We start from the raw sequence: 57067 nt of genomic DNA, 5'->3' as shown, positions 1-57067 counted from the left end.
CGCTCTGCATCACTGCGCAGGACAACAGGCCTACGCCCGCCAACTTGTAGAAATTGTTCATCCGTGGATCCTTGTGAAGGTGAAGGTACGCTGCTATCGCCGCTTCATTGGCGTTGCAGACGAGCGCTCAGCCAGTTCAGCCAGCCGGCACGGTTCGCCGCGGTCTGCGGGGTGCCGAAGCTCTCGGTGATACGGTCGAGGATGATCGCCAGCAGGACCACGGCCATACCGCTTTCGAAGCCCAGGCCGATGTCCAGACGCTGGATACTGGCCAGCACGTCGTTGCCCAGGCCGCCTGCGCCGACCATCGAGGCGATGATCACCATCGACAGCGCCATCATGATGGTCTGGTTGACGCCCGCCATGATCGACGGCATCGCATTGGGCAACTGCACCTTGAACAGCAGTTGGCGGCCGTTGCAGCCGAACGACTGGCCGGCCTCGACGATTTCCTTGTTGACCTGGCGAATGCCCAGGCTGGTCAGGCGAACCGCCGGTGGCATGGCGAAGATCACCGTGGCGATGATACCCGGCACGCGGCCGAGGCCGAACAGCATGGCCGCCGGGATCAGGTAGACGAACGCCGGCATGGTCTGCATGAAATCCAGGATCGGCCGGATGATGGTCGACACACGCTCGCTCTTGGCCGCCCAGATACCCAGCGGAATGCCGATCAGCAGGCTGATCAGGGTCGCCGAGAAGGTCAGGCCCAGGGTCACTACCGTCTGCTCCCAGAAGCCGGTCATGACGATCAGCACGAAGGCGATGGCGGTGAACACGGCGAAGCGCAGGCCGATGCGCCAGAGCCCGAGGGCCACGAAGATGGCGATCAGCAGCCAGGCCGGGGGCAGCATGAGTACCGCCTCGATACCCTCGGAAAAGCCGCTGACCACGCTGCCGATACTGTCGAAGGCACCGCTGTAGTTATCCAGCAGGTGTTGCACCGAGTCGTTGACCCAGCTGCCCAGATCCAGTTTCTCGCTCATGTCATTCTCCCTGCAGACGAGTCAGGAGGCGGCCTTTGCTGATGGCACCGCTGTAATTGCCGTCCTGGTCGACCACCGGGATCGGCCCCTCGTTGTCGACCAGGCGCCCGATCACCTGATCCAGTGGCATATCCTCGGGAACCGGATTGATTTCCTTCAGGACGGTCTGGTTCAGGGAGCAGGATTCGCCGCCTTCGACCAGCAGGGCGATCTTCTCCAGGCTGATGGAGCCTTGGAACTTGTTGTGTTCGTCGACGATGAAGGCGTAGTGCTTGTCCTGCTCCTGCAACTCGCGGCATACGGTCTGCGCATCTGGCGCCTTGCCGTTGTGCACGTAGATCGGCACGCTGTCGGACTTGAGCTGGCCGGCGGTGAGATAGCGGCTGGTGTCGACCGTATCGAAGAAGTTGCGCACGTAGTCGTTGGCGGGATGGTCGATAAGTTCCTGTGGCGTACCGACCTGAACCAGCTTGCCGCCTTCCATGATGCCGATGCGGGTGCCAATGCGCATGGCCTCCTCGATATCGTGGGAGACGAAGATGATGGTGCGGCGATCGGTCTTCTGCAGTTCGAGCAGGATGTCCTGCATCTCGCGGCGCTTGAGCGGATCGAGGGCCGAGAAGGCTTCATCCATGATGATCATCGACGGGTCGACGGCCAGGGCGCGAGCCAGGCCGACCCGCTGCTGCATGCCGCCCGAGAGCTCGTGGGGAAACTTGCTGGCGAAGGTATCCAGGCCCACCTGGGTAAGAACCTGCATGGCGCGTTCCTCGCGCTCCTTGCGGCCCTTGCCCGCCACCTCGAGCCCAAAGGCGGCGTTGTCGAGAACGGTACGTGACGGCATCAGCGCGAACGACTGGAAGACCATGCTCATGTCGCGGCGACGCAGGTCGATCAGCTGATCCTTGGGCAACTTGGCAACGTTCTGCCCGTCGATGTAAACATCTCCGGCAGTCGGTTCGACCAACCGATTGATGAGGCGGATAAGGGTTGACTTGCCCGAGCCGGAAAGGCCCATCAGTACAAAGATTTCACCTTCCTCGACGCTGAACGAGACGTCGCTGACGCCGATGACGGCGCCTCTCTCGGCGAGAATTCTGTCCTTGCTCCAACCCTGCTTGAGTAGGTCGATGGCTTCTTGCGGCTTGTCGCCGAACACCTTGTAGAGGTTCTCGACGACGATTTTTCCAGACTGCATGGGATGGTTCCCCTTCAGTAGACATCCAGAGCAGCTACACGCGGCCTGCCGAGCGCCCACCGGGCGTTCGTCAGGCGATGTCGACTGTTCTTGCTTGTGGGTATATACACGGTTCCGAGGTTTGGACAGCGTTCTGGCACATGGCGTTCTGCTGGCACTCGCGCACGCTCCCAGAGACCTGCCCTGGCTGCTCGCAGCCCCCGGCATTCCTGGATTTCGTGTCGAATGAATAGTGCGTTGCCGTGCTGCAAACTGCTTTCCAAACCCTCTGGCAGTGTTACGAAGCCCAGTCCCTTGGGAATTCACATCTCATCCGAGATGCGCGTACATCCGAAATTTCTTGTTGGACTGGCGCCCTGTTGCGGTAGCCAGCACTTATCTGTTCTTCGGTCCGGAGCGGAGGGCTCCGGTCTGCCACCCTGGTCAAGAGCGACAGCGACGAAATCGGCTGACTCAACGATATAGTCTTGCGGTCGCGGCAATTATCGAATTGCGACCCTGACGTGTTGGGCGACGACACCAAGGTGCGCCGCCTAAAAAAACCATAACAGATTTTTTCTACCCTTGGCCAAAGCTGGAGGCCGCGCGTGGCGCGGTTCTCAGCTTTTCAGTCGGCCTTAGGCTAGATGAGCCGGGGGCTGCAGCGAATTCGAAAAAAAACGTATGTAAGCCTGTCAGTCGCTGCAGAACAGCCGTTGAAAGAGCGCTTCTTTGCACCATCACGGTGATCGGCCCCATCCGGGGGCGTGGCAGCTATCCGCATGCTGATGGCGTATTTCCGTGGGTTCGGCACGATGGTGCGAGGCGAGATGGCCGTGCCAGTTCGCTGGTCGAGTCGGTTGCCCGCAGGTTGTGCGACATCATCGCCGATAGGCGGGGCAGATAGAAGGAGATCCCGCCTGTCGGCGCGTGGGCGCTTTTCGCTCAGATGGCCGGTAATCCGCCAGCTTTTGGTGCAGGTGGAGCCGTGGCCGAATGGTCATTGCCGTGACCATTCGGCCACGGCCTCCGTTACTGCCGCCAGGTAACCCTCTCAACAGTACGGGAACACCCCCCGGCGGCAGTGCTACCAAAATGCTCAGGTCCTTGTGGCATGGCACTTTACGCGGATTTCACGAGGCACTTCAGGGCGCCCAGCGCTCGCTCTGCCGGGAGCGTTCCAGCCTGGGTCCCATTTTTATTGAACGACCGTTCAATGTCGGCATGACCTTTGCGTTCCCTTGTCCATCTGCATGACTGCCTTGTGCCGTGACTACAAGAAAATCAGAGCCTCGCGATGAAGGCTCACAACGTGCTTAGCGTGAGGGTTCACCGATGTCACAGTTCAATCCGGGAGCGCCGCTCCAGAGCCGTGTTCCCCAATCCATCGGGTTTCTCCTGTTGGACAATTTCACCTTGATCTCCCTGGCGTCCGCCGTGGAGCCTCTGCGCATGGCCAACCAGCTCTCCGGCAAGGAGCTGTATCGCTGGCACACCCTGACCCTCGACGGCTTGCCGGTAGGTGCCAGCGACGGCTTGCGGATCACCCCCGACGCCGGCGTGGCCCATGCGCCGGCGCTGGGGTCGGTGATCGTCTGCGGCGGTGTGGACATCCAGCGCAGCGTCACCCGTGAGCACGTGCAGTGGCTGCAGGCCCAGGCGCGTCAGGGCCGGCAGATGGGCGCGGTGTGCACGGGCAGTTGGGCGCTGGCCAAAGCCGGCCTGCTCGATGGCTACGACTGCAGCGTGCACTGGGAATTTCTTGCCGCCATGCAGGAGGCCTTTCCCCGCGCCGCCATCACCACCCGGCTGTTCTCCATCGATCGCAACCGTAACACGGCGTCTGGTGGCACCGCGCCGATGGACATGATGCTGCACCTGATCGGCCGCGAGCATGGTCGCGAGCTGGCGGCGGCGATCTCCGAGATGTTCATCTACGAGCGCATCCGCAACGAGCAGGATCATCAGCGGGTGCCGCTCAAGCATATGCTCGGCACCAACCAGCCGAAGCTGCAGGAAATCGTCGCGTTGATGGAAGCCAACCTCGAGGAGCCCATCGATCTCGATCAACTGGCGCTCTACGTCGATGTTTCACGCCGTCAACTGGAGCGTCTGTTCCAGAAGTACCTGCACTGTTCGCCGTCGCGGTATTACCTGAAGCTGCGCCTGATCCGCGCCCGCCAGTTGCTCAAGCAGACCTCGATGTCGATCATCGAAGTCGCCTCGGTCTGCGGCTTCGTCTCCACGCCGCATTTCTCCAAGTGCTACCGCGAATACTTCGGCATTCCGCCCCGCGACGAGCGTACGGGCAGCGCCTCGAAGGTGATTTCCCTGGTGCCCATCCATGACGACCTGATGCACGAGTCGTCTTCGGCCATGTCGGCCCTCAGCCGTGCCCAGGGCGAGTCGACCTTCGCCAGCGTGCGCATCCTCTGATCCGGATGGCGGTGACGGCTTACGGCCGTTACTGCCGGATGCATCCTGAGCAAAATCGCCAGTAGCGATTCTTGACGTCGCTTGCGACGTCCCGAAGGGTGGCAGCAGGGATGCTGAGCACAAAAAAACACCAGTTGCTCGAGAGCCACATGGCATCGGGCTTTCAGCGCTTTTCAAACAGCTTATCCACAGCCACGCGCACAGTATTTGTGCGCAAGCTATTGGTACTGAAGAAACCGTGGCCCATCCTTTGTGATTATCACGGCAAAGGCCCTGGAAAGGGCTTCTCGGCGATCCGCCGAAAGGCGCGTGGACAAAAAACCGGCAGCCGCGCGCAGCGCCCGTACTGGCGGGCGGCTGGCAGTTATTCAACAGGTTATCCACAGGCGCATGCACAGTATTTGTGCGCAACGCATGGCGGTTTGCCGAGTAGGGCTGCTGCGCTTGCCCAGCCCTAGCGACGTGGCACGAGCGCCGGCAGCAGGGTGCGCGAGATGGCTTCGCGCACGGTCGGCAGCACGGTAGCGCTACCGGCGAGTATGTCTTCGACCATGTGGCGCAAGGCCACGGCGCGCTCCGGGCACAGGCCGGTGACCGCGTATTCGCAGGCCTGCTCGGCGCTGGCACCGCTGGGAATGCTGATGCCCAGGGCGACCAGGCGTTCGCGGAGATCGTCCTGGTCGATCAGTTCGGCGTGCATCATCGTCCTGTCCTCGTGGAGTGTGTGAAGATCGGCGCCCCGTCAGCGCAGAACGCCTTCGTCCAGCAACAACTTGAAGATAGCCTCTGCACCCTCCTGTGGCGAGACGCCGTTGAGCACCTGGCCACCGCCGCCCGACGCTTTCGCCGTGGCGGCCTTCATGCGCTCGGCGCCGGTCTTGGCCTTGATCACCTTCAGGCGCTTGGGCCGCGGACGGGCCGGCTGCCACTGGGCATCGGCGTAGAGCGGGTCGTCGACCAGCTCCACCGATTCGCGATCCAGGGTGCCGCGCCGCGCCGGGCCGAATGCGCTCTGGCGAGCAGCCGGTGCCGCACCGTCGACACTGGCGACGAACGGCAGGCGTACCTTGAGCCGGCGTCGCTGCCCGCGCGGCAATGCCTGCAGCACCTGAGCGATGCCGCCGTCGAGGCTTTCCACTGCCGCCAGGCCGACGATCAGTGGCCAGCCCAGGCGCTCGGCCAGCAGGTAGGGCAGCATCCCCGAGCCTTCGCCGGTTTCCGCCTGGCTGCCGGTCAATACCAACTGCGCCCGGGTGCGTTGCAGGTGATCGACCAGCGCCGGCAGGGCGTCGGCGCCGCGAGCCTGTTCGAGCACGGTGAGGCCGGGCAGGCCCATGCCCAGGTAGGCGCGCAGGGTTTCTTCCTGTGGGTCGCCTGCGTGCAGCACATCGAGTTTCTCGCCGACCAGGCTGAGGCCCAGCTCCACGGCGCGGGCATCCTCTTCGGCACGGCGTGGCCGGCCCGATGCCGGGTGCGTGCCGATGGAGACGAGGGTGACGACGTTGAGTTCAGTCATGCTGCGGCTCTCCTGTTAGAGCTATTTCGCGGGCATGGCCCGCTCCCACGAATTCACCTGCGTGGGAGCGGGCCATGCCCGTGACAGGCTGCTTATGCGGCATCGCGTCTGGCTCCCTGGCGGTGGGCCTCGACCCGCTCGATCAGCGCCTGGAGGATCGCCGCGGAGTCGCCGATCACCGCCATGTCCGCCCGTTTGATCATGTCGCAGCCGGGATCGAGGTTGATCGCCACCACCTTGTCGCAGGCGCCTATGCCCTGCAGGTGCTGGATGGCGCCGGAGATGCCGACTGCCAGGTACACCCGGGCCGTGACCCAGGTGCCGGTGGCGCCCACTTGTCGGCCGCGCGGCATATGGCCGTCGTCCACCGCCACGCGGGAGGCACCTTCGGTGGCGCCGAGGGCGAGGGCAGCGCGGTGGAACAAGCTCCAGTCCTTCACGCCATTGCCGCCGGAGAGGATGAACTCCGCTTCGGCCATGGGGATCTGCGCCGGGTCGACGGCCACCGCCCCGAGGTTCTCGATGCGCGGCAGGTTGTGAGCGACCGGGGCCGACAGCTCGACCCGCCGTGCTTCGTGGCGGCTTTCACTGAGCGGTTCGGCGCATTCCACGGCGGCCAGCAGCAGCCGTGGGGTTGTCTGCACGATATCCTCGCGCCCGGCCCCGGCGCGGCCGCTGCTTTGCCCGTCGCGGACCTGCCAGACGCGCGTAGCCGGGCGCTCGCCCAGGCTGGCAGCCAGGCGTCGGCCCAACTCGGCGCCTCCCTGGCGGCTGTCCGGCAGCAACCAGTGGCGGGGGGCGAACTGGCCTTCCACCGCACGCAGGGCGAGTACCCGTTGCTCCGGTGAGTAGCCTTGGTATTCATCGCCGTCGAGCATCAGCAGGCGGTCGACGCCCGCGGTGTCGAAGGCGTTTTCCCTGGCGTCGCCAAACACCACGGCAAGCACTGCGCCGTCCTTGCCGGCAAGCTGATGGGCGAGGCCGAGCAGGTCCTTGTCGTGGCTGCTCAGGCGGCCGCCGACCATGTCCGGCACCACGGCGATGACGAACGCTGGCTGCTCGACCACGTGCAGTGGCAACTGCACTTCCACGCTGGCGCTCTGGCGCTTGTTCGAGCCGCCCTGCTGCGTGCCGCTGCGGTCGATGCGCTTGAGCCCGGCCGGGCCGGTGAAGCCGGCGGCAGCGGCGTGCGGATTCTTGCGTACCAGGCCGTTGGGGCCCGCCCACTGGCTGTGCCGAGTCTGCAGGGCGGCGTGCAGCGGATGCAGTCGATTGCGCGCGATCCACTCGGCGCGCGGGTCACGGCGGATCAGGTCACTCATTCAGGCCACCTCCGCTACTACAGGCTGAGCAATGGGTTTCTTGTGTGGCTCGTCGCTTTCGATCAGCACCTCGGCCACCAGCTCGGCGATGTCCTTGATCTGCGGGCGCGGTTCGACCACGCCTTCGAGCATCACGGTGCATTGCGGGCAGCCGACGGCCACCAGTTCGGCACCGGTTTCCTTGATGTCTTGCATGCGCATGTCGGGTATCCGCTGCTTGCCGGGGATGTCGGTGATCGGCGCGCCGCCGCCACCGCCACAGCAGCGCGAGCGGAAACCGGAGCGGGCCATTTCCCTGACTTCGATGCCGATGGCCCTGAGCACCGTGCGCGGCGCTTCATATTCGCCGTTGTAACGGCCCAGGTAGCAGGGGTCGTGATAGGTCACGCTGCCGCCCTTGTGTTGACCGAGCGGCAGCAGGTCGCGCTGCATCAACGATTCGATGAAGGTGCTGTGGTGCATGACCTGATAATGGCCGCCCAGGGCAGCGTACTCGTTCTTCAGCACGTGAAAGCTGTGCGGGTCGCAGGAGACGATGGTCTTGAACTGGTACTTGGCCAGGGTGGCGATATTGCGTCTGGCCAGTTGCTGGAAGGTCGCCTCGTCGCCGAGACGGCGTGCCACGTCACCGCTGTCGCGCTCCTCCAGGCCGAGCACGGCGAAGTCTACCCCGGACGTCTTGAGGATCTTCACGAAGGCGCGCAGGGTGCGCTGGTTGCGCATGTCGAAGGCGCCGTCGCCGACCCAGAACAGCACGTCGGTGCGCTGTTTCTCGCTGAGCAGCGGCAGGTTCAGGTCGGCGGCCCAGTTCAGCCGTCCGCCCGGTGCGAAGCCGCCGGGGTTGTCGGTGGCGATGAGGTTTTCCAACACCTCGGCACCCTTGTTCGGGGTCGAGCCTTTCTCCAGGGTCAGGTGGCGGCGCATGTCGACGATGGCATCGACATGCTCGATCATCATCGGGCACTCCTCCACGCAGGCGCGGCAGGTGGTGCACGACCACAGGGTGTCGGCATCGACCAGCGCCTTGCCCTGCAGCGAGACGATTGGCTGATGCGGGCCGCCGCTGTGCTCACCGAGTGGTTTGCCTGGGTAGGGCGAGCCGGCGAACCTGGCGTCGCTGCCACCGGCCAGGCCGATGACCATGTCCTGAATCAGTTTCTTCGGGTTCAGTGGCTGGCCAGCCGCGAAGGCCGGGCACATGGCCTCGCACTTGCCACACTGCACGCAGGCGTCGAAGCCGAGTAGCTGGTTCCAGGTGAAGTCGGTGGGTTTTTCCACACCCAGCGGCGCCTTGGGATCGCTCAGGTCGAGTGCCTTGAGGCCGGTGGAGCGGCCACCGCCAAAGCGTTCGCTGCGGCGGTGCCAGGCCAGGTGCAGGGCGCCGGCGAAGGCGTGCTTCATCGGTCCGCCCCAGGTCATGCCGAAGAACAGTTCGCACACCCCCCAAGCCACGCCCACGGCCAGGAGCGCCGCAAGCACCCAGCCGCCGAAGTCGGCTGGAACAACACCCGCGACCGGCAGGGTGGCGATGAAGAAACTCGCGGAGAACATCAGCAGGCTTTTCGGCAAGCGCATCCACGGCCCTTTCGACAGCCGCGCCGGCGGGTTGCGTCTGCGCCTGGCGACGAACAGGGCGCCAACGAACATGCAGGCCGTCGCGGCCAGCAGGGCGAAGCCGAGGATGCGGTTGTGCAGGCCGAACCCATGCACGACGATCGCCAGCACGGCGGCCAGCACGAAGCCGCCCGCCGTCGCCACGTGGGTTTTCGACATGTAGGCGTCACGCTCGACCACATGGTGCAGATCGACCAGGTAGCGCCGCGGCATATTCAGCAGGCCACCGAGCCAGTCGACCTGGGCGGGCCGGCCACGGCGCCACATGAAGAAGCGTCTCGCGGCGCCGAGTACGGCCAGGCCGAGGGCGGCGAACAGCAGGATGGGGAGAAGGGTGTTCAGCATCGGTCTGTCCTCATCGGACGTAATGTCGTGGGAGCGGGCGGGGGCGCCTAGTCCATGCCCGCGAATGGCGCAACCTTGGCGCGAATCGATCGCGGGCATGGCCCGCTCCCACATGGCGTCGTTTAGATCAGAAGTCCTTGCACAACCGCAGCGCGTCATAGATCGCCGCATGGGTGTTGCGCTGGGCCACGCAGTCGCCGATGCGGAACAGCAGGTAACCCTCACCGGCCTGGCTCAGCGCGGGCTGTGGCTGGATGGCGAACAGCGCGTCGATGTCCATCTGGCCCTTGTTGCGCGAGCCTTCCTTCAGCGCGTAGTACAGGCCCTCGTCCGGGCGCACGCCGTTCTCGACCACCACCTGATCGACCACGCGCTCTTCCCTGGCGCCGGTGTACTCGTTCTCCAGCACGGCGATCTTCTTGTCGCCCTCGGCGTAGACCTTCTCCAGCATCATGTCGCCGGTCATGATCACTTCCTTGGGGTACATGCTGCGGTAGTAGGTCGGGAAACTGGTGCCGCCGATGGCCACGCCCGGCTTGATGTCGTCGGTGACGATCTCGACCTGGGCACCCTTGTCGGCGAGGAAGTCCGCCACCGACATGCCGGTGAATTCGCAGATGGTGTCGTACACCAGCACGTTCTTGCCCGGTGCCACCTTGCCGCTGAGAATGTCCCAGGCGCTGACCACCAGGCCTTCGGCCGCGCCCCAGTGCTCGACCTGTTCGAGGAACGGATGGCCGCCATTGGCGAGCACGACGATATCGGCACGCAGGTCGTTGATGGTGTCCACGTCGGCCGCGGTACCCAGGCGCAGGTCTATGCCCAGGCGTGCCAGCTCCAACTGATACCAGCGGGTGATGCCAGCGATCTGGTCACGTTGCGGGGCTTTCGAGGCCAGGGTGATCTGCCCGCCAAGCTGCTCCTGTTTCTCGAACAGGGTCACGTCATGACCGCGTTCGGCGGCCACGCGGGCGGCCTCCATCCCGGCCGGGCCGCCGCCGACGACGACCACTTTGCGTTTCGGCCCGGTGGATTTCGAGAGGATGTGCGGCAGGCCCATGTACTCGCGGCTGGTCGCGGCGTTCTGGATGCACAGCACGTCCAGGCCCTGGTACTGGCGGTCGATGCAGTAGTTGGCACCGACGCATTGCTTGATCTGGTCGATCTGGCCCATCTTGATCTTGGCGATCAGGTGCGGGTCGGCGATGTGCGCCCGGGTCATGCCGACCATGTCCACGTAGCCGCCTTCGAGAATGCGCGTGGCCTGGTTCGGGTCCTTGATGTTCTGCGCGTGCAGCACCGGCACCTTGACCACTTCCTTGATGCCGGCCGCCAGGTGCAGGAACGGCTCCGGCGGGTAGCTCATGTTGGGGATGACGTTGGCCAGGGTGTTGTGGGTATCGCAGCCCGAACCGACCACGCCGAGGAAGTCGAGCATGCCGGTGTCGGTGTAGTACTTGGCGATCTGCTTCATGTCGTCGTGGGACAGACCGTCCGGGTGGAACTCGTCGCCACAGATGCGCATGCCCACGCAGAAATCGTCGCCCACTTCGGCGCGCACGGCCTTGAGCACTTCAATGCCGAACTTCATTCGGCCTTCGAAGCTGCCGCCCCATTCGTCGGTGCGCTTGTTGACCCGTGGCGACCAGAACTGGTCGATCATGTGCTGGTGCACGGCGGACAGCTCGACGCCATCCAGGCCGCCTTCCTTGGCCCGGCGTGCGGCCTGGGCGTAGTTGCCGATCACCCGCCAGATCTCCTCCGGCTCGATGGTCTTGCAGGTGGCGCGGTGCACCGGCTCGCGGATGCCGGATGGCGACATCAGGGTCGGCCAGTGGCCGCCATCCCAGCGCGAGCGACGGCCCATGTGGGTAATCTGGATCATGATCTTGGCGCCATGCTTGTGCATGGCGTCGGCCAGGTTCTGGAAGTGCGGGATGATCCGGTCGGTCGCCAGGTTCACCGATGCCCACCAGTGCTGCGGGCTGTCGATGGCCACCACCGAGGAGCCGCCGCAGATGGCCAGGCCGATGCCGCCCTTGGCCTTCTCCTCGTAGTACTTCACATAGCGCTCGGTGGTCATGCCGCCGTCGGTGGCATACACCTCCGCGTGCGCGGTGGAGAGCACGCGGTTACGGATGGTCAGTTTGCCGATCTGGATCGGCTGGAACATTGCTTCGAAGGCCATGACCTTCTCCTCGGCGACTGCACAGCGTTCACGGTTGACGCGGGCAGAGGTACCTTTATCGGGTGGCGCCTCGTGCCCTGTTGGTTACAACGGGCGGGTGACGAACAGGCCATCGTCGTGGCCTTCTTCCGAGCCGCCATACTCCTGCACGGTAACGGTACGCAGGGCGCTGCCCCTGGCCGCCAGGATCTGGTCGAGGGCACCGGAAAACCAGCCGGTGAACATGTAGTCGACCTTGCGGCCGACCTTGCCGTACACGTACACGAAGGCCGAGTGCTTGAGCTTCACTTGCGCGTAGCCGGCATCGATATCCAGCGTCTGGATCTCGAACAGCCCCCAGCCGCGCTGCGACAGGCGTTTCATGTAGTGCCCGAACACCGCTGCGCCTTCGATGCTGTGGCACTCGGCTTCCTTCTCGCACCAGTGCCAGGCGGATGTGTAGCCAGCCTTGTAGAGAATCTCGGCGTACTTGTCGGCGCCGAGCACCTCCTCGATACCCCTGTGGTTGTTGACGAAGAAATGCCGCGGTACGTAAAGCATCGGCAGGGCGTCGGTGGTCCAGACGCCGGTTTCGTCGTCGACCTGGATGGGCATTTCGGGGGCGTGGGTGGCCATGTGGATAACTCCATAATCAAGTCGTTTGTAGGGTGGATGGCGCTTTATCCATCCACCAGAACGGTGAGTCACCGCGCTGTGGAGTGGTGGATGAAAAGAGCGTCAGCTACGCGCCCCGATCCACCCTACGGATTTGGCGGCGCGTCCGGCCTATTCGCCCCAGACGTCGGCGAGTACCCTCACCCAGTTCTCGCCCATGACCTTGCGCACGGTGCGCTCGCTCATGCCGCGCTTGAGGAGGGTTTCGGTGAGGTTGGGGAATTCGCCCACGGTGCGGATGCCCAGCGGGTTGACGATCTTGCCGAAGTTGGTCAGGCGGCGGGCGTAGCCCTTGTCGTGGGTCAGGTACTCGAAGAAGTCCTGGCCGTGGCCCTGGGTGAAATCGGTGCCGATGCCGATGGCGTCTTCGCCGACGATGTTCATCACGTACTCGATGGCTTCGGCGTAGTCGTCGATGGTCGAGTCGATGCCTTTGGCCAGGAAGGGCGCGAACATGGTCACGCCAACGAAGCCGCCGTGGTCGGCGATGAACTTCAGTTCGGCGTCGGATTTGTTGCGCGGGTGTTCTTTAAGGCCGGACGGCAGGCAGTGGGAGTAGGTGACCGGCTTGGTGGACTCGAGGATGACTTCCTCGCTGGTCTTGCTGCCGACGTGGGATAGGTCGCACATCACGCCGACGCGGTTCATCTCGGCGACGACCTCGCGGCCGAAGCCGGACAGCCCGCCGTCACGCTCGTAACAGCCGGTGCCGACCAGGTTCTGGGTGTTGTAGCACAGCTGCACGATGCCCACGCCGAGCTGCTTGAAGATCTCCACGTAGCCGATCTGGTCCTCGAACGCATGGGCATTCTGGAAGCCGAACAGGATGCCGGTCTTGCCCAGCTCCTTGGCGCGGCGGATGTCGGCGGTGCTGCGCACCTGCAGCACCAGGTCGCTGTTCTCGCGGATCAGTTTCTGGCTGGCGGCGATGGCATCGATGGTTTCCTGGAAGTCCTCCCAGACCGACACCGTGCAGTTGGCCATGGTCAGGCCGCCCTTGCGCATGTCTTCGAACAGTTCGCGGTTCCACTTGGCGATGATCAGACCGTCGATGACGATGCTGTCGGCGTGCAATTCGGCTGGGCTCATCAGGCTGCTCCCGTTGATTGGTGGCACCAGATTCGTTGCTGGCGCTTTGTGGGGAGCATATGCCTCGGCGCCTGGTCGACCGGGTGCAAAAGCGACCGGGGGATTGCCGAAAGCGTCAAGGCGAGGTCGCGATCGGATACGCCTCTTTTGGAAGACTTGTCCCAGAGCAGGGGATGATTGACAGGCAGCCACAAGGCGCTAGCGGACATTTGTAGGGTGGACGACGCTTCATCCGTCCACCGCTCTGCGATCGCGATGGTGGATGAAAAGAGCGTCATCCACCCTACGGCCGCTTTCGCCTTTTTGCAGCCCGTAGGATGCTTGCGCCTTTTCACGGTCGTAGGGTGGGCGGTGTCGCTTCGTGTCTGTCCTGGCGCGGGCTGACGGCGAAGCGGGTGCGGTAGCGGCGGGCGAAGTAGGAGGCCGACTCGAAGCCGCAGGCCAGCGCCACCTCCAGCACGCTGAGGTCGCTCTGGCGCAACAGCTGGCGTGCCTTGTCGAGCCGCAGGCCGAGGTAAAAGGTGATGGGCGTGGTGCTCAGGTGCTGACGGAACAGCCGCTCCAGTTGCCGGCTGGTGATGCCCACCGTGTCGGCCAACTGCCCGGGAGAACGAGGCTCCTCGGTGCAGCGCTCCATCTCGGCGATCACCAGGGCCAGCTTCTTGTCGTGAATGCCATAGCGGCTGCTGACCTGCATGCGCTGGTGATCCAGCCGCGTACGGATGCGGCCGAGCACGAACTGCTCGGATACCTGAATCGACAGCGGCTCGCCATGGTCGCGGCCGATCAGCCCGAGCATCAGGTCGAGGCTGCTGGTGCCGCCTGCACTGGTGATGCGCCGGCCGTCGATTTCGAACAGTTCCTGGGTCGGCTGCAACTGTGGATAACGTTCGCGAAAGGCATCCAGCGCTTCCCAGTGCAAGGTGAAGCGCTGCCGTGCGTCCAGCAGCCCGGCCTCGGCCAGCACGAAGCTGCCGGTGTCGATTCCGCCCAGCACCCGGCACCCCCGATCCGCTCGGCGCAGGCGGCTCGCCAACTGCGGGCTGAACGTCGCCAGCGGATCGAAACCGGCCACCACGAACAGGCTGGCGTCCGCCAACTCGTCATCCAGAGCGTCGTCGACATTCAGCGACATGCCGTTGCTGGCCGGTACGGCCTGGCCATCGTCGCTGAGCAGGCGCCAGCTGTAGTGTGCGTGAAAGCGATTGGCAACCCGCAACGGCTCGATGGCGGACATCAGCCCCATCATCGAAAACCCAGGCAGCAGGAAGAAGCAGAAGGGGGGCGACATGGCGGAATCCCCGCGTGTGGAGTCCGCATCTAACGGCAGGTGCGCCCAGCGATCAAGTCGGTAGGGTCTGGTTTTGTGTCGATATAGTGCGAATCGCTTACGAGGCAACTGCGTAGGGTGGGCTCATCGGAATCCGCGCTTTCCCGGTCACGGTACTAAAAAACAGATCAAACCGTTGAGGAGCCCTCTTATGAAAACGCTGACTGCGTTCGCAGCATGCTGCACCTTCACCTTGCTCAGTTCCCCCTTGCTGGCCGCCGACGAGGCGAGTTGCAAGACCGTTCGCCTCGGCGCCGTCGGCTGGACGGACGTGGTCGCCACCACCGCCGTGGCCAGCGAACTGCTGCAAGGCCTCGGTTATGAAACGACCCAGACCCAGGCCTCGCAGCAGATCATCTTCGCCGGCATCCAGAAGGGCCAGGTCGACGCCTTTCTCGGCTACTGGAAGCCGATCATGGACGACAACATCAAGCCCTTCCTCGATGCCGGTGCGGTGAAGGTGGCCGAGCAGCCCTCGTTGAACGATGCCGTGGCGGTGCTCGCCGTGCCCCGTTACGCCGCCGAGCAGGGCCTCAAGACCCTGGCCGATATCCCGCGCTTCAAGAGCCAGCTGGACGGCAAGATCTACGGTATCGAGGCCGGCTCCGGCGCCAATATGGCGATCCAGAAGATGATCGACCAGAACCGCTTCGGTCTGGGTGAGTTCACGCTGGTGGAGTCCAGCGAGGCCGGCATGCTCGCCGCCGTGGGCCGCGCGGTGCGCAGCGAGAAACCGGTGGTGTTCTTCGGCTGGAAGCCGCATCCGATGAACCTGCAGATGCCGATCACCTACCTGAGCGGTACCGAAGGGGTGTTCGGGCCCAACGACGGGGCTGCGACGGTTTCCACGGTGACGTCGCCGGACTACGCCCAGCGCTGCCCCAACGCCAATCGCCTGCTGACCAGCCTGCGCTTCACCAGCGCGCAGGAGGCCGAGCTGATGCAGCCGATCATGGACCGCCAGGCGCCAGACAAAGTGGCGCGTGAGTGGATTGCCGCCAACCCCGATGCCGTCGCCGGCTGGCTGGAAGGCGTCACCACCCGTGACGGCAAGCCTGCCGCCGAAGCCCTGAACGCCAACCGCTAATCCCATCCATCGTCGTTACCGTGCATGCGCGGTGACGGCGTTCGCCCCGAAGAAGAGGAGATCGAACATGAACAATGAAGTCATCATCACCTGTGCGGTCACCGGCGCTGGCGATACCGTCGGCCGTCATCCGGCCATTCCGGTCACCCCGAAGCAGATCGCCGCTGCTGCCATCGAGGCCGCCAAGGCCGGTGCCACCGTCGCCCACTGTCACGTACGCGATCCGCAGACCGGCAAGCCGAGCCGCGACGTGGCGTTGTACCGCGAGCTGGTCGAGCGCATCCGCGAGCGCGACACCGACGTGATCATCAACCTCACTGCCGGCATGGGGGGCGACCTGGAGATCGGCCGGGGCGAACAGCCGCTGGAATTTGGCGTCGGCACCGATCTGGTCGGCCCGCTGACCCGTCTGGCCCATATCGAGGAGCTGCTGCCGGAGATCTGCACCCTGGATTGCGGCACCCTGAATTTCGGCGACGGCGACTTCATCTACGTCTCCACCCCGGCGCAGCTGCGCGCTGGCGCCAAGCGCATCACCGAGCTGGGCGTGAAAGCCGAGCTGGAGATCTTCGACACCGGGCACCTGTGGTTCGCCAAGCAAATGATCAAGGAAGGTTTGCTGGACGACCCGCTGATCCAGCTGTGCCTGGGCATTCCCTGGGGCGCACCGGCGGATACCACGACCATGAAGGCCATGGTCGACAACCTGCCACCGGGGCTGACCTGGGCCGGCTTCGGCATTGGCCGCCTGCAGATGCCCATGCTCGCCCAGGCCATGCTGCTGGGCGGCAACGTGCGCGTCGGCCTGGAAGACAACATCTGGCTGGACAAGGGCGTGCCGGCCAGCAACGGCTCGCTGGTCGAGCGTGCGGCCGAGATCATCGAACGTCTTGGCGGGCGGGTGCTGAGCCCGGCCGAAGGGCGCGAAAAGATGAACCTCAAACCCCGTTGAACCGGCGATCTGGAGCCTGATATGTCTTATCTCACCGCTATCAACACCTTCGCTGCCCTCGGTACCGGGGTGATCGGCGCTGGCTGGGTCGCCCGTGCCCTGGCTCACGGCCTCGACGTGCATGCCTGGGACCCGGCGCCCGGCGCCGAAGCGGCCCTGCGCACGCGCATCGCCAACGCTTGGCCGGCCCTGCACAAACAGGGGCTGGCGCCAGGAGCAGCGATGGATCGACTGCGCTTTTTCGATGACCTCGATGCCTGTGTGGCCGATGCCGACTTCATCCAGGAGAGCGCGCCCGAACGCCTCGCGCTCAAGCTCGAACTGCACGCCCGGATCAGCGCCGCAGCGCGCCCCGATGTGATCATCGGCTCCAGCACCTCGGGCCTGCTGCCCAGCGATTTCTATGCCGGGGCGCGTCACCCGCAGCGCTGCGTGGTCGGCCATCCTTTCAACCCGGTGTACCTGTTGCCGCTGGTGGAGGTGGTCGGTGGCCAGCGCACCGCGCCTGAGGCCGTGCAGGCCGCCATGGGCATCTACAGCGCACTGGGCATGCGCCCGCTGCACGTGCGCAAGGAAGTGCCGGGTTTCATCGCCGACCGCCTGCTTGAGGCGCTGTGGCGCGAGGCGCTGCACCTGGTCAACGACGGCGTGGCCACCACCGGTGAGATCGACGACGCGATCCGCTTCGGGGCCGGGCTGCGCTGGTCGTTCATGGGCACCTTCCTGACCTACACCCTGGCGGGCGGCGACGCCGGCATGCGCCACTTCATGGCCCAGTTCGGGCCGGCGCTGAAGCTGCCCTGGAGCTACCTGCAGGCCCCCGAGCTGACCGAAGCGCTGATCGACGAGGTGGTCGCCGGCACGGGTGTGCAGCAGGGCCAGCGCAGCCTCGCCGAGCTGGAGCGCTACCGCGACGACTGCCTGCTGGCGGTACTCGATGCCGTGCGCCAGACCAAGGCGCGCCACGGCTTCACCTTCGAGGAATGAGCATGCTGCCCGTCACTTACCGAACCGCGGTGCAGGCCGACTGGGTCGACTATAACGGCCACCTGCGCGATGCCTACTACTTGCTGATCTGCAGCTTTGCCACCGATGGGCTGATGGAGCTCCTCGGTCTCGACGAGGCGGGCAGGGCGCGTACCGCGCATACGCTCTACACGCTGGAGTGCCACCTCAATTTCCTCGCCGAGGTGAAACTCGGCGTGGAGGTGCAGGTACGCAGCCAATGGCTCGGCCATGATCGCAAGCGCCTGCATATCCACCACCTCGTCGAGCGCTGCGATGACGGGCAGGTAGTCGCCGAAAGCGAGCAGATGCTGATCAACATCGACACGGCGACCGGGCGCTCGGCGCCGTTCGATGGGCAGGTCGCAGAGCGGATAAACCGCCTGGCCGAGTCGCAACAGGCGGCGCCGCGTTCGGCCTATGTCGGACGGGGGATTGGGCTACTTTGATTTGGAGCGTGCAAAACAAAGCCCCGCCAGCATCACGTTGGCGGGGCTTTTTGTCCGCAGCCGCTTACTGCGCTTTCACATCCCGCAGATAAGGCGCCGGCGCGGCACCCAGGTTGTTGAGCATGCGCCCGCTGTACCAGTCGATGAAGTTGACCACGCCGAATTCGTAGGTCTTCGAGTAGGGGCCGGGCTGGTAGGCGCTGGAGTTGATGCCGCGCTGGTTCTCTTCGGCCAGGCGGCGGTCCTGATCGTTGGTGGCGTCCCAGACCTGGCGCAGGCGTGCCACGTCGTAGTCGACGCCTTCGACAGCATCCTTGTGCACCAGCCACTTGGTGGTGACCAGGGTTTCCTGGGCGCTGATCGGCCACACGGTGAAGACGATCATGTGGTCGCCCATGCAGTGGTTCCACGAGTGCGGCAGGTGGAGGATGCGCATCGAGCCCAGGTCCGGGTTCTGGATGCGCCCCATCAGCTTCTGGCTGCCCTGCTTGCCGTCCATGGTCATGGACACCGTGCCTTTGAGCAGGGGCATGCGCACGATGCGGTTGCGCAGGCCGAAACCGGCATGCAGGTAGGGGATTTTCTCGGCTTCCCATTTGGCCGCGGATTCGGCGACGTGATCCTTGAACGCCTGGCTGGCACGCGGGTCGTTGGTGTCGTCCCATTCCAGCAGGGTGTTGAGCAGTTCCGGGTGCGAGCCGTTGCAGTGGTAGCACTCGCGGTTGTTCTCCAGCACCAGCTTCCAGTTGGCCGCCTCCCTGATGGTGGTCTGCACCGCCACCTTGGTGTTCTCCATGTCGTAGGGTTCCATGTAGTGCGCCAGGGTGGCGAGGAACTCGTCGATGGCCGGCGGGTTCTCGGCCAGGGAAATGAAGATGTAGCCGCCCGCGGTCTTGCAGTTCACCGGCTTGAGGCTGTAGTCCTTGAGGTCGAAGTCGGCGCCCATCTCGGTGCCGGCGAACAGCAGGCGGCCATCGAGTTCGTAGGTCCACTGATGGTAGGGGCAGACCAGCTTGGCCACCTTGCCCTTGTCGCTGGTGCACAACCGCGAGCCGCGGTGCCGGCAGACGTTATGGAAGGCGTGCACGCTGCCCTCGGCGCCACGGATGACGATGATCGGGTTGTTGCCGATCTGCAGGGTCAGGTAATTGCCCTTGGTAGGGATCTCGCAGGTCATGCCGGCGATCAGCCATTCCTTGTGGAAGATCTCCTGCATGTCGAGCTGGAACAGACGCTCGTCATTGTAGAACGGCTGCGGCAGTGAAAAGGTGCGCTCGCGGTTCTGCAGCATGTCGGCGGTCGCTGCGCGTGCCGCATCCAGGGGGTCGCCCAGGCTCAGTGTGGAGATGACGGTCATCGGATAACTCCTCGGGGCGAGCGCGCTGCGCCGGCCGTGAAAGTGGCTATTGCGGTGGTACGCAAGGTGGCGCGTCGCACCCCTGAGCGCCTGCCGAGTGGCGTTCTACGGAGGAGTTGCGGGTACGCTCTTATCCTGTTCGGCTGGAAGCGAGTGTGGAGCTGGGCGCCGAGCGATCCTTATCCATGGGCGACATGGTCGAATCAGTTCCCGACTCGGTAGGCCAGTGTTCACGGGGCAGGTCGCCGTTAGCATGCCGATGTCGCTGGCAGGTAAATGACGGGCAGGTGCGTTGCGCACAATCGCCGCGAAGACAGGGCCGGTGAGCGGCCTGCGTGCGCGAGAGCAATCACCATGTCGAACGACTTTCTCTACCCCGTCACCACCCAGACCTGGAGCAACGGCCGCCACCTGGTGCGTTGCGTCAAGGTCATTCAGGAAACCTGGGACGTCCGCACCTTCTGCTTCATGGCCGACCAGCCGGTGCTGTTCTTCTTCAAGCCCGGACAGTTCGTCACCCTGGAGCTGGAGATCGACGGCCAGCCGGTGATGCGCTCCTACACCATCTCCAGCTCACCCTCGGTGCCCTACAGCTTCTCCATCACCATCAAGCGGGTGCCGGGTGGCAAGGTCTCCAACTGGCTGCACGATAACCTCTCCGAAGGCCAGGAACTGGCGGTGCACGGCCCGGTCGGGCTGTTCAATGCCATCGACTTCCCGGCGGACAAGGTGCTGTTTCTCAGCGGCGGCGTGGGTATCACCCCGGTGATGTCGATGGCCCGCTGGTTCTACGACACCAACGGCAACGTCGACATGGTCTTCGTGCACAGCGCGCGCTCGCCCAAGGACATCATCTACCACCGCGAGCTGGAACACATGGCGGCGCGGATCAACAACTTCAGCCTGCACGTGATCTGCGAGAAGCATGGCCTGGGCGAGGCCTGGTCGGGCTACCGCGGCTACCTCAACGAGCCCATGTTGCAACTGATGGCGCCGGACTACCTGCAACGGGAGATCTTCTGCTGCGGGCCGACGCCCTACATGGCGGCGGTCAAGCGGCTGCTCGAGGCCAAGGGCTTCGATATGAGCCGCTACCACGAGGAGGCCTTCGGCCCGGTACCGGCGGACGTGCGCGAGGAGGTCAAGGAACTGGCCGAGCAGGCCGCCGATGCGCCGGACGTGCCGGCTGCCGATCTCAATCAGGTGGCATTCACCAGTACCGGCAAGAGCATTCAGGTCGGTCCCGGCGAAACCGTGCACGCGGCGGCGGCGAAGCTCGGGCTGCATATCCCCAAGGCATGCGGGATGGGGATTTGCGGAACCTGCAAGGTACTGAAGACGGCGGGCGATGTGGATATGGAGCACAACGGCGGGATCACCGACGAGGACGTGGCCGAGGGATACATCCTGTCCTGCTGCAGCGTGCCACGTAACGACGTGAGCATCGAGTATTGATCGGTCGTTGATCGAAAATTGTGCAGCCTCCTGCGGGGCAGGTGATACGGGGGCTGCAGCCTGTGCCGAACAGCTTGTCCACAGCCGTGCGCACAGCAATTGTGGGCAAGCCTGGCGGTTGGCCAGGTGCCGTTCGAGCTGATCGCCCATGCAGCGCCTCGCAGCCCGCCGTTGCGGGTATCGACAGCCGCTGATGGCCGTCAAGGCCCTCCGGCAAGCAGGTTATCCACAGTACTGTGCACAGGCATTCCTATGGCATCGGGCAGGGGCTTGCCAGCGCAGCCTGTTGGCCGGAAACTTACCCGGTCCAAATTGCCGGTTTTTTGAACAATGCCCGGCAGGCACCGTGGATAGCGGCTTGCGTCGCAATGATGACAGGTTGTTCACAGCTTGATCCACGGACTCTGGGGACATCCGTTCACCGGGTTGTCCCGCCCTGGCGGCCGGCGACCGGGGGCGGCCGCCCGTCATCCGAGGCAGGGAGCGCTGGTCGAAAAGTGATCATCCCCGTGCGGGCCTCGTGGTTACCGGCCTGCAGCCGGTGCTGAACACCTTATGCACAGGTAAGCGCACAGCTTCTGTGTGTAGATAACTCAGCAAACCATTGAGACAGAACGTTTTTCACTCGAATCGCCAGGGCCCTTGCCTGGCAAGGGCCCTGGCGGTTTGCCTACAGCTTATCCACGTCATCGTCCACGGATTGCGGGGACAAGTATCCACAGCAGGAGAGCTGCGCTGGCGGAGGGCTGTGGATGAACAATCCGCCCCGGGTGCTGGACAAAAAATGATCGCCTCGCCACAAGGCCCGTGGCCGCTGGGGCCTGGGCACCTATGCACAGCTTATGTAATGGCTGTTGCACAGCGAGTGTGCGTAACCATGGATATAAGCTGCTGAAATAGAACGTTTTTTGTACGAAATGCGCGAGCCGGCGGAGGGCCTGGCCTGCAGCCGCTTGCCGACAGCTTACCCACAGGAGCGTCCACCTGTTCTGGGGATGGTGCCGTGGCTTATCCCCACAGGCTTGAATGCCGCCTGCCCGGGATCGCAGCGAATGCGTCGGCAAACGCCCGCCGATTTTCGCGCGGACGCCAACCGTTGGCGTTATCCACAGCACGCCTGGTGAAGCGGTCACCGGGGGTGACGAAGCGGCGAGGCGAGGTTGGCGGGATCGGGTGATCCTGGTGTCATCCGGGCGGTGCCCAGGGGCTGTTGACGTTTCACGCACGGCTCGCGCTGAAACGTCTACAGACCCTAGCCGGCCATGACCTCGCGAATCGCCGTTGCCAACTGGCGCACACGGGCTTCTTCGGTGTCCCAGGAGCACATGAAGCGTGCCCCACCGGCACCGATGAAGGTGTAGAAGCGCCAGCCGCGGGCGGCCAGGGCGGCGAGGGCGGGCTCGGACATCTGCAGGAACACGCCATTGGCCTGCACCGGGAACATCAGGCTGACACCGGGAATGTCCTGCACCAGCCTGGCGAGCAACTGGGCGCAGTGGTTGGCGTGGTTGGCGTAGCGCAGCCAGGCGTCGTTCTGCAGGATGCCGACCCAGGGCGCCGACAGGTAGCGCATCTTCGAGGCCAGTTGCCCGGCCTGCTTGCAGCGGTAGTCGAAGTCTTCCGCCAGGTCGCGGTTGAAGAACAGGATCGCCTCGCCGACCGCCATGCCGTTCTTGGTGCCGCCGAAGCAGAGCACGTCGACCCCCGCCTTCCAGGTCAGCTCGGCCGGCGTGCTGCCGAGAAAGGCACAGGCGTTGGAGAAGCGCGCGCCATCCATGTGCAGGTTGAGGCCGAGTTCTTCACAGGTCTGGCTGATCGCCTGGATTTCCTCGGCACGGTAGACGGTACCGACCTCGGTGGCCTGGGTCAGGGTGACCACCCGCGGTTTCGGGTAGTGGATATCCTTGCGCTTGAGGGCGATTTCGCGAATCGATGCAGGTGTCAGCTTGCCTGCCTCGGTAGCGGCGGTGAGCAACTTGGAGCCGTTGGAGAAGAATTCCGGCGCACCGCATTCGTCGGTCTCGACGTGGGCGGTCTCCGAGCAGATCACGCTGTGGTAGCTCTGGCACAGGGCAGACAGCGCGAGGGAGTTGGCGGCGGTGCCGTTGAAGGCGAAGAACACGTCGCAGTCGGTTTCGAACAGGCGGCGGAAGTGGTCGGCGGCGCGGGCCGTCCACTGGTCGTCGCCGTAGGCGCGCTGGTGGCCCAGGTTGGCCTCTGCCATGGCCTCCCAGGCCTCGGGGCAGATGCCCGAGTAGTTGTCACTGGCGAATTGCTGGGACGTCTCGGGCATGGCGGCTCTCCGTCGAATCATCTGCTCCGCTCGTCGTGGTCACGCTGCCGACCCTCGAGGGCGGGGGCTCGAAGGGGCACGACCGGCGGTCGCTGAGCGATTGTCGGTTAGCGATTGGCGTCATTCAAGTTGCCCGTGGCATCGGCCGGCCCCGTCGGCCGGCCGGTCACTGCCGCCGATCGCCGCCTGGCGCGGGTGCGGGGCAAGGCGGTGGAGGCTGTCTTCTGTTGCTATTTTCGCAACGTTAAACATCGGGGACCTTATTGGAGGTGATGCCTCAGCTGCGCATACTCGATCCAGGCTCGCTGGCGCGCGAGCCGCACCGACAATCGATCGAGGAACGCGACATGAAACTGCACGTCGGAGTCATCGGGCTCGGCAATATGGGTGGCAACATGGCCATCACCCTGGCCGCGAAAGGGCTGTCGGTGCTCGGCCTGGATCCGTCCGCTGCCGCTCGCGAGCGGGCCAGCGCCAGCGGCGTGGGCATCGCCACCGACCTGACGGACCTGGCGCGGCGCAGTGACGTCATCGTGCTGTCGCTGCCCAAGGCCGAGCACGTCGAGGCGGTCTGCTTCGGCGCCGATGGCCTGGTCGCCGCCGTTCGTCCCGGCACGGTCATCGTCGACACCACCACCTCGACGCCGGCCACCAGCCAGGCGGTTGCGGCCGCATTCGTCGCGGCCGGGGCGCAGTTTCTCGATGCGCCGGTATCCGGTGGCCCGGCAGGCGCGGCGGCGGGCACCATGACCATGGTCATCGGCGGCGAGGCCGAAGCGCTCGCCAGCGCCCTGCCGGTGCTCGAGGCGATGAGCGCGACCCGCGTGCACGTCGGCGGGGTGGGCGCGGGCAATATCGCCAAGATCGCCAACAACCTGCTGGCGGCCGCACACCTGATCACCACTGCCGAGGCGGTGACCCTGGCTGCCAGGGCCGGGGTCGCCCCGGAAAAGCTGATAGAAGGCATCAACGCCGGCTCCGGGCGCAGCGCGGCGAGCCAGGGCATGTTCCCGACCTGGGTGCTGAACAAGGCCTATGACTCCGGTTTCAGCATGGGCCTGATGCGCAAGGACGTCGGCCTGGCCCACGACCTGATCGCCCAGCTCGGCCTCGACCTGCCGCTGGCAGCGGCGACTGCCAGGGCCTGGGCCGAGAGCGCGGCGACGTTGGCGGACGGTGAGGATTTCTGCTGTATCGCACGGCGTACCAGCGAGCAGCTTTTCGGTAAGGGGCAATGAAAATGAACGAGCCGATTCTGACGCTGTTGCAACCCTTCTGGGGGGATCGCCAGCAGGTCGCCAGCTATGTGGCCGGTCGCTTCGTCGACGGTCAGGGCGAACGCATCGAGGTACGTAATGCCCACGATGACAGCCTCGCCTATGCCTACCCGGATGCCGATGCCCGCGTGGTGGCCCTGGCGGACGCCGCGGCGAAACGTGCGCGCGGCGAATGGGCGGCGCTGACCGCGCAGGCCCGCGGGCGCATCATCCAGCGTATCGGCGCGCTGGTCCGCGAGGCGGCCGAGCCGCTGGCGGTCATCGAGTCGGCGACGTCGAACAAGCCGATCCGCGATGCCCGGGTCGAGGTGATCAAGGTCGCCGAGATGTTCGAGTACTACGCGGGCTGGGCGGACAAGCTGCACGGCGAGGTGATCCCGGTGCCGACCAGCCACCTCAACTATGTCACCTACGAGCCGCTGGGCACCGTGCTGCAGATTACCCCGTGGAATGCGCCGATCTTCACCGCCGGCTGGCAGATCGCGCCGGCCATCACCGCCGGCAATGCGGTGATCCTCAAGCCCTCCGAGCTGACCCCGCTGACCTCGCTGCTGCTCGGCGTGCTGGTCGAGCGTGCCGGTGCGCCGCAAGGCCTGGTCAGCGTGCTGGCCGGCCAGGGCCATACGGTCGGCCAGCAGGTCATCGCCGAGGCGGACATCCGCAAGGTGGTGTTCGTCGGCTCGCCGACGACCGGGCGACACATCGCCACGGCGGCGGCGCAGCGCTGCATTCCAGTGGTCCTGGAGCTGGGCGGCAAGTCGGCCAATATCGTGTTCGCCGATGCCGACCTGGACCTGGCGGTGAAGGGCGCCCAGGCGGCGATCTTCTCCGGGGCCGGACAAAGCTGCGTATCGGGTTCGCGCCTGCTGGTGCAGGCCTCGATCTACGAGCGCTTCGTCCAGGCCGTGGCGCGTGCCGCCAGCCAGTTCAGGGTCGGCGACCCCGCCGATGACGAGACCCAGATCGGCCCGATCCACAATCGCAAGCAGTACGCCCATGTCCGGCGCATGCTGGAGACGGCGCTTGGCGAAGGCGCCCGGCATGTCGACAACGGTGTCGAGCCGCTGCCGGCGACCCCGGGCTACTACGTCAACCCGACCGTACTGGCCGGCCATAACGGCCTGGCCTGTGCCCAGGAGGAAATCTTCGGCCCGGTGGTGGTGGCGATCCCCTTCGAGGACGAAGCGGACGCCATCCGCCTCGCCAACGACAGCCGCTTCGGCCTCGCCGGTGCGGTATGGACCCGTGACGTCGGCCGTGCCCACCGGGTGGCCCGCGCGGTGCGCGCGGGCACCTTCTGGGTCAACGGCTACAAAACCATTCACGTCAGTTCGCCCTTCGGGGGCTACGGCGACAGCGGCTACGGCCGTTCGTCAGGCCTGGACGCCCTGCGCGAGTACAGCGAAGTGAAGAGCGTCTGGGTCGAGACCGCGGCCCAGCCGGCTGCCGGATTCGGTTACGGCGCGAGCCTGGAGTGACACCATGAGTATCCCTGATTCCCTGTTGGCCGACGCCCGCCACTGGCGTCGCCAACTGCACGCCCAGCCCGAGCTGGGGTTCGCCGAGCACCGTACCTCGGCACGCGTCGCCGAGCTGCTCGAAGGCTTCGGCCTGGAGGTCCACCGTGGCCTGGGCGGCACCGGTGTGGTGGGTGTGCTGCGCCACGGCGAGGGGCCGAGCATCGGCCTGCGCGCCGACATGGACGCGCTGCCGATCCAGGAGCTGGGCGAGATCGAGCACCGTTCCACCGCCCAGGGCTGCATGCACGCCTGCGGCCATGACGGGCACACGGCGATCCTGCTGGCCACGGCGCGGCATCTCAGCGAGCGGCGCGGCTTCGCCGGCACCGTCTACTTCGTGTTCCAGCCTGCCGAGGAGAACCTCGGCGGCGCGCAGAAGATGATCGATGACGGGCTCTTCGAGCGCTTCCCGATGCAGGCCATCTATGGCCTGCACAACTGGCCCGGCCTGCCGGCGGGGACCGTCGCGGTGAACCCGGGGGCGATGATGGCCTCGCTGGACACCTTCGCCATCACCCTCACCGGCAAGGGCTGCCATGCCGCCATGCCGGAACGCGGCAACGACCCGATCGTGGCGGCAGCGGACCTGGTGCTGCAGTTGCAGACCATCGTCTCGCGGCGCCTCTCGCCACTGGCCTCGGCGGTGGTCAGCGTGACCCTGATGCAGGCCGGGGAGGCGATCAACGTGATTCCCGAGGTCGCCCGCCTGCAAGGCACCGTGCGCTGCCTGGACAGCGCCGTGCGGGCACAGGTCGAGGCGCTGATCGCCGAGATGGTGGCCCACGCGCCTGCCGCGCACGGAGTGACGGGGGTGCTGGACTACACGCGTGGCTACCCGGTGACGCAGAACCATCCGCAGCAGGCCGCCCGCGTGCTGCAGGCCGCGACCCTGGCATTCGGCGAGGCAAGGACCCTTGCCGGCATCGCCCCGTCGATGGCCTCCGAGGACTTCGCCTTCATGCTCGAGGCGCGCCCCGGCGCCTACCTGTGGCTCGGCGTCGACGGTGAGCAGCCCTCGGCGCCGCTGCACAACCCCTTCTATGACTTCAACGATGCGGTCATCGAGCCGGGCGTACGCCTGTGGACGGAACTGGTGGGGCAGGAGCTGGCACCGCGCTGAGCGTCACCGGAAGGCGGTCATGCGCTGCATCATGTCCTTGAGCAGACGCTCGGCAGCCCGGCTCAGGCGCCGTCCCAGGCGGGTCACCAGGTCCGCATGGGGGCGTGCGAAGCCGGGGTCGGCCAGGGCGATCGCGCGCAGCGAGCCCTGGCGGATCTCGTCGGTGATGGCGAAGGCGGGCAACAGCGTGACCCCACCCTGCAGGGCATACTGCTTGAGCATCGAAAAGGTATTGCAGGTCAGGGTCGGTTCGAGCCGCGCGCCCGCCGTCTGCTCGACCGATTCGACGATCTGGCGGATGCCGTAGGAAATATCCGGCAGGGCCAGGCGGTGGGCGTTCAGCTCGTCCAGGGTGACCGCCGGGCGCCCGTCCCTGGCCAGAGGGTGCCCCGCTGCCACCACCGCGTACAGCGGCTGCGCGCGGCTGGTATGGATGCGCAGGTTACAGCCCTTCGGCGGGTTGAATACCAGGCCGATGTAGGCCTCGTCCTCAGCCACCTGGCGGATCACCTCGTTGGTGCCGGCGATGTTCACGCGCAGCTCCACGTTCGGGTGTTGCATCGAGAAGTCCCCCAGTGCCGGCGAGATATCGTCGATGAAGCCCTCGCCGATGGCCAGGGTCAGGCTGCCGGTGCGGATGTCCTGCAGGTCGGCGATGGAGTCGAGCAGGCCATCGAGCTGCGTCTGCCGCTGGCGGAAGTAGTCCAGCACCAGGCGACCGGCCTCGGTCGGCTTGACGCCCCGGCGATGACGCTCGACCAATTCGACGCCGAGTTCCGATTCGACCTGGGCGATCTGCCGGCTGACCGCCGACGGGGCGATGTCCAGCGCGTCGGCAGCGGCCCTGACGCTGCCCAGGCGTACCGCTTCGACGAAATAGTGCAGGCGTTGTTCGTGGATGGTGCGCATGGCTGGCGGACTCGGTGTGTTGTTTTAAACGCAACATGATTTCCCGAATCGATTATTGGAGAGACGGCAGGTGCTGTCCATACTCGGGCCATCGACCGTCACAGCCGGCATCCTAGAACAAGCACATGCGGTCGAACCCGGCTCCCCGCGAGCCCCTTTGATTCTGCCCAGCGGGCCCCCGGGTCTGTCGACGTTTCACGCACCGCCGCGCCAGCGCACGTTGAGACGTCGACCGACCCCTGAGGCCTGCGATCTGCCCAACCATACCAACAACCGAGCCCGCTACTAGGGTTTGTTGATGTTTCACGCACGGCCGCGCCCGGCCTGCGGCTCGTGCTGAAACGTCAACAGACCCTAAGGGCCGCAGGGGGAAGAATGAGTACGCATCCAGCGCTGGCCATCGGCCAGGAGCATGCCGTCAGCAACACCGTGAAGCTTTATTTCTGGGCGGCCCTGGTGCTGCTGATCGCAGAGAGCGTCGGCTCCGTGAGCATTCCCCTAGGGCCCGGCAAGCTGGTGCTGTTGCCGATGATCTGGGCCTTGCTGCTGGGGGCCGCCGTCGGCCTGGCCAGTCACCGCATGCCTGCCGCCCTGGCGGTCTCCCGCGCGGCCCAGGTGCGTTCGGCGGCCATCTTGCAGTACGCCCTGCTGGTGTTCATCGCCAAGCTCGGCCTGGTGGTCGGCGGCTCGCTGCCCACGGTTATCGCGGCGGGCTGGGCGCTGGCGTTCCAGGAACTGGGGCATTTCGTCGGTACCATCATGCTCGGGCTGCCGGTGGCGCTGCTGCTGGGCATCAAGCGCGAGGCCGTTGGCGCGACCTTTTCCGTTGGCCGCGAGCCGAGCCTGGCGATCATCGGCGAACGCTACGGCATGGACTCGCCGGAAGGCCGTGGCGTGCTCGCCGAGTACCTCACCGGCACGCTCATCGGCGCGGTGTTCATGGCCGTGGTGGCCGGCTTCATCGCCAGCCTGAACATCTTCCATCCCTATTCGCTGGCGATGGGTGCGGGCATCGGTTCGGGCAGCATCATGGCCGCCGCCGCAGGTGCCGTCGCTGCGCAGCAGACCCCGGAGGTGGCCAAGGAGGTGATGGCGCTGGCTGCCGCCGCGAACCTGATCACCACCACCCTGGGCACCTACTTCACCCTGTTCATCTCCCTGCCGCTGGCGGTCTGGGGCTACCGCGTGCTGGAGCCGCTGATCGGCCGCACCACCAAGGCGTCATTCGCCAGCAGCGCGGTTTCCGAGAACGTGGTCGACGAGCCGGTGCACCTGGGCTGGGCCGCGCGCTTCAGTGCCTGGCTGGCAGCCGGCGCGCTGGCCCTGCTGGCCAACTACGTGGCTTCGCAGACCTTATCGGTGGCGGCCTTCACTGGCGCTGCGGTGATGATCATGGCCGCGTTCGCCGGCGAGTTGCTGTGCCAGCTGTTGCGGCGCAAGGTGCCGGCGGTCTGCTGGGTGTCCCTGGTGGCGATGTTCCTGACATCGCCCTGGTGCCCGCTGGCGCCGCAGATCACCGAAGCCGCCAATGCGGTGGGCATCATGGCGGTGATCACCCCGATGCTGGCCTTCGCCGGCCTGTCGATCGCCAAGGACATTCCCGCCTTCAGGCGCCTGGGCTGGCGCATCGTGGTGGTCTCGCTGACCGCCGGGTTCGGCACGTTCATTGGCGCGGTCTGCATCGCCGAGCTGTTCCATTGAGCGAATGCCGACCGGGCGCCAGGCTGGCCTGCAGGGCCGGCCGCTGGCGAGCCCGCCCGCACGGCGCGGGCCGCGCTCTGCCGGCCAATTACTCTGAACTCATGGGCCTGGCAGGGCTCACACTGCAGAGAGTCGCAAAAGCCGACTCGCAGAATCCATGAAACAGGAGCCCACCATGAGCTACCGTCATCTGATCGCCCTTTTCGCACCGTTGGCCTTCGCCCTGCCGGCCGTGGCAGCCGAACCCTGGTCACCGGAAGCCAAGTCGACCTTCGTGCAGGAATGTGTGAAGGGCGCCCAGTCCGGCCACTCGAAAGCGCAACTGACGGCTTTCTGCGACTGCGCAGCAGACAAAGTCAGCCAGGAATTCAGCGAGGCCGAAATGGCCGAGATGGGCAAACAGGTCCCGCCGGATCCCGCCCTGCAAAAGCGCCTGGTCACTGCGTCGAGCAGTTGCAACGCGAAACTGAAGTAAGCCGACGGATGGCGGCGCGGGGTTCTGCCCCACGCCGCCTTTTCAGTTGCGTCCAGGCCCCGGCTGCCTCTACCGTGCAGCTTCGATCCACCAGCGTGACGCATGCGCATGCCTCCAGCAGCACCCGTTCGGCCCATCCCCTCGCGTCGTGACGCGGCCCTCGACCTGATCAAATGGCTGGCACTGCTGACCATGCTGGTCGACCACTTGCGCCATGTCTGGCCCTCCCTGTATTTCCTCTACGTACCCGGCCGTGTGGCCTTTCCCTTGTTCTGTCTGGCCATCGCCGCCAACGTCGCCCGGCCGAGAGTGGGCGATTGCGCTGCTGTCTCGCCGAGCTATCTCGGCTGGTTGCTACTGTTCTCGCTGCTCTCCGAGTGGCCCTATCGACTGCTGGTGCCCACGGCGGAGTCGCTCAACGTGTTGCCGACCCTGGTGCTCGGTCTGCTGATCGCCGCTGCCGTGCAGCGCCCACGCCCGCAGGCCTGCCTGCTGGGCCTGGCGGCGTTGCTGATCGCCGTGTTCGGGCATGCCTGGCTGATGTTCGGTGCGTTCGGCGCGGTGTTGCCGGCCGCGTTCCTGCTGGCGCTGCGCATGCCGCGAGGGGGCTGGCTGCTACCGATGTTCTGCTGCCTGGCGGCGAACTACTGGGCGCCGTTCTATCACGACGCTGCCCGTGGCGATCCATTCGCCTGGAGCGTGCTCGCTATCTGCCTGTTCGCCCCGCTGCTCGGCCTACTGCTGTTGCGCTGGCAACCGCCCTTCGTGGTGCCGCCGGTGCGGCGCTGGGCTTACCTGTTCTACCCCGCGCATTTTCTCGTGCTGGTGGCGGTGCGCAGCCTCTGAGCCTGCGCAATTGCGACACGCAGCCATGTCGCAAACGCAATCTCCCGTGGCGTGCCTAGGCATCTGGCTGTCGAGGGCGAGTCATACCATCGCTGCAACAAGACTCATATCGAGCAACCGAGCCAGATGCGGCGCCGCCAGGCGCTTCGGGGAGATGCGTGATGTTCAGCAAGCAAGACCGGATCCAGGGTTACGATGATGCGCTGCTCAGCGCGATGAACGCCGAGGAGCGTCGCCAGGAACATCACATCGAGCTGATCGCCTCGGAAAACTACACCAGCAAGCGGGTGATGGAGGCGCAGGGCAGCGGGCTGACCAACAAGTACGCGGAAGGCTACCCCGGCAAGCGCTACTACGGCGGCTGCGAGCATGTCGACAAGGTCGAGGCGCTGGCCATCGAGCGCGCCAAGCAGCTGTTCGGTGCCGATTACGCCAACGTGCAGCCGCACTCCGGCTCCTCGGCCAACTCGGCGGTGTACCTGGCGCTGCTGCAGCCTGGCGATACCCTGCTGGGCATGAGCCTGGCCCACGGCGGCCACCTCACCCACGGCGCCAAGGTCAGCTCGTCCGGCAAGCTGTACAACGCGGTGCAGTACGGCATCGATACCGCCACCGGGCTGATCGACTACGACGAGGTCGAGCGTCTGGCCATCGAGCACAAGCCGAAGATGATCGTCGCCGGCTTCTCGGCCTATTCCAAGACCCTGGATTTCCCGCGTTTTCGCGCCATCGCCGACAAGGTCGGGGCGCTGCTCTTCGTCGACATGGCACACGTTGCGGGGCTGGTCGCGGCCGGGTTGTACCCGAACCCGATTCCCTTTGCCGACGTGGTCACCACCACCACCCACAAAACCCTGCGCGGGCCCCGGGGCGGGCTGATTTTGGCCAGGGCCAACGAGGACATCGAGAAGAAGCTCAATGCGGCGGTATTCCCCGGTGCCCAGGGCGGCCCGCTGATGCACGTGATCGCCGGCAAGGCGGTGTGCTTCAAGGAAGCCCTGGAGCCCGGCTTCAAGGACTACCAGGCGCAGGTGATCAAGAACGCTCAGGCCATGGCCGAGGTGTTCATCGAGCGCGGCTTCGACGTGGTGTCCGGCGGCACCGACAACCACCTGTTCCTGCTCTCGCTGATCAAGCAGGGCATCACCGGCAAGGATGCCGACGCCGCCCTCGGCCGCGCCGGCATCACGGTGAACAAGAACGCCGTGCCCAACGATCCGCAGTCGCCGTTCGTGACCTCCGGCCTGCGTATCGGCACGCCGGCGGTCACCACCCGCGGCTTCAAGGAAGCCCAGTGCCGTGAGCTGGCGGGCTGGATCAGCGACATCCTCGAGCACCTCGGCGATGCCGATGTCGAGGCTCAGGTGGCCGGCCTGGCTGCCGGGCTGTGCGCCGATTACCCGGTCTATCGCTAACGCATCGTCGTCACGCAGGAGCTACCGGCTCTGACAGCGCAGGATGGTGGGCCCGTCGATAAGAGGGATCCCGCCATCCTGCGGTTCAGGTGGGCGCCTGCAGGCAAGCAGAATTCAGGAGTCCCCCCATGCAGCGCTATTCCGGCTTCGGCCTGTTCAAGCATTCCTTCAGCCATCATGAAAACTGGCAGCGCATGTGGCGCAACCCGACGCCCAAGCCGGTCTACGACGTGGTCATCGTCGGCGGTGGCGGCCATGGCCTGGCCACCGCCTATTACCTGGCCAAGGTGCACGGCATCAAGAACGTCGCGGTGATCGAGAAGGGCTGGCTGGGCGGCGGCAACACCGCGCGCAACACCACCATCGTGCGTTCCAACTACCTGCTGGACGACTCTTCGGCGCTGTACGAACACGCTCTGAAGTTGTGGGAAGGCCTGTCCCAGGACCTCAACTACAACGTGATGTTCTCCCAGCGCGGCGTCTATCACCTGTGCCATACCCTGCAGGACCTGCGTGACGCCGAGCGCCTGGTGACCGCCAACCTGCTCAACGGGATTGCCAACGAAGTGCTCGACCGCAAGCAGGTCAGCGAGGAAATCCCCTACCTGGACTGCGGCACCAACACCCGCTACCCGGTACTCGGCGCCTCGGTACAGCGGCGCGCCGGCAACGCCCGCCACGACGCCGTGGCCTGGGGCTATGCACGGGCCGCCGATGCCCTGGGCGTGGACCTGATCCAGCAGACCGAAGTCACCGGTTTTCGCAAGCAGGACGGCGCGGTGATCGGCGTGGAAACCAACAAGGGCTTCATCGGCGCCAAGCGCGTCGGCATGGTGGTGGCCGGCAACACCGGGCCGCTGGCGGCCAAGGCCGGCTTCCGCCTGCCGATCGAATCCCACCCGCTGCAGGCGCTGGTCTCCGAGCCGATCAAGCCGATCATCGACAGCGTGATCATGTCCAACGCCGTGCACGGTTACATCAGCCAGTCCGACAAGGGCGACCTGGTCATCGGCGCCGGCATCGACGGCTGGGTCGGCTATGGCCAGCGCGGCTCCCTGCCGATCATCGAGCACACCGTCGAGGCCATCGTCGAGATGTTCCCGGTGCTCTCGCGGGTGCGCATGAACCGGCAGTGGGGCGGCATCGTCGACACCACGCCGGACGCCTGCCCGATCATCGGCAAGACGCCGGTCAACAACCTGTTCATCAACTGCGGCTGGGGCACCGGTGGCTTCAAGGCCACGCCGGGCTCCGGCCACGTGTTCGCCGCGACCCTGGCCAAGGGCGAACCCCATCCGCTGGCCGCGCCGTTCTCCATCGAGCGTTTCCACACCGGCGCGCTGGTGGACGAGCACGGCGCCGCGGCGGTCGCCCACTGATCGACGAATTCCTGTGGCGACGGCCCCTGTCCGTCGCCACGGCAACAGTTTCTCCACGGAGACATGACCATGCTGCACATCTTCTGCCCGCACTGCGGCGAACTTCGCGCCGAAGAGGAATTCAGCCCGGCCGGCCAGGCCCATATCCCGCGGCCGCTGGACCCGGCCGCCTGCAGCGACGCCGAGTGGGGCGAATACATGTGGTTCCGCGACAATCCCCGCGGCCTGCGCCATGAGCTGTGGCTGCATGCTGCCGGTTGCCGCAAGTACTTCAATGCCACTCGCCACACCGTCAGCTACCAGATTCTCGAGACCTACCGGATCGGCGAGCAGCCGAATGTGACCGAGCCAGTCGCCGAGCCCGCACCGCTCGCCCAAGGAGCCACGGCATGAGCCAGATCAATCGCCTCGCCAACGGCGGCCGCATCGACCGCAGTCAGCCGCTGAGCTTCACCTTCAACGGCCAGTCCTACAGCGGTTACGCGGGCGATACCCTGGCCGCCGCGCTGCTGGCCAATGGCGTCGACATCGTCGGTCGCAGCTTCAAGTATTCCCGCCCGCGCGGCATCGTCGCCGCTGGCGCCGAGGAGCCGAACGCGGTGCTGCAGGTCGGCTCCCGGGAAGCCACCCAGGTGCCGAACGTCCGTGCGACCCAGCAGGCGCTGTATGCCGGTCTGGTGGCAGGCAGCACCAATGGCTGGCCGAGCGTCAACACCGACCTGATGGGCATTCTCGGCAAGGTCGGCGGCGGCATGATGCCGCCCGGTTTCTACTACAAGACCTTCATGTACCCGCAGAACATGTGGCTGACCTACGAGAAGTACATCCGCAAGGCGGCCGGCCTGGGCCGGGCGCCGAAGGACAACGACCCGGACGTCTACGACCACGTCAATCGCCACTGCGACGTACTGGTGGTCGGTGCCGGCGCGGCCGGTCTGGCTGCGGCGCTGGCCGCTGCGCGCAGCGGCGCGCGGGTGATCCTCGCCGACGAGCAGGAAGAGTTCGGCGGCAGCCTGCTGGACACCCGTGAGCAACTCGACGGCCTGCCTGCCGCCGAATGGGTGAGCAAGGTGGTGGCCGAGCTGAAGGCTTTCCCCGATGTGGTCCTGCTGCCACGTGCCACGGTCAACGGTTACCACGACCACAATTTCCTGACCATCCACGAGCGCTGCACCGATCACCTCGGCGACAGCGCGCCGCTCGGTGCCTTCGCCCAGCGTCCGGCGCGGCAGCGCCTGCACCGGGTACGTGCCAAGCGCGTGGTGCTGGCGGTCGGTGCCCACGAGCGGCCGCTGGTGTATGGCAACAACGACGTGCCGGGCAACATGCTGGCCGGTGCGGTGTCCACCTACGTGCGCCGCTATGGCGTGGCGCCGGGCAAGCAGCTGGTGCTCGCCACCACCAACGATTACGCCTACAAGACGGCCCTCGACTGGCTCGACGCCGGCCTCAAGGTAGTGGCCATCGCCGATGCGCGCAGCAACCCGCGCGGCAGCTGGGTCGAGGAGGCGCGTTCCCGTGGCGTGCGCGTACTGACCGGCAGCTCGGTGCTCGACGTCAAGGGCAGCAAGCGCGTGGAGGCCGCCCGGATCGCCGCCATCGACCCGCAGTCGTTCAAGGTCACCAGCCCCGGTGAGTGGCTGGACTGCGACCTGATCGCCAGCTCCGGCGGCTACAGCCCGGTGGTGCATCTGGCGTCGCACCTGGGTAGCCGCCCCACCTGGCAGGAAGACATCCTTGCCTTCGTCCCCGGTGATGACCTGGGCATGCAGGAGCGGCTCTGCGCCGGCGCGGTGAATGGCGTGTTCAAGCTCGGCGATGTGCTCGCCGATGGCTTCGAGGCCGGTGCCAAGGCCGCGGCCGAGAGTGGTTTCGCGGCGGTCAGCGGTGAGCTGCCACGTGCCGACAAGCGTGTCGAGGAGGCACCGGTCGGTCTCTTTCAGGTGCCCCACGACAAGCCGACGGCGCGTGCGCCCAAGCAATTCGTCGACCTGCAGAACGACGTCACCACTGCCGGCATCGAGCTGGCGGTGCGCGAGGGCTTCGAGTCGGTCGAGCACGTCAAGCGCTACACCGCGCTGGGCTTCGGTACCGACCAGGGCAAGCTGGGCAACGTCAACGGCCTGGCCATCGCCGCCCGCGCCCTGGGCGTGAGCATCCCGCAGATGGGCACCACCATGTTCCGTCCCAACTACACGCCGGTGTCCTTCGGTGCGGTGGTCGGGCGCAATGCCGGTGCGCTGTTCGAGCCCAAGCGCTACACCGCGCTGCAGGCCTGGCATGTCAGGCAGGGGGCGAAGTTCGAGGATGTCGGGCAGTGGAAACGCCCGTGGTACTTCCCCAAAGGCGCCGAGGACCTGCATGCCGCCGTGGCCCGTGAGTGCAAGGCGGTACGCGCCAGCGTCGGCCTGCTGGACGCCTCGACCCTCGGCAAGATCGATATCCAGGGGCCGGACGCCCGCGAGTTCCTCAACCGCGTCTACACCAATGCCTGGACCAAACTCGACGTGGGCAAGGCGCGTTATGGCCTGATGTGCAAGGAAGACGGCATGGTCTTCGACGACGGCGTGACCGCCTGCCTGGCCGACAACCACTTCCTGATGACCACCACCACCGGCGGCGCCGCCCGCGTGCTGCAGTGGCTGGAGCTGTACCAGCAGACCGAATGGCCGGAGCTCAAGGTGTACTTCACCTCGGTCACCGACCACTGGGCGACCCTGACCCTGTCCGGGCCGAACAGCCGCAAGCTGCTGGCCGAGGTCACCGACATCGACCTGTCGCCAGACGCCTTCCCGTTCATGACCTGGCAGGAGGGCCTGGTGGCCGGCGTGCCGGCCCGGGTGTTCCGCATCTCCTTCACCGGCGAGCTGAGCTACGAGGTGAACATCCAGGCCGACTACGCCATGGGCGTGCTGGAGCAGATCGCCGAGGCCGGCAGGCCATACGACCTTACGCCCTATGGCACCGAGACCATGCACGTGCTGCGTGCCGAGAAGGGCTTCATCATCGTCGGCCAGGACACCGACTCCACCGTCACCCCGGACGACCTCAACATGGGCTGGTGCGTGGGCCGCAACAAGCCATTCTCCTGGATCGGCTGGCGCGGCATGAACCGCGAGGACACCCTCAAGGAAGACCGCAAGCAACTGGTCGGCCTCAAGCCGGTGAACCCGAGTGACGTGCTGCCGGAAGGCAATCAGGTGGTCTTCGAGCCCAACGTCAAACCGGTGAAATCCGCTGGCCACGTGACCTCCAGCTACATGAGCGCGACCCTCGGCCACGGCATCGCCCTGGCGCTGGTCAGGGGCGGCACCAAGCGCATGGGGCAGAAGGTCTTCGCGCCGACCCGCGACGGTCGCCTGATCGAAGCGGAAATCGTCAGCTCGGTGTTCTACGACCCGAAAGGCGAACGCCAGAACGTGGTTTGAGCAGCGGCAAGCGCCACGTCGCAAGCCGCAAGCAAGAGCGAAAGGGTGGCGTCCTCGAAGGCGTCGCCCACCTATGAAGGACTGACGACATGACAGCAGCAAACGTCTACCAGCAGCGCCCCGATGATCTCGGCATCAAGGTCGAATCGCCGCTGCACCACGCCGGTTTCAATGAGCTGCTTGGCAAGGGCAAGAGTGGCGCAGGTGTCACCCTGCGCGAGAAGAAACTGCAGGGCCACCTGACCTTGCGCGGCGATGGCAGGGATGCCGCCTTCGCCGAGGGCGTCCACAAGGCTCTCGGCCTGGAACTGCCCAGCGCTCTGCGCCTGGTGGTCGACGGGCAGAGTTCGCTGCAGTGGATGAGCCCGGACGAGTTCCTGATCATCGTGCCGCGGGGCGAAGAGCTGGCGACCGAGCGCAAGCTGCGCGAGTCGCTGGCCGGCCAGCATGTGCAGGTGGTCAACGTCAGCGGCGGGCAGACCATTCTCGAGCTGAGCGGCCCGAACGCGCGCGACGTGTTGATGAAATCCACCAGCTACGACGTTCATCCCAGCCAGTTCCCGGTGGGCAAGGCGGTCGGCAGCAACTTCGCCAAGACCAGCCTGTATATCCGCCACACCGCGCCGGATACCTGGGAACTGCTGGTACGCCGCAGCTTCGCCGACTACATCTGGGCCTGGCTGCAGGATGCCGCCGGCGACTACGGGCTGGCGATCGAACAGTGAGCGTGGGCCATCGTAGGGTGGACGACGCTTCACCTGCGTGGCCCGATCCGTCCACCGTTGCGCGATCGCGAAGCGGCACAACAAGAGCGTTGTCCACCCCACGGCTGCGCCGGGCGTCGCTGCGCTCGATGCGGGCTACTTTAACGAGCACCACAAGGATCCGCGTCCATGAGCCGTACCCCCGACACCTGGATTCTCACCGCCCACTGCCCGAGCCTGCTCGGCACGGTGGATGTGGTCACCCGTTACCTGTTCGAGCAGGGCTGCTACGTCACCGAGCACCACAGCTTCGACGACCGGCTGGCCAGCCGCTTCTTCATTCGCATCGAATTCCGCGCCCCGGCCGATTTCGACGAAACGGCGTTCCTCGCCGGCCTCGGGCAACGCACCGCGTCGTTCGACATGCGCACCGAGCTGACGCCACCGGGCTATCGCGCCAAGGTGGTGATCATGGTCTCCAGGGCCGATCATTGCCTCAACGACCTGCTCTACCGCCAGCGCACCGGCCAGTTGCCGATGGACATCACCGCCATCGTCTCCAATCACCCGGATCTCAAACCGCTGGCAGACTGGCACGGCATCGCGTACCACCACTTTCCCCTCGACCCCAGTGACAAGCCGACGCAAGAGGGCAAGGTGATGCAGGTGGTCGAGGACACGGGAGCCGAGCTGGTGGTGCTCGCCCGCTACATGCAGGTGCTGTCCGCCGACCTGTGCCGCAGGCTCGACGGGCGCGCGATCAACATCCACCACTCGCTGCTGCCCGGCTTCAAGGGCGCCAAGCCCTACCACCAGGCCTACGAGAAGGGCGTGAAGCTGGTCGGCGCCACGGCGCATTTCATCAACAACGACCTGGACGAAGGCCCGATCATCACCCAGGGCGTCGAAGCGGTGGACCACGCCCACTACCCGGAAGACCTGGTCGCCAAGGGCCGTGATATCGAATGCCTGACCCTGGCCCGTGCGGTCGGCTATTTCCTCGAGCGCCGGGTATTCCTCAACGCCAACCGTACCGTGGTGCTATAGCGTCAACCCCCCCCCCTCCTGGTGCCTGTATCTGCCGCGCATGGAACGCCGGCTGTCGGTTCTGTGCCCACGCAACCGATAGCCGCTGACTACTCTCTTCAGACCTGCGTTCGACGATCGATCGTCGATACGCCGATCCGGCGCGCCTCCTGCCAGCTTTCGGTGCATGCCGATAGCGAGGTTTCAATGCGCCGCTACACGGCCTGCGCGACAACCGTCGCGTTTTTGTATCCACAAGAAGAAAGGAGATTCATATGTCCGGTAATCGCGGCGTCGTCTACCTCGGCGCAGGCAAGGTCGAGGTTCAGAAAATCGATTATCCGAAAATGCAGGATCCGCGCGGTCGCAAGATCGAACACGGCGTCATCCTCAAGGTGGTTTCCACCAATATCTGCGGCTCCGACCAGCACATGGTGCGCGGTCGCACCACCGCCCAGGTCGGCCTGGTGCTGGGCCACGAGATCACTGGCGAGGTGATCGAGAAGGGCAGCGACGTCGAGAACCTGAAGATCGGCGACCTGGTCTCGGTACCCTTCAACGTCGCCTGTGGCCGCTGCCGCTCCTGCAAGGAGCAGCACACCGGAGTCTGCCTGACCGTCAACCCGGCACGGGCCGGTGGTGCCTACGGTTACGTGGACATGGGCGACTGGACCGGTGGCCAGGCCGACTACGTGCTGGTGCCCTATGCCGATTTCAACCTGCTGAAACTGCCCGATCGCGACAAGGCCATGGAGAAGATCCGCGACCTGACCTGCCTCTCCGACATCCTGCCGACCGGCTACCACGGCGCGGTCACGGCAGGCGTCGGCCCGGGCAGCACCGTGTACGTGGCCGGGGCCGGGCCGGTCGGTCTGGCCGCTGCGGCGTCGGCCCGGCTGCTGGGGGCGGCGGTGGTCATCGTCGGCGACGTCAATCCGGTGCGCCTGGCCCACGCCAAGGCCCAGGGCTTCGAAATCGCCGATCTGTCCAAGGACACGCCGCTGCACGAACAGATCGCCGACCTGCTCGGTGAGCCGGAAGTGGACTGCGCCGTCGATGCGGTGGGCTTCGAGGCGCGCGGCCATGGGCATGCCGGCGCCCAGCACGAGGCACCGGCCACGGTGCTCAACTCGCTGATGGGCGTGGTGCGGGTGGCTGGCAAGATCGGCATTCCAGGCCTCTACGTGACCGAAGACCCCGGCGCGGTGGACGCGGCGGCGAAGATCGGCAGCCTGAGCATCCGCTTCGGCCTCGGCTGGGCCAAGTCGCACAGCTTCCATACCGGCCAGACCCCGGTGATGAAGTACAACCGTGCGCTGATGCAGGCCATCATGTGGGACCGTATCAACATCGCCGACGTGGTGGGGGTGCAGGTGATCAGCCTGGAGGATGCGCCCCGCGGTTACGGCGAGTTCGATGCCGGGGTGCCGAAGAAATTCGTCATCGATCCGCACAAGACCTTCAGCGCGGCCTGAGCGCCCGGCGGGGCCCCAGGGGCCTCGCCGATCCGGGCGGTGTTGTTTCGGCAGAGCGCTGCGAGCGTTACACTGTGCGCCCTTTTCGGTGCGCGCTCAGCGCCCCCACTGCCTGCAAGGATCGTTCATGGCCGCTCTCTACCGTAGTTTCCTCGTGCTCGCCACATCCGTGCTGCTTGTCGCCTGCTCATCGGGTGGCTCACCCGAGACGGTCGCCGAGTCGTTCATCGAGGCGTCGTTTTCCAATGACGCAGATGCCATGTTCAAGTTGATTGCCGTGCCGGCCGATGCCGGCGAAGGTGCCGAAGAGATGGTGCGCGGCAAGTTGAAGATGGCCGTCGCCAAGCGGGCCGAAATGGCGGCCACGCTGGGCGGCGTCGACGAGGTGAAGGCTGGCGAAGCCACCTACAACGACGACAAGACCCAGGCGACCACTCAGGTCACCATCACCTTCAAGAAAGCCGATGTGCCCGCCAAGACCGAGTCGGTACGCCTGACCAAGGTGGATGATCAGTGGAAGGTGCGCCTCTGAGGCAGCGTTTCCTGTGGCTGTTGGCGTTCGCATTCATGCTGGCAGGGTTGGTTGTGCTCTGGTGCTCGACAAAGGCGGAGCCGGTAGTCAGCGGCGGGCCGGACCTGAGCCAACTGCCGGCGCTGCAGACGGGGGATTGGCTGTTTCGCCTCGGGCATTCGGCAGACAGCCGACTGGTGCATCAACTGAGCGATGGCGACTATTCGCATATCGGCATGGTGGTCGCCACCGAGCCGCAGGTGCTGGTGGTACACGCCACCACCGATGATGACCCGCAACGCCTGAATCAAGTCCTGATCAGTACGCTCGAGGACTTTCTGCAGCCTGCGTTGGCGCGCCATTTTGCGATCGCGCGTCCCGAGTTCCTGAACGCCGATCAGAAACAGGCGGCCGCTCGAATGCTGCACGATACGATCGGAGCGCCATTCGTGCTGGATGTCCGCAGCCAGCCACATCGATATTGCACCACGCTGCTCGCTGAGGCCATCAAGACCCAGGCTGCTGATTTTGAGCCAGCCTGGACGCGACTCGATAACCCCTTGTACCGCGGTGACGTTCTCTTCCCAAGTGCGTTTGCCGACTATCCGGGCGTTGCATGGCTGTACCGCTTCTGATGGGGGCGCCATGCCGTAGCGCCTGGCCGGACATCGGCGATGAACCGCAGCATGGGCCATGCCGCGCGCAGTACCCGACGATGGCGTTGGGTCTGACTTATCTGCAGGAGCACCTTATGAGCTTTGACCGGCGTATTTCCTTGATCACCCTGGGCGTTGCCGATGTACAGGCCAGCGCCGCCTTCTACGAACGACTGGGCTGGACGCGCTCGTCCGCATCCCAGGAGCAGATCGTCTTCATCAAGCTGAAGGGGCTCGCCCTGGGGTTGTTCTCGCGCAGTGAATTGGCCAAGGATGCCAACCTGCCCGAAGTCGGGCCGGCCGGCTTTTCCGGCATCACCCTGGCGCACAACCTGGAAAGCCCGGAGGCCGTTGACGCGGCCATGGGGCTCGCTGTTGCGGCGGGCGCTCGTCAGGTCAAGGCGCCCGAGAAGGTGTTCTGGGGCGGTTACTCCGGCTACTTCGCCGACCCGGACGGCCACCTCTGGGAATTGGCGCACAACCCCTTCGCACCGCTTGATGAGTCCGGCCACATGACACTGCCGGACTAGGGCCGCAAGCTGAGCGATAGCGGGTTCAGCGCGTGGCTTGCTGTTTCAACCGGGCGATCAGCGCATCCTTCTCTTCCCACAGAGCGCTGACCCAGGCCTGCACGTACAGGCGGAATTCGGCGTCGTTCTGGTAGTCGCCCTGCCACAGCGCAGGCTCGAGTGCGCGTGTGCGGATATCCATGATGACCCGTGGCACCTGGCCGCTGATCAGCTTCCAGAAACCGGGCGGCGTGCCTTCCGGGTAGACGATGGTGACGTCGAGGATGGCGTCCAGTTGTTCCCCCAGCGCCGCCAGCACGAAGGCCACGCCGCCGGCCTTGGGCTTGAGCAGGTAGCGATAGGGCGAGCCCTGCTGCGCCTGTTTGGCCGGGGTGAAGCGCGTGCCCTCCAGGTAGTTGACGACCGTGACCGGTAGATCGCGAAACTTCTCGCAGGCGCGGCGGGTGATATCCAGGTCCTGGCCTTTGAGGTGTGGATGCTTCTCCAGCTTGGCTTTCGAATAGCGCTTCATGAACGGGTAGTCCAGCGCCCAGAATGCCAGGCCGAGAAAGGGTACCCAGATCAATTGCTGCTTGAGGAAGAACTTGAAGTAGGGCGTCTTGCGGTTGAACGCCTGCACCAGCGCCGGGATGTCGACCCACGACTGGTGATTGCTGATGATCAGGTAGGAGGTGTCCTGACGCAGCTCGCCGCCGCCGCGGATATCCCAGCGTGTCGGGGTGAGCGCAGCGAAGATGCGCTTGCAGTTTTCTGCCCAGAACTCGGCGACCCACATGACCTGGCGCGAGCAACTGGCTTTCAGGGCCTTGCCCGGCAGCACGAACTTGCCGAGGGCGATGAGCAGCATCGGCCCGATCAGAATCAGGGTGTTGGACAGCAGCAGGAAGATGACGGTGAGGCCGGTGAGCAGGCGGCGCATGGCGGCTCCTTGTGGGCGCGAGGTGTTCATCATAGGCAGACAGGATGCTGGCGCCAAATCGGTGCGGTGAGCAAGGCGTTACCGGATGTCCCGTTGATAAGCGATGGCTTTGGTAGGGCAGAAGCGGACATCCAATTGTAGGGTGGATGACGCTTCACCCATCCACCGTTCTGCAATCGCAATGGTGGACAAAAAGAGCATTGTCCACCCTACGGGAATGACCGCGGCATGCGCCATTGAGCTGCCCACGAGCGACCACTCAGAACAACCTGGCCAATAGCGCAGTAACCGCCGTTTCCACCCGCAGAATACGCTCGCCGAGCTGCACGGGCTGCAGGCCGGCCTCGGCCAGCTTGTCCACCTCGTAGGGGATCCACCCGCCTTCCGGGCCGATGGCCAGGGTCACCGGCTGTTGGACGGCGCGGGGGCAGGCCGGGTAGTCGCCAGGATGACCCACCAGGCCGAGGGTGCCGGCCGCCAGGCCTGGCAGTCGATCCTCGACGAAGGGCTTGAAGCGCTTCTCGAGGAGCACCTCCGGCAGCACCGTATCGCGTGCCTGTTCCAGGCCGAGAATCAGCTGCTCGCGAATCGCCGCCGGCTCGAGGAAAGGGGTCTGCCAGAAGCTCTTTTCCACCCGGTAGCTGTTGAGCAGAATCAGCCGTGGCACGCCCATGGCGGCGGCGCTCTGCAGCACGCGCTTGAGCATCTTCGGGCGCGGCAAAGCGAGCAGCAGGGTAAGCGGCAGCTTGGCCGGTGGCGGCTGGTCGAAGCTGACCTGCAGCTCGGCGCCGTTGGCGTCCAGTTGCAGCAGCTGGCCGCGGCCCATGTCGCCGCCGAGGCGGCCGACCCGCAGCGTGTCACCGCTTTCGGCACGGTGCACTTCATGCAGGTGGATCAGGCGCCGTCCATCGAGGCGCACGCGGTCAGCGGCGATGAAGTCGCCGTCCTCGAGCAGCAGCAGGTTCATGCTTGCGTGCTGGGCGGCTGGTCGGCCGGCGTTTCCTCGTCGTCGGGCTCGCCGCGCCGCGTACGGATCAGGCTGCCGGCGATGATGCCCAGCTCGAACAGCAGCCACATCGGCACCGCCAGCAGGGTCTGCGAGAAGATGTCCGGTGGCGTCAGGATCATGCCGACCACGAAGCAGCCGATGATCACGTAGGGGCGGATCTTGCGCAGGTATTGGACATCGACCACGCCGATCCAGACCAGCAGCACCACGGCCACGGGAATCTCGAAGGCCACGCCGAAGGCGAAGAACAGCGTCATCACGAAGTCGAGGTAGCTGGCGATGTCGGTCATCATCGACACGCCTTCGGGCGTCACGCTGGCGAAGAAGTGGAAGATGATCGGGAAGACCAGGAAGTAGGCGAAGGCCATGCCGGCGTAGAACAGGATGATGCTGGAGATCAGCAGGGGGATGGCGATGCGTTTCTCGTGCCGGTACAGCCCCGGCGCGATGAAGCCCCAGACCTGGTGCAGGATCACCGGCATGGCCAGGAACACCGCGACGATCATGGTCAGCTTGAACGGGGTGAGGAACGGCGAGGCCACGTCGGTGGCGATCATCGTCGCGCCTTCCGGCAGGTACTGGCGCAGCGGGGCGGAAACCAGGGTGTAGATCTTCTGCGCGAAGTAGAACAGGCCGGCGAATATCAGGAAGATCGCTGCCACGCAGCGCAGCAGGCGCGTGCGCAACTCGGCGAGATGGGAAACCAGCGGCATTTCCTGGTCGTTGTCGGAGAGTCGACTCATGGTTGCGGCGTCTTGTCCTGGCTGGCGACGGGCGTCGAGGTTGGCGCGCTGCTGAACGTGGGCTCGGGCACAGCGGCGGCTGTCGCAGCGGGCTCGGCGGCGGGCGCCGAATACGGCGTGGGTGGCGGTGTCTGCGCCTGCGGGGCGGGAGGGCTCGGTGGCAGGATATCGTTCTTCACCGCCTGCATTTCCCGCTCCAGTTCGAGGATGCGTTCGTTATGCAGTTGGCGCCGGATTTCGTCGGCGCCGATTTCGCGCTCGACCTCCGACTTGATCGCATTGAAGCTGCGCTTGATGCGGCCTATCCACAAGCCTGCGGTGCGTGCGGCGCCGGGCAGGCGTTCGGGGCCGAGCACCAGCAGGGCGATCAGCCCGACCAGCAGCAACTCGCTGAAACTGATACCGAACATGCTCTGGCCTCAATCCTTGCGCAGCGGTTCTTCGACCTTGCTGGCCTGGCCTTCCACGGTATGCGGCTGGTTCAGCGGCGCTTGCTGCTGATAAGGCTGCTGCGGCTGCTGGGCCTGAGGTTCGGCCGGCTTGCCGTCGTCTTCGTTCATCGCCTTGCGGAAACCCTTGATGGTCTCACCGACGTCGGAGCCGAGATTCTTGAGCTTCTTGGTGCCGAACACCAGCACCACGACGATAAGGATGACGACCCAGTGTTTCCAATCGAAAATGCCCATGCTGCATTGCCCTCGTCAGAGTCTTTATTGAGTGTCGCTTCGCGCGGCTTTTTCCGCATGCCCGGACAGGCCGAAACGACGATCCAGTTCGTCCAGCACCGCCTGTGGATGCTGATCCAGCGCGGCCAGCATGACCAGGCTGTGGAACCACAGGTCGGCGGTTTCATAGATCAGCTCGCTGCAGTCACCGCTGCTGGCGGCGTCCTTGGCGGCAAGAATGGTTTCCACCGACTCCTCGCCGACCTTCTCGAGGATCTTGTTCAGGCCCTTGTGGTACAGGCTGGCCACGTAGGAGCTGTCCGGCGCCGCGCCCTTGCGCGACTCCAGCACCTCGGCCAGGCGCTTGAGGGTATCAGTCATGGCGGTGTTCCGGTGCATAGATGGTGTGCGGATCTTTCAGGATGGCATCCACGGTCTTCCAGGCGCCATGCTCGAACACCCGGTAGAAGCAGCTTTCGCGACCGGTGTGGCAGGCGATACCGCCGAGCTGTTCGACCTTCAGCACGATGACGTCGGCGTCGCAGTCCAGGCGCAGCTCATGCAGCTTCTGCACGTGACCGGACTCCTCGCCCTTGCGCCATAGCTTGCCGCGCGAACGTGACCAATAGATGGCGCGTTGTTCGCTGGCGGTCAGGGCAAGGGCTTCACGGTTCATCCAGGCCATCATGAGGATGCGCCCGGTCTGGTGATCCTGGGCGATGGCCGGCACCAGGCCGTCGTCGTTCCAGTGGATTTCATCTAGCCAGTCGTTCATTGCTCTTCCGTCTTCTATCTGGTGCCAAGTGTGCCAGCCAGGGCGCAGGCTGGCTATCGGCGCAGGATCAGGTACAGACCGCTGGCGCTCATCAGCCAGGCCGGCCAGGCCAGGCTCGGTTCGCTCAGGCTGGCGACGCCCAGGGCCAGCACCACGCCGCCGCCGATCAGTGCCGCGCCGATCAGGCGCAGCGTCCAGCCGTCGCGCTCGCGCCATGGCGGCGGGGGATCGTTGGCATGGGGCTGGGCCATGCGCTCGAGCAGGCTGCGGGTCATGTTGGCCAGGTGCGGCACCTGCTCGACCTGGCTCTGCAAGTTGTGCAGCAGGTTGCGCGGGCTGACGCGCTGGCGCATCCAGCGCTCGAGGAATGGCTGTGCGGTCGTCCACAGGTCCAGGTCCGGGTATAGCTGGCGGCCCAGGCCTTCGATGTTGAGCAGGGTCTTCTGCAGCAGCACCAGTTGCGGCTGGATCTCCATGTTGAAGCGTCGCGCGGTCTGGAACAGGCGCATCAGCAGCAGGCCGAAGGAGATGTCCTTGAGCGGGCGCTCGAAGATCGGTTCGCACACGGTGCGGATCGCCGCTTCGAAATCGTTGACCTGGGTCTCCTGGGGCACCCAGCCGGAATCGATGTGCAGCTGCGCCACCTTGCGGTAGTCGCGCTTGAAGAAGGCCACCAGGTTGCGCGCCAGGTAGTCCTGATCCTCGGGGGTGAGGCTGCCGATGATGCCGCAGTCGATGGCGATGTACTGCGGGTTCCACGGCGTTCGCGTGCTGACGAAGATGTTGCCCGGGTGCATGTCGGCATGGAAGAAACTGTGGGTGAACACCTGGGTGAAGAAGATCTCCACGCCGCGTTCGGCCAGCAGTTTCATGTCGGTGCGCTGGTCGGCCAGGGTCGCCAGGTCGGTGACCTGGATGCCGTAGATGCGCTCCATGACCAGCACCTTGGGGCGGCACCAGTCCCAGTAGACCTGGGGCACGTAGAGCAGGTCAGAGCCCTCGAAGTTGCGCCGCAGCTGGCTGGCGTTGGCAGCCTCGCGCAGCAGGTCGAGTTCGTCGTAGATGGTCTTCTCGTAGTCGCTGACCACGTCCACCGGGTGCAGGCGGCGGGCTTCGGCGGAGGCGCGTTCGGCCAGCTTGGCGAGCAGGAACAGCCAGGCCATGTCGGCCTTGATCACCGGCTTGAGGCCCGGGCGGACCACCTTGACCACCACGTCCTCGCCGCTCTTCAGCTGCGCGGCGTGCACCTGGGCGACCGAGGCCGAGGCCAGGGGCTCGCTGTCGAAGCGGGCGAATGCCTGGCTGACCGGCACGCCCAGTTGCTCCTCGATCAGGGCGATCGACTTGGCCGGGTCGAACGGTGGTACGCGATCCTGCAGGTGGGTCAGCTCATCGGCGATATCCGGCGGCAGCAGGTCACGGCGAGTGGACAGCAACTGGCCGAACTTGATGAAGATCGGCCCCAGCTCTTCCAGTGCCAGGCGCAGGCGCTGGCCACGGTTGAGCGGCGACGCCTTGCGCGGCAGCCAGCGCCACGGCAGCAGGACGCGTGGCGCACGCAGCCAGAAGGGCAGCGGCAGGGCGAACAGCAGGTCATCCAGGCGGTAGCGAATGACCACGTAGAGGATGCGCAACAGACGACGAACGGCAAGCAGCTTCATGCGATGGGCTTATGGCGTTGGGCGAGGCGCTCGATGCGCGCGCCGAGACGGTCGAGGGAAAGTTTCAGGTCATCCAGTTCGGCGAAGCGTGCTTCAGCCTCGCGGCGGCCGACCAGGGTGCGGGATTCTTCGCTGAGGTAATCGGCCAGGCTCAGTTGCAGGCTGCGCAGGTTGTCCCGCGTCCAGCCCGTGCGGCTGCGCAGGTGGCCGGCCAGCAGCGGCGCGGCGACCGGGCCCAGCCAGCGCGACAGCTCGTATTCCCAGTCCAGCTCGAGGTCCTGCAGCACACCGGCCAGCTCCATCAACGCACCACTGTCGCCGTCGAGGTCGACCTGCGGCGTGTGCAGCACGGCCTGCTTGTCCTTGGCCAGCGCCAGGCGCAGCAGGGCGCTGGCGGGCGCGCGCAGGGTGCAGTCGACTGGCCCGGCCCATTGGCTGGCCAGGCGCAGGCCTTGGCCGTCGGCGAGGATGAACAGCTGGAATGCCGGTGCCCGCGATTCGACCGCGATCACCCGGCCATTGAGCCGGGCCAGGCGCGGCAGGGCGGTGCTGTCCAGCGCCAGCACGCGGTTGACACCGCGCTCGACGCCGGCGAGCAGGGCCAGGGTCAGCATCAGGGTTTGATACCGCGGTGCAGGGCGACGATGCCGCCGGTCATGTTGTGGTAGGTCACGCGGTCGAAGCCGGCATCGAGCATCATCGCCTTGAGGGTGTCCTGATCCGGGTGCATGCGGATCGACTCGGCCAGGTAGCGATAGCTCTCGGCGTCGTTGGTCACCAGCTTGCCCACCAGCGGCATGAAGTTGAACGAGTAGCTGTCGTAGACCTTGGACAGCAGGCTGCTCTTGGGTTTGGAGAACTCCAGCACCAGCAGGCGACCGCCGGGCTTGAGCACGCGCAGCATGGAGGCGATGGCGGCGTCCTTGTGGGTGACGTTGCGCAGGCCGAAGGCGATGGTCACGCAGTCGAAATGGTTGTCCGGGAACGGCAGCTTCTCGGCGTCGGCCTGGACGAAGGCGATATTGCCCGACACACCGCGGTCGAGCAGGCGGTCACGGCCGACCTTGAGCATCGAGGCGTTGATATCGGCCAGCACGACCTCGCCGGTTTCGCCGACCAGGCGCGAGAACTGCCGGGCCAGGTCGCCGGTACCGCCGGCGATGTCCAGCACGCGGTTGCCGCTGCGCACGCCGGACAGCTCGATGGTGAAACGCTTCCACAGGCGATGCATGCCACCGGAGAGCAGGTCGTTCATCAGGTCGTACTTGGCGGCCACCGAGTGGAACACTTCGGCGACCTTCTCCGCCTTCTGGCTTTCCGGGACGTCCTGGAAGCCGAAGTGGGTGGTGGGTTCGCTGCCGTCGTTCTTGCGCGGATCGTTCATGTCGCCCTTTCCTAAACCCGAGAGGCTGAAACTTCAGTGGCCGTCATTCTAAACCGAAAACCGCCGCGCAAGCTGCAAGCCCCGGCGCTGCGGATGGCAGGGGGCGCTTTCTTGTATAGTCACGCCCACCCAGGGTCTGTTGACGTTTCAGCGCAAGCCGCGTTGCCGCGAGAAATCTCGCCAGGCTAGGCGGAGGACGCCGGGAATGGCGTTCCCTTGCCAAGTCCTCCAACAACGCATGGCGAGATTTCCCGCGCAACCCGCAGGGCCGGGCCCGTTTTGCCGCGATGCTGCGTTTCTCGCCGGCTCATTTAGCCCGCTAAACTTCGCGGCTCGTGCCTTGCCTCGCGGTAAAACGGGCTCCGGCGCGGTCGTGCTGAAACGTCAACAGACCCTAGCAGACAGGAGAGCCTTGATGGCCAGAATCACCGTCGAACGTCCGCATAACCTGGGGCGCGAGGCCGCCCTCGACAAGGCCGAGCTACTGGCCGAGCGCCTGGCCCGGGAATACGACGTGCACTACCAGTGGCGCGGCGACACCCTGGAATTCAAGCGCAGTGGCGCCAATGGCCATATAGACGTGGGCGAGGAGCGCGTGTACCTGCAGCTCGATCTCGGCCTGCTGCTGTCGACCATGAGCGGCAAGATCAAGCGCGAAATCGAAGAGGTGCTGGACAAGAGCCTGAAGGCCTAGGGTTGGCGGGATACCGTCTTGCAAGATCGACGGGCCCTGCTGTAGGAGCCCCGCCCCCGGGGCGATGTGATGGTGGCCGTCCAGCTATCTCGCGGCATGGTTGCCATTCGCCGCGAGGTCGCAGCCCGTAGCCTGGGTTGAGCGCAGCGATACCCAGGTACTCTCTCCCGGGTGTCGCTGCGCTCGACCCGGGCTACAAACAGCCCCTGTATATTTCACGCACGCCTCTATCACGGGCCTTGCAGCGGTTCCCTGTTTCTCTTCGTTGTGTGATGTGCATCGAGCATTTGCCGATTGCACTGCCGCGCCGGAGGCGTAATATCCGCTGGCAATGGATGGCGCTTTGCCATTTCCTGTGCATGGATGCGATAGATGCTGAACGATTCAGCCGCCCCCGAGCCCGTGGATACCGGCCTGGCCTGCCTGGTCATGCTGGCGCGTTTCCACAACGTCGCCGCTTCTGCCGAACAACTCGCCCACGAATACGCCGAAGACGGCCGTCGCTTCGGCCGTGCCGAACTGCTGTTGGCGGCGCGCAAGCTGGGCCTCAAGGCCAAGTCCGCGCGCAGTTCCCTTGCCCGCCTGAGTCATACGCCGCTGCCGGCGATCGCCTCGGATCACGAAGGGCGTTTCTTCATCATCGCCCGCCTGGACGAGGGCAAGGCGCTGATCCACGACCCGCGCGCGCAGCGGCCCGAAGTGCTCGGGCTCGATGAGCTGCAGGCGCGCTGGACCGGCGAGCTGCTGCTGATCCGCTCCGAGGCCTCGCTGAGCGGCGAGCTGTCGAAGTTCGACTTCACCTGGTTCATCCCGGCCATCGTCAAGTACCGCAAGCTGCTCGGCGAAGTGCTGCTGGTGTCCTTCGTGCTGCAGATCTTCGCCCTGCTGACGCCGCTGTTCTTCCAGGTGGTGATGGACAAGGTGCTGGTGCACCGGGGCCTGACCACGCTGGATGTGATCGCCATCGGCCTGCTCGGCATCATGCTCTTCGAGACCCTGCTGTCGGGGCTGCGCAGCTATGTCTTCGCCCATACGGCCAGCCGTATCGACGTGGAGCTGGGCTCGCGCCTGTTCCGCCACCTGGTGACCCTGCCGTTGTCTTGGTTCCAGGCGCGCCGGGTCGGCGATTCGGTGGCGCGGGTGCGCGAGCTGGAAAACATCCGCAGCTTCCTCACCGGCAACGCCATCACCCTGCTGCTCGACGTGCTGTTCTCGGTGGTGTTCATCGCCGTGATGTTCCTGTACAGCGGCTGGCTGACCCTGGTGGTGATCCTGTCGCTGCCGCTGTACTTCATCATCTCGCTGCTGATCACCCCGCTGTTGCGTGCGCGCCTGAACGAAAGCTTCAGCCGCGGCGCGGAGAACCAGGCGTTCCTGGTGGAAACCGTCAACGGCATCGACACCCTCAAGTCCATGGCGGTGGAACCGCAGGTGGGCCGCAAGTGGGACAACCAGCTCGCCGGCTACGTGGCGGCGAGTTTCAAGACCCAGAACCTGTCCAACCTGGCCAACGAAAGCGTGGGGCTGGTCGGCAAGCTGGTCACCGTGGCCACCCTGTGGCTGGGCGCGCGGCTGGTGATCGAGGGGCAACTGAGCGTGGGCCAGCTGATCGCCTTCAACATGCTCGCCGGCCGCGTGTCGCAGCCGATCATGCGCCTGGCGCAACTGTGGACCCACTTCCAGCAGACCGGCGTCTCGGTGCAGCGCCTGGGCGACATCCTCAACAGCCGCACGGAAATGTCCCAGGCCTCGCGCAGCGCCTTGCCGCCGCTCAAGGGCGATGTCGAGTTCGACCAGGTGCAGTTCCGCTACCGCCCGGACGGCTCCGAAGTGCTGCGCGGCGTCAGCCTGACCATCCAGGCGGGCGAGGTGATCGGCGTGGTCGGGCGCTCCGGCTCCGGCAAGAGCACCCTGACCCGCCTGCTGCAGCGCCTCTACACCCCGGAGCGCGGACGGGTGCTGGTCGACGGCATGGACCTGGCGCTGGCCGACGTCTCCTCGCTGCGGCGGCAGATCGGCGTGGTGCTGCAGGACAACATGCTGTTCGCCCGCAGCATCCGCGAAAACATCGCCCTGAGCGACCCCGGTGCGCCCATCGAAGCGGTGATGCAGGCGGCCCGGATGGCCGGCGCCCACGAATTCATCCTCGAACTGCCGGAAGGCTACGACACCCTGGTCGGCGAGCACGGCGCCTCGCTCTCCGGCGGGCAGCGCCAGCGCATCGCCATTGCCCGCGCCCTGATCGGCAACCCGCGCATCCTGATCTTCGACGAAGCCACCAGCGCCCTGGACTACGAGTCCGAGCGGGTCATCCAGCAGAACATGCAGGCCATCTGCCAGGGCCGCACGGTGATCATCATCGCCCACCGGCTGTCCGCGGTGCGCGATGCCAACCGCATCCTGGTCATGGACCGCGGCCAGATCGTCGAGCAGGGCAGCCACGCCGAACTGCTCGCCCACCAGGCCGGGCACTACTCGCGCCTGCACCGCCTGCAGCAGGGGGATGTGGCATGAAGCGCCTCCCTATAAGCGCCCAACAGAGCCCCTCGCCCTCCGGGAGAGGGGTTGGGGAGAGGGCCGGCGGCACCGCGATAAGCCCAGGAAAACAACCATGAGCGCCCGCCGCGACCTGCTCGAGCGCTACCGCGGTGCCTGGCGCCACGCCTGGCGCAACCGCCGGGCCATGGACGCCCCGCCGCGCCTGAGCCATGAAGTGCAGTTCCTGCCCGCCGCCCTGGCGCTGCAGGAAAAACCGGTGCACCCGGCGCCGCGGCTCATCCAGTGGACGATCATGGCGTTCGCCGCGCTGGCCCTGCTGTGGGCCTGTGTCGGCGAAATCGACGTGGTCGCCACGGCCAGCGGCAAGATCGTCCCCAGCGGCAAGACCAAGGTCATCCAGCCCAATGAGGTGGCGGTGGTCAAGGCCATCCACGTGCACGACGGGCAGCCGGTCAAGGCCGGCGAACTGCTGGTCGAACTGGACGGGCAGATCACCACGGCCGATGTCGAGCGCCTGGCCAGCGAGCTGCTCGCCGCGCAGATCGACAGCGCCCGGGCGCGGTTATTGTTGCAAGCCATCGACCAGCAGGCCGAGCCCGGCCCGGTGGCCGAACTGATCCCCCAGGCCAGCGCGGCCCAGCAGCGCAGCGTGCAGCACTGGGTACAGGGGCAATACCTGGAACTGCGCGCCGCGTTGGCCCAGAGCGAGGCGCAGATCGAGCAGCGCGAAGCCGAACTGCGCTCGATCCGCACCACCATTGCAGCCCTGAACCAGACCCTGCCGATCACCCGGGAACTGGCAGCGGACTACCGGCGCCTGCTCGACAAGCACTACGTGGCCAAGCACGCCTACCTGGAAAAGGAACAGATCCGCCTGGACCAGGAGCGCGAACTGGCCCAGCAACAGGCGCGCATCGCCGAACTGAACGCAGCCCTCAAGGCGGCGCAGCAACAGCGCCAGGGCGTGCTGGCGCAAACGCGGCGGGCGATGCTCGACCTGCACAACGACGCCGAAGTGCGCGGCGCCAGCCTGGCCCAGGAACTGAAAAAGGCCGAGCAGCGCAACCGCCTGACCCGGCTCACCGCCCCGGTGGACGGCACCGTGCAGCAACTGGCGATCCACACCCAGGGTGGCGTGGTCACCGAGGCCCAGCCGCTGATGGCCATCGTGCCCAGCGACCAGCCGGTGGAAGTGGAAGCGCTGCTGGAAAACAAGGACATCGGCTTCGTGCGCGCGGGGCAGGCGGTGGAGGTCAAGGTCGAGACCTTCAACTTCACCAAATACGGCGTGGTGGACGGCACGGTGCTGAGCGTCTCCAACGACGCCATCGAAGACGAAAAGCTGGGCCTGGTCTACAGCGCGCGAATCCTGCTGGCGGACGACAGCATCGCCGTGGGCAGAGGGCGCATCGCCCTGTCACCGGGCATGGCGGTGCGCGCGGAAGTGAAGACCGACACGCGCAAGGTGATCGATTACTTCCTGAGCCCGCTGCAGCAGTACGTGGACGAAAGCTTAAAAGAACAGTAGTGATTATCGGCGTATTAAAGTAGATCAATCGTGTGGTGCTATTGATTTAATCCGCAAGTTAGGCATGTCTCTAGTGAGGGGTAAATGGATATAGTTATCTATTTTATATGGGAGGTTGCTTGCCACTACCTGGGTCTAGTTGCTTTAAAGGTTCTCACATTTGGAAAGTATAAAAGCAAGGAGGGGGCGCTTCAGTCAGTGGTTGGTGCTTTCTTTCTCTTTTCCATAGTTGTTATCATTTCACTGTTATGGGGGTGATCTATGTCTCTCGGTAAATTTCTATCGTCTATTGGTATTAATGGCATGGTTGGAGCGCCGCTGCTGTCCCTCAAGGGATGGGGAGGGCTTTTGTATTCGGAATCATTGGGCGGCTATCAGGATCCGAATTATATTGATGGGTATAGATATAATCCAGATGACGGTGGCTGGTATCAAAGTCCGCCAGCGCCTGACTATGGGCAGTATGGATGGCTTGAGCCTGCAAACCCGGATAAGAAGTTGCATCTGGATTTTTATCGTGATCTACGAATTCAGCATAATTCCCTCGAGGGGTTGGATGGCCCAAGTCTATCTTGGATGCAAGAGTTTAAAGATTTGTATAATAGAGTATATGGATCTATTTCGGGAGGCGTGAATACTAATTTTGATTTGGCTCTTAAAACAGCTTCCCCAATTGTTCTGGATCTCGACGGCGACGGTATCGAAACCTTCGGTGCCAACGGCCAGGTACTTTTTGACCACGATGGCGACGGACACAGGGACGGTTCCGGCTGGGTCAAGTCCGACGATGGCCTGCTGGTTCTGGATCGCAATGGCAATGGCACCATCGACAGCGGTCTCGAGCTGTTTGGCGAAAACACCCTGCTGGCCGATGGCAGCAAGGCGGCCGATGGTTTCGCGGCCATGCAGGCGGTCGATGAAAATGCTGATGGTCGGCTGGATGCCAGCGATGCCGTCTGGGCCGACCTGCGGGTCTGGCGCGACCTGAACGGCGACGGCATCAGCCAGGGCGGTGAACTGTTCACCTTGGAAGAGCTGGGTATCAAGAGTATCGGCACCGGTTCCGACGGCAAGCGTCAGAACCTGGGCAACAACAACCATATCGATGGCTTCGGCACCTTCGAGTGGGATGAGAGTCGTGGCGGTGGTACGGGTGTCAGTGGTGACGTTTATTTTGAAGATAACCCGTTCTATCGTGAGTTTGGCGACGCCATCGAAATTCCAGCCGAACTGGCCGGCCTTGCCAATATGCAAGGTTCTGGGGCGGTGCGTGACCTTCGTGAAGCGGCAGCGACCAGTGATTCACTGCGGGAAGCGCTCGCGACCTATTCCCAGGCTGGCTCTCGAATTGAACAGCAGGCCTTGCTGGGTGGGTTGATTCATGCCTGGGCAGGTAGCGCGAACTTCCGTATGTTTGATGAGCGTGTTGAGGATCTGGGTAAAGGAAAAGCCTATGATGTCGAGTTTGCCTATTCATGGGATATCAAGACCCGTATTACCGATCTGGTCGGTGGCTCGAGTGGTTCCGGGAGTAATAGCGATACGATAACCGGTATCCCGATAAACTCAAGCACAGACTCCACGCCGTCGGCGACACAACTAAAAAATAAAGAACTGTTGGAGATGGTTCGAGTTCTTGAGGTTTTCAACAACCAGAACTTTTTTGAGTTCCAATCGACAACGCAGAACGAGAGGACTGGTATCGTTCTCGCCACCTACAAAGCCGGAGCGCAAAGCCGGTCAGGGGGCGGAGGCATCATTCTCGGTGGCACGGTCTACCTGACCGAAGAGGATTTCAGTTTTGGCCCTCAGCAGGAAGCCAATATCAGAAAGGCCTACCAGGCATTGCTGGATTCCGTCTATGACGGATTGCTTTTGCAAACTCGCCTCAAACCCTATATGGACGCGGTTTCCATATCCTTGGGGCAAACTGGTGTAAGCCTGGACTTCAGTGGCGCTCTGGAAGCATTGACCGAGGTGCATGCCAGCGATCCGGTCAAGGCCATTGTCGATATGTCCGAATTTGCATCGTCAGTAGCTGGCAGTCGAGGCTGGGCGACAAACGATATTTCCGTTCTTGGCGAGTGGGCACGCCAGTTGAGCACCTCCCAACTCGAAGCGCTTCGATTGCAATTGGGTTCCGACCAGAAGGTCATTATCGATACCGCGGCCGGTACTACCCTTCAGGGAGGAGGGCGTCCTGACTTCCTGTTCGGGGAAGCGGGTAACGATACGTTGTACGGAAATGCCGGTGCGGACTTTCTTGATGGTGGAGAAGGGAATGATCGCTTATATGGTGGGGACGGAAACGACATCCTTTACGGAGTCGCTGGTAACGATACCCTGAACGGCGAGGTTGGCAACGATATCCTCGACGGTGGTGCCGGCAACGATGCGCTGAGTGGTGGCGCTGGCAGCGACACCTATCGCTTCAGCCGTGGCTGGGGCCAGGATACGATCAACAACTACGACACCGGCAGCGACAAGGTGGACGCCATCGTCTTCGCCGAGGGCATTGCGCCGGACGATATCGTCGTCACTCGTTCGAGTACCAACCTAATCCTGAGCCTGAAGGACAGTACTGACCGTATCTCTGTCAGTAACTACTTCAACGCCGATGGCACCAGTGCCTACAGGTTGGAGGAAATCCGTTTCGCCGATGGCACCACCTGGAACATCGACCAGGTCAAGGTGATGGCGTTGCAAAGCACGGACGGTAACGACAACCTCACTGGCTATGCGACGAACGACTCACTGATCGGCGGCCTGGGTAACGACACCCTCTATGGTCAGGCTGGCGATGATGTGCTCGATGGCGGTGCTGGCAACGATTATCTCTACGGTGAAAATGGCGACGACACGCTGATCGGTGGTGTGGGTAACGACTACCTCTCAGGCGGTAACGGCCATGATCTGCTGTTGGGCGGTGAAGGTAATGACAGCCTGTATGGCGGAGCCGGCAA

51 protein-coding genes (1 of these 51 cut by a window edge) are annotated in these 57067 nt (G+C 64.9%); 27 read left to right on the top strand and 24 right to left on the bottom strand.

Annotated elements, in window-relative coordinates; genetic code table 11:
* The 3 genes in view from BLR94_RS22980 to BLR94_RS22970 are tightly spaced (at most 43 nt apart) and all read right to left on the bottom strand, a layout consistent with a single transcriptional unit that may run on beyond the window.
* Positions 1 to 61, bottom strand: the beginning of a protein-coding gene (locus tag BLR94_RS22980) for a choline ABC transporter substrate-binding protein (RefSeq protein WP_084308237.1). 884 nt of this gene lie to the left of the window's left edge; 61 of the gene's 945 nt are visible here — the first part of the coding sequence; it begins with the start codon at positions 59 to 61; its stop codon lies beyond the left edge, outside the window.
* A 43-nt stretch (positions 62 to 104) separates the two neighbouring features.
* Positions 105 to 986: an ABC transporter permease gene (locus BLR94_RS22975; RefSeq protein ID WP_084308236.1), complete on the bottom strand. Its 882-nt coding sequence runs from the start codon at positions 984 to 986 to the stop codon at positions 105 to 107.
* A 1-nt stretch (position 987) separates the two neighbouring features.
* A complete protein-coding gene (locus tag BLR94_RS22970; RefSeq protein ID WP_084308235.1) occupies positions 988 to 2184 on the bottom strand; it encodes a quaternary amine ABC transporter ATP-binding protein in 1197 nt (398 codons plus the stop codon).
* Positions 2185 to 3498: 1314 nt separating this feature from the next.
* Between BLR94_RS22970 and gbdR the strand changes: the two genes are divergently transcribed.
* A complete protein-coding gene (gbdR, locus tag BLR94_RS22965) occupies positions 3499 to 4599 on the top strand; it encodes a choline metabolism transcriptional regulator GbdR (protein ID WP_084308234.1) in 1101 nt (366 codons plus the stop codon).
* Between the two features lie 110 nt (positions 4600 to 4709).
* Positions 4710 to 5057 carry a hypothetical protein gene (locus tag BLR94_RS27340; RefSeq protein ID WP_139207496.1) on the top strand — a complete coding sequence of 116 codons (348 nt, stop codon included), beginning with the start codon at positions 4710 to 4712 and terminating at the stop codon, positions 5055 to 5057.
* Here BLR94_RS27340 and BLR94_RS22960 read toward each other — a convergent pair.
* From BLR94_RS22960 to BLR94_RS22925, 8 genes are all read right to left on the bottom strand, one after another.
* Complete coding sequence (locus BLR94_RS22960; RefSeq protein WP_084308233.1) at positions 5054 to 5302, bottom strand: hypothetical protein; 249 nt, start codon at positions 5300 to 5302, stop codon at positions 5054 to 5056. The two genes, BLR94_RS27340 and BLR94_RS22960, sit on opposite strands and share 4 nt — an antisense overlap.
* Positions 5303 to 5341: 39 nt before the next feature.
* Positions 5342 to 6115, bottom strand: a complete 774-nt coding sequence (etfB, locus tag BLR94_RS22955; RefSeq protein WP_084308232.1) for an electron transfer flavoprotein subunit beta — start codon at positions 6113 to 6115, stop codon at positions 5342 to 5344.
* Positions 6116 to 6207: 92 nt separating this feature from the next.
* On the bottom strand, positions 6208 to 7437 hold the full coding sequence (gene etfA / locus BLR94_RS22950) for an electron transfer flavoprotein subunit alpha (protein WP_084308231.1): 1230 nt from the start codon (positions 7435 to 7437) through the stop codon (positions 6208 to 6210).
* Complete coding sequence (gene dgcB, locus BLR94_RS22945; RefSeq protein WP_084308230.1) at positions 7438 to 9396, bottom strand: dimethylglycine demethylation protein DgcB; 1959 nt, start codon at positions 9394 to 9396, stop codon at positions 7438 to 7440.
* A gap of 127 nt (positions 9397 to 9523) precedes the next feature.
* The gene (gene dgcA, locus BLR94_RS22940) at positions 9524 to 11584 is read right to left on the bottom strand and encodes a dimethylglycine demethylation protein DgcA (protein ID WP_084308229.1); all 2061 of its coding nucleotides are present in this window, start codon (positions 11582 to 11584) and stop codon (positions 9524 to 9526) included.
* An 84-nt stretch (positions 11585 to 11668) separates the two neighbouring features.
* A complete protein-coding gene (locus BLR94_RS22935) occupies positions 11669 to 12199 on the bottom strand; it encodes a DUF5943 domain-containing protein (RefSeq protein ID WP_084308228.1) in 531 nt (176 codons plus the stop codon).
* A gap of 150 nt (positions 12200 to 12349) precedes the next feature.
* The gene (locus BLR94_RS22930; protein ID WP_084308227.1) at positions 12350 to 13327 is read right to left on the bottom strand and encodes a dipeptidase; all 978 of its coding nucleotides are present in this window, start codon (positions 13325 to 13327) and stop codon (positions 12350 to 12352) included.
* 331 nt (positions 13328 to 13658) lie between these two features.
* Positions 13659 to 14618 (bottom strand): GlxA family transcriptional regulator, encoded by a 960-nt coding sequence (locus BLR94_RS22925; protein ID WP_084308226.1) that lies wholly within the window; start codon positions 14616 to 14618, stop codon positions 13659 to 13661.
* Between the two features lie 190 nt (positions 14619 to 14808).
* On the opposite strand from BLR94_RS22925, the gene choX reads away from it, so the two are divergent.
* From choX to BLR94_RS22905, 4 genes are all read left to right on the top strand, one after another.
* Positions 14809 to 15744 carry a choline ABC transporter substrate-binding protein gene (choX, locus tag BLR94_RS22920; RefSeq protein ID WP_084308225.1) on the top strand — a complete coding sequence of 312 codons (936 nt, stop codon included), beginning with the start codon at positions 14809 to 14811 and terminating at the stop codon, positions 15742 to 15744.
* A gap of 67 nt (positions 15745 to 15811) precedes the next feature.
* A complete protein-coding gene (gene cdhC / locus BLR94_RS22915; RefSeq protein WP_084308224.1) occupies positions 15812 to 16696 on the top strand; it encodes a 3-dehydrocarnitine:acetyl-CoA trimethylamine transferase CdhC in 885 nt (294 codons plus the stop codon).
* 21 nt (positions 16697 to 16717) lie between these two features.
* Positions 16718 to 17683, top strand: a complete 966-nt coding sequence (locus BLR94_RS22910) for an L-carnitine dehydrogenase (RefSeq protein ID WP_084308223.1) — start codon at positions 16718 to 16720, stop codon at positions 17681 to 17683.
* Positions 17684 to 17685: 2 nt separating this feature from the next.
* The gene (locus tag BLR94_RS22905) at positions 17686 to 18150 is read left to right on the top strand and encodes a thioesterase family protein (protein ID WP_084308222.1); all 465 of its coding nucleotides are present in this window, start codon (positions 17686 to 17688) and stop codon (positions 18148 to 18150) included.
* 64 nt (positions 18151 to 18214) lie between these two features.
* Here the strand turns inward: BLR94_RS22905 and gbcA are convergent, their stop codons facing one another.
* Positions 18215 to 19507 carry a glycine-betaine demethylase subunit GbcA gene (gbcA, locus tag BLR94_RS22900; protein WP_084308221.1) on the bottom strand — a complete coding sequence of 431 codons (1293 nt, stop codon included), beginning with the start codon at positions 19505 to 19507 and terminating at the stop codon, positions 18215 to 18217.
* A gap of 354 nt (positions 19508 to 19861) precedes the next feature.
* Here gbcA and gbcB point away from each other — a divergent pair, with 354 nt between their 5' ends.
* Positions 19862 to 20962 (top strand): glycine-betaine demethylase subunit GbcB, encoded by a 1101-nt coding sequence (gbcB, locus tag BLR94_RS22895; RefSeq protein WP_084308220.1) that lies wholly within the window; start codon positions 19862 to 19864, stop codon positions 20960 to 20962.
* 1252 nt (positions 20963 to 22214) lie between these two features.
* Here gbcB and BLR94_RS22890 read toward each other — a convergent pair.
* Positions 22215 to 23255, bottom strand: a complete 1041-nt coding sequence (locus BLR94_RS22890; RefSeq protein ID WP_084308219.1) for a threonine aldolase family protein — start codon at positions 23253 to 23255, stop codon at positions 22215 to 22217.
* Between the two features lie 347 nt (positions 23256 to 23602).
* Here BLR94_RS22890 and BLR94_RS22885 point away from each other — a divergent pair, with 347 nt between their 5' ends.
* Genes BLR94_RS22885 through BLR94_RS22875 form a run of 3 tightly spaced genes read left to right on the top strand, consistent with a single transcriptional unit; the run spans position 23603 to position 27172 of the window.
* The gene (locus tag BLR94_RS22885) at positions 23603 to 24493 is read left to right on the top strand and encodes an NAD(P)-dependent oxidoreductase (RefSeq protein ID WP_084308269.1); all 891 of its coding nucleotides are present in this window, start codon (positions 23603 to 23605) and stop codon (positions 24491 to 24493) included.
* A 2-nt stretch (positions 24494 to 24495) separates the two neighbouring features.
* Entirely contained in the window at positions 24496 to 26010 is a 1515-nt protein-coding gene (locus BLR94_RS22880; RefSeq protein WP_084308218.1) for an aldehyde dehydrogenase family protein, read from the top strand.
* A 4-nt stretch (positions 26011 to 26014) separates the two neighbouring features.
* Positions 26015 to 27172 (top strand): M20 aminoacylase family protein, encoded by a 1158-nt coding sequence (locus BLR94_RS22875; protein ID WP_084308217.1) that lies wholly within the window; start codon positions 26015 to 26017, stop codon positions 27170 to 27172.
* A gap of 3 nt (positions 27173 to 27175) precedes the next feature.
* On the opposite strand, the gene BLR94_RS22870 is transcribed toward BLR94_RS22875, so the two are convergent.
* Positions 27176 to 28081 (bottom strand): LysR family transcriptional regulator, encoded by a 906-nt coding sequence (locus tag BLR94_RS22870; RefSeq protein WP_084308216.1) that lies wholly within the window; start codon positions 28079 to 28081, stop codon positions 27176 to 27178.
* 375 nt (positions 28082 to 28456) lie between these two features.
* Between BLR94_RS22870 and BLR94_RS22865 the strand changes: the two genes are divergently transcribed.
* The 13 genes from BLR94_RS22865 to BLR94_RS22805 all read left to right on the top strand — a co-directional run bounded on the left by BLR94_RS22865 (position 28457) and on the right by BLR94_RS22805 (position 42227).
* Entirely contained in the window at positions 28457 to 29782 is a 1326-nt protein-coding gene (locus BLR94_RS22865; protein ID WP_084308215.1) for a DUF3100 domain-containing protein, read from the top strand.
* Positions 29783 to 29957: 175 nt separating this feature from the next.
* Positions 29958 to 30257 (top strand): hypothetical protein, encoded by a 300-nt coding sequence (locus BLR94_RS22860; RefSeq protein ID WP_084308214.1) that lies wholly within the window; start codon positions 29958 to 29960, stop codon positions 30255 to 30257.
* A gap of 108 nt (positions 30258 to 30365) precedes the next feature.
* A complete protein-coding gene (locus tag BLR94_RS22855; RefSeq protein ID WP_084308268.1) occupies positions 30366 to 31103 on the top strand; it encodes a TraX family protein in 738 nt (245 codons plus the stop codon).
* 161 nt (positions 31104 to 31264) lie between these two features.
* On the top strand, positions 31265 to 32518 hold the full coding sequence (gene glyA, locus BLR94_RS22850; protein ID WP_084308213.1) for a serine hydroxymethyltransferase: 1254 nt from the start codon (positions 31265 to 31267) through the stop codon (positions 32516 to 32518).
* A 128-nt stretch (positions 32519 to 32646) separates the two neighbouring features.
* Entirely contained in the window at positions 32647 to 33897 is a 1251-nt protein-coding gene (locus BLR94_RS22845; protein WP_084308212.1) for a sarcosine oxidase subunit beta family protein, read from the top strand.
* Between the two features lie 69 nt (positions 33898 to 33966).
* A complete protein-coding gene (locus BLR94_RS22840; protein WP_084308211.1) occupies positions 33967 to 34290 on the top strand; it encodes a sarcosine oxidase subunit delta in 324 nt (107 codons plus the stop codon).
* Positions 34287 to 37325, top strand: a complete 3039-nt coding sequence (locus tag BLR94_RS22835) for a sarcosine oxidase subunit alpha (protein ID WP_084308210.1) — start codon at positions 34287 to 34289, stop codon at positions 37323 to 37325. The genes BLR94_RS22840 and BLR94_RS22835 overlap by 4 nt, the downstream gene beginning before the upstream one ends.
* 89 nt (positions 37326 to 37414) lie before the next feature.
* On the top strand, positions 37415 to 38050 hold the full coding sequence (locus BLR94_RS22830) for a sarcosine oxidase subunit gamma (RefSeq protein WP_084308209.1): 636 nt from the start codon (positions 37415 to 37417) through the stop codon (positions 38048 to 38050).
* Between the two features lie 168 nt (positions 38051 to 38218).
* Positions 38219 to 39076, top strand: a complete 858-nt coding sequence (gene purU / locus BLR94_RS22825) for a formyltetrahydrofolate deformylase (RefSeq protein ID WP_084308208.1) — start codon at positions 38219 to 38221, stop codon at positions 39074 to 39076.
* Between the two features lie 254 nt (positions 39077 to 39330).
* Complete coding sequence (gene fdhA / locus BLR94_RS22820) at positions 39331 to 40530, top strand: formaldehyde dehydrogenase, glutathione-independent (protein ID WP_084308207.1); 1200 nt, start codon at positions 39331 to 39333, stop codon at positions 40528 to 40530.
* A 127-nt stretch (positions 40531 to 40657) separates the two neighbouring features.
* On the top strand, positions 40658 to 41062 hold the full coding sequence (locus BLR94_RS22815; RefSeq protein ID WP_167359799.1) for a DUF4878 domain-containing protein: 405 nt from the start codon (positions 40658 to 40660) through the stop codon (positions 41060 to 41062).
* A complete protein-coding gene (locus BLR94_RS22810) occupies positions 41044 to 41676 on the top strand; it encodes a YiiX/YebB-like N1pC/P60 family cysteine hydrolase (RefSeq protein WP_244158250.1) in 633 nt (210 codons plus the stop codon). The genes BLR94_RS22815 and BLR94_RS22810 overlap by 19 nt, the downstream gene beginning before the upstream one ends.
* A 116-nt stretch (positions 41677 to 41792) precedes the next feature.
* Positions 41793 to 42227: a VOC family protein gene (locus BLR94_RS22805; RefSeq protein ID WP_084308205.1), complete on the top strand. Its 435-nt coding sequence runs from the start codon at positions 41793 to 41795 to the stop codon at positions 42225 to 42227.
* A 25-nt stretch (positions 42228 to 42252) separates the two neighbouring features.
* On the opposite strand, the gene BLR94_RS22800 is transcribed toward BLR94_RS22805, so the two are convergent.
* The 10 genes from BLR94_RS22800 to ubiE form a co-directional block, all read right to left on the bottom strand.
* Positions 42253 to 43146, bottom strand: a complete 894-nt coding sequence (locus tag BLR94_RS22800; protein ID WP_084308204.1) for an acyltransferase — start codon at positions 43144 to 43146, stop codon at positions 42253 to 42255.
* A gap of 259 nt (positions 43147 to 43405) precedes the next feature.
* The gene (locus BLR94_RS22795) at positions 43406 to 44113 is read right to left on the bottom strand and encodes a 16S rRNA (uracil(1498)-N(3))-methyltransferase (protein WP_084308203.1); all 708 of its coding nucleotides are present in this window, start codon (positions 44111 to 44113) and stop codon (positions 43406 to 43408) included.
* Complete coding sequence (gene tatC, locus BLR94_RS22790) at positions 44110 to 44898, bottom strand: twin-arginine translocase subunit TatC (protein ID WP_084308202.1); 789 nt, start codon at positions 44896 to 44898, stop codon at positions 44110 to 44112. The genes BLR94_RS22795 and tatC overlap by 4 nt, the downstream gene beginning before the upstream one ends.
* Complete coding sequence (tatB, locus tag BLR94_RS22785; RefSeq protein ID WP_084308201.1) at positions 44895 to 45308, bottom strand: Sec-independent protein translocase protein TatB; 414 nt, start codon at positions 45306 to 45308, stop codon at positions 44895 to 44897. Before tatB ends, tatC begins: the two co-directional genes overlap by 4 nt.
* 9 nt (positions 45309 to 45317) lie before the next feature.
* Complete coding sequence (locus BLR94_RS22780) at positions 45318 to 45584, bottom strand: twin-arginine translocase TatA/TatE family subunit (protein ID WP_084308200.1); 267 nt, start codon at positions 45582 to 45584, stop codon at positions 45318 to 45320.
* 24 nt (positions 45585 to 45608) lie between these two features.
* Positions 45609 to 45944 carry a phosphoribosyl-ATP diphosphatase gene (locus BLR94_RS22775; RefSeq protein ID WP_084308199.1) on the bottom strand — a complete coding sequence of 112 codons (336 nt, stop codon included), beginning with the start codon at positions 45942 to 45944 and terminating at the stop codon, positions 45609 to 45611.
* Positions 45937 to 46338: a phosphoribosyl-AMP cyclohydrolase gene (gene hisI, locus BLR94_RS22770; protein ID WP_084308198.1), complete on the bottom strand. Its 402-nt coding sequence runs from the start codon at positions 46336 to 46338 to the stop codon at positions 45937 to 45939. The genes BLR94_RS22775 and hisI overlap by 8 nt, the downstream gene beginning before the upstream one ends.
* A gap of 53 nt (positions 46339 to 46391) precedes the next feature.
* Positions 46392 to 47999 carry a ubiquinone biosynthesis regulatory protein kinase UbiB gene (ubiB, locus tag BLR94_RS22765; protein WP_084308197.1) on the bottom strand — a complete coding sequence of 536 codons (1608 nt, stop codon included), beginning with the start codon at positions 47997 to 47999 and terminating at the stop codon, positions 46392 to 46394.
* Positions 47996 to 48613: a ubiquinone biosynthesis accessory factor UbiJ gene (locus BLR94_RS22760; protein ID WP_084308196.1), complete on the bottom strand. Its 618-nt coding sequence runs from the start codon at positions 48611 to 48613 to the stop codon at positions 47996 to 47998. Before BLR94_RS22760 ends, ubiB begins: the two co-directional genes overlap by 4 nt.
* Positions 48613 to 49383: a bifunctional demethylmenaquinone methyltransferase/2-methoxy-6-polyprenyl-1,4-benzoquinol methylase UbiE gene (ubiE, locus tag BLR94_RS22755; protein ID WP_084308195.1), complete on the bottom strand. Its 771-nt coding sequence runs from the start codon at positions 49381 to 49383 to the stop codon at positions 48613 to 48615. Before ubiE ends, BLR94_RS22760 begins: the two co-directional genes overlap by 1 nt.
* Positions 49384 to 49798: 415 nt before the next feature.
* Between ubiE and BLR94_RS22750 the strand changes: the two genes are divergently transcribed.
* From BLR94_RS22750 to BLR94_RS28070, 4 genes are all read left to right on the top strand, one after another.
* Positions 49799 to 50077 carry a polyhydroxyalkanoic acid system family protein gene (locus BLR94_RS22750; RefSeq protein WP_084308194.1) on the top strand — a complete coding sequence of 93 codons (279 nt, stop codon included), beginning with the start codon at positions 49799 to 49801 and terminating at the stop codon, positions 50075 to 50077.
* Between the two features lie 372 nt (positions 50078 to 50449).
* Positions 50450 to 52591: a type I secretion system permease/ATPase gene (locus BLR94_RS22745; protein WP_084308193.1), complete on the top strand. Its 2142-nt coding sequence runs from the start codon at positions 50450 to 50452 to the stop codon at positions 52589 to 52591.
* Positions 52592 to 52688: 97 nt separating this feature from the next.
* Positions 52689 to 54104 carry an HlyD family type I secretion periplasmic adaptor subunit gene (locus BLR94_RS22740; RefSeq protein ID WP_084308192.1) on the top strand — a complete coding sequence of 472 codons (1416 nt, stop codon included), beginning with the start codon at positions 52689 to 52691 and terminating at the stop codon, positions 54102 to 54104.
* A gap of 261 nt (positions 54105 to 54365) precedes the next feature.
* The coding region (locus tag BLR94_RS28070) for a calcium-binding protein (protein WP_139207494.1) at positions 54366 to 57067 on the top strand (2702 nt) is incomplete at its 3' end.

Source organism: Phytopseudomonas flavescens (assembly GCF_900100535.1).
In the GTDB taxonomy this organism is placed as follows: Bacteria; Pseudomonadota; Gammaproteobacteria; order Pseudomonadales; family Pseudomonadaceae; genus Aquipseudomonas; species Aquipseudomonas flavescens.
Note: the sequence above shows the minus strand (reverse complement) of the source record. Positions and strands in the feature narration are given on the sequence as shown.

Bases quoted from the DNA above. Each gene is read 5' to 3' on its own strand.
- BLR94_RS27340 (WP_139207496.1), top strand. From the start codon at position 4,710: ATGCTGAGCACAAAAAAACACCAGTTGCTCGAGAGCCACATGGCATCG.
- glyA (WP_084308213.1), top strand. From the start codon at position 31,265: ATGTTCAGCAAGCAAGACCGGATCCAGGGTTACGATGATGCGCTGCTC.
- purU (WP_084308208.1), top strand. From the start codon at position 38,219: ATGAGCCGTACCCCCGACACCTGGATTCTCACCGCCCACTGCCCGAGC.
- BLR94_RS22930 (WP_084308227.1), bottom strand. From the start codon at position 13,327: ATGAGCCCAGCCGAATTGCACGCCGACAGCATCGTCATCGACGGTCTG.
- BLR94_RS22975 (WP_084308236.1), bottom strand. From the start codon at position 986: ATGAGCGAGAAACTGGATCTGGGCAGCTGGGTCAACGACTCGGTGCAA.
- BLR94_RS22860 (WP_084308214.1), top strand. From the start codon at position 29,958: ATGAGCTACCGTCATCTGATCGCCCTTTTCGCACCGTTGGCCTTCGCC.
- BLR94_RS22775 (WP_084308199.1), bottom strand. From the start codon at position 45,944: ATGACTGATACCCTCAAGCGCCTGGCCGAGGTGCTGGAGTCGCGCAAG.
- BLR94_RS22815 (WP_167359799.1), top strand. From the start codon at position 40,658: ATGGCCGCTCTCTACCGTAGTTTCCTCGTGCTCGCCACATCCGTGCTG.
- hisI (WP_084308198.1), bottom strand. From the start codon at position 46,338: ATGAACGACTGGCTAGATGAAATCCACTGGAACGACGACGGCCTGGTG.
- BLR94_RS22830 (WP_084308209.1), top strand. From the start codon at position 37,415: ATGACAGCAGCAAACGTCTACCAGCAGCGCCCCGATGATCTCGGCATC.
- BLR94_RS22740 (WP_084308192.1), top strand. From the start codon at position 52,689: ATGAGCGCCCGCCGCGACCTGCTCGAGCGCTACCGCGGTGCCTGGCGC.
- cdhC (WP_084308224.1), top strand. From the start codon at position 15,812: ATGAACAATGAAGTCATCATCACCTGTGCGGTCACCGGCGCTGGCGAT.
- fdhA (WP_084308207.1), top strand. From the start codon at position 39,331: ATGTCCGGTAATCGCGGCGTCGTCTACCTCGGCGCAGGCAAGGTCGAG.
- BLR94_RS22750 (WP_084308194.1), top strand. From the start codon at position 49,799: ATGGCCAGAATCACCGTCGAACGTCCGCATAACCTGGGGCGCGAGGCC.
- dgcA (WP_084308229.1), bottom strand. From the start codon at position 11,584: ATGGCCTTCGAAGCAATGTTCCAGCCGATCCAGATCGGCAAACTGACC.
- BLR94_RS22800 (WP_084308204.1), bottom strand. From the start codon at position 43,146: ATGCGCCGCCTGCTCACCGGCCTCACCGTCATCTTCCTGCTGCTGTCC.
- tatB (WP_084308201.1), bottom strand. From the start codon at position 45,308: ATGTTCGGTATCAGTTTCAGCGAGTTGCTGCTGGTCGGGCTGATCGCC.
- BLR94_RS22840 (WP_084308211.1), top strand. From the start codon at position 33,967: ATGCTGCACATCTTCTGCCCGCACTGCGGCGAACTTCGCGCCGAAGAG.
- tatC (WP_084308202.1), bottom strand. From the start codon at position 44,898: ATGAGTCGACTCTCCGACAACGACCAGGAAATGCCGCTGGTTTCCCAT.
- BLR94_RS22795 (WP_084308203.1), bottom strand. From the start codon at position 44,113: ATGAACCTGCTGCTGCTCGAGGACGGCGACTTCATCGCCGCTGACCGC.
- BLR94_RS22760 (WP_084308196.1), bottom strand. From the start codon at position 48,613: ATGCTGACCCTGGCCCTGCTCGCCGGCGTCGAGCGCGGTGTCAACCGC.
- BLR94_RS22745 (WP_084308193.1), top strand. From the start codon at position 50,450: ATGCTGAACGATTCAGCCGCCCCCGAGCCCGTGGATACCGGCCTGGCC.
- BLR94_RS22875 (WP_084308217.1), top strand. From the start codon at position 26,015: ATGAGTATCCCTGATTCCCTGTTGGCCGACGCCCGCCACTGGCGTCGC.
- BLR94_RS22880 (WP_084308218.1), top strand. From the start codon at position 24,496: ATGAACGAGCCGATTCTGACGCTGTTGCAACCCTTCTGGGGGGATCGC.
- gbcB (WP_084308220.1), top strand. From the start codon at position 19,862: ATGTCGAACGACTTTCTCTACCCCGTCACCACCCAGACCTGGAGCAAC.
- BLR94_RS22805 (WP_084308205.1), top strand. From the start codon at position 41,793: ATGAGCTTTGACCGGCGTATTTCCTTGATCACCCTGGGCGTTGCCGAT.
- BLR94_RS22960 (WP_084308233.1), bottom strand. From the start codon at position 5,302: ATGATGCACGCCGAACTGATCGACCAGGACGATCTCCGCGAACGCCTG.
- dgcB (WP_084308230.1), bottom strand. From the start codon at position 9,396: ATGCTGAACACCCTTCTCCCCATCCTGCTGTTCGCCGCCCTCGGCCTG.
- BLR94_RS22780 (WP_084308200.1), bottom strand. From the start codon at position 45,584: ATGGGCATTTTCGATTGGAAACACTGGGTCGTCATCCTTATCGTCGTG.
- BLR94_RS22835 (WP_084308210.1), top strand. From the start codon at position 34,287: ATGAGCCAGATCAATCGCCTCGCCAACGGCGGCCGCATCGACCGCAGT.
- BLR94_RS22885 (WP_084308269.1), top strand. From the start codon at position 23,603: ATGAAACTGCACGTCGGAGTCATCGGGCTCGGCAATATGGGTGGCAAC.
- etfB (WP_084308232.1), bottom strand. From the start codon at position 6,115: ATGACTGAACTCAACGTCGTCACCCTCGTCTCCATCGGCACGCACCCG.
- BLR94_RS22890 (WP_084308219.1), bottom strand. From the start codon at position 23,255: ATGCCCGAGACGTCCCAGCAATTCGCCAGTGACAACTACTCGGGCATC.
- BLR94_RS22865 (WP_084308215.1), top strand. From the start codon at position 28,457: ATGAGTACGCATCCAGCGCTGGCCATCGGCCAGGAGCATGCCGTCAGC.
- BLR94_RS22855 (WP_084308268.1), top strand. From the start codon at position 30,366: ATGCCTCCAGCAGCACCCGTTCGGCCCATCCCCTCGCGTCGTGACGCG.
- gbcA (WP_084308221.1), bottom strand. From the start codon at position 19,507: ATGACCGTCATCTCCACACTGAGCCTGGGCGACCCCCTGGATGCGGCA.
- BLR94_RS22970 (WP_084308235.1), bottom strand. From the start codon at position 2,184: ATGCAGTCTGGAAAAATCGTCGTCGAGAACCTCTACAAGGTGTTCGGC.
- etfA (WP_084308231.1), bottom strand. From the start codon at position 7,437: ATGAGTGACCTGATCCGCCGTGACCCGCGCGCCGAGTGGATCGCGCGC.
- gbdR (WP_084308234.1), top strand. From the start codon at position 3,499: ATGTCACAGTTCAATCCGGGAGCGCCGCTCCAGAGCCGTGTTCCCCAA.
- BLR94_RS22935 (WP_084308228.1), bottom strand. From the start codon at position 12,199: ATGGCCACCCACGCCCCCGAAATGCCCATCCAGGTCGACGACGAAACC.
- ubiE (WP_084308195.1), bottom strand. From the start codon at position 49,383: ATGAACGATCCGCGCAAGAACGACGGCAGCGAACCCACCACCCACTTC.
- BLR94_RS22910 (WP_084308223.1), top strand. From the start codon at position 16,718: ATGTCTTATCTCACCGCTATCAACACCTTCGCTGCCCTCGGTACCGGG.
- BLR94_RS22870 (WP_084308216.1), bottom strand. From the start codon at position 28,081: ATGCGCACCATCCACGAACAACGCCTGCACTATTTCGTCGAAGCGGTA.
- BLR94_RS22905 (WP_084308222.1), top strand. From the start codon at position 17,686: ATGCTGCCCGTCACTTACCGAACCGCGGTGCAGGCCGACTGGGTCGAC.
- ubiB (WP_084308197.1), bottom strand. From the start codon at position 47,999: ATGAAGCTGCTTGCCGTTCGTCGTCTGTTGCGCATCCTCTACGTGGTC.
- choX (WP_084308225.1), top strand. From the start codon at position 14,809: ATGAAAACGCTGACTGCGTTCGCAGCATGCTGCACCTTCACCTTGCTC.
- BLR94_RS22845 (WP_084308212.1), top strand. From the start codon at position 32,647: ATGCAGCGCTATTCCGGCTTCGGCCTGTTCAAGCATTCCTTCAGCCAT.
- BLR94_RS22925 (WP_084308226.1), bottom strand. From the start codon at position 14,618: ATGTCGCCCCCCTTCTGCTTCTTCCTGCTGCCTGGGTTTTCGATGATG.